Source organism: Acidobacteriota bacterium (genome assembly GCA_026393755.1).
GTDB lineage: Bacteria > Acidobacteriota > Vicinamibacteria > Vicinamibacterales > JAKQTR01 > JBAXOX01.
The window spans coordinates 17,970-73,345 of the sequence record JAPKZO010000030.1; the positions used below are offsets into that span (position 1 = coordinate 17,970).

The following is a 55,376-nucleotide window of genomic DNA, read 5'->3' on the forward strand; positions in this document are numbered from 1 at the left end:
ACTACGCCGACCGTGACGAGTTCGTGGAATGCCTCAGGCTGCTGGTGGCCGACTCCGGTCTGCACGACGCGATGGGCCGGAACGGGCACGCCTACGTCAGGGATCACTACCGCTGGGATCTCGTGATGACGAAAATCGAACGGATGGTGGGAACGGTGCGGGGAGACAGTAGACGGTAGGCGGTAGACGGACCGGAGATGCTCATAGGGCACGGCATGCCGTGCCCCTACCTGGGCGCGATCAATCGCGCCTGTAGATGGCTGTCAGGACGAGACGGGTTCTGGCGTGGTGGGCTCGGTGTCTCCGCCGTCGCCATCTCCAGCAGATCCGCTTGCGCCGTTGCGCTTCCGACGCGGACGGATCTCGTAGCGCTTGATCATCTCGTTCAGGGTCGTCGGCTTGATGCGCAGCAGTTCCGCCGCGCGCTTCTGCACGCCGCCTGTCGTGTCGAGCGTGGTCTCGATCAGCCGCCGCTCGAAGTCCGACACCACATCCTTCAGCGACAGTCCTTCCGGCGGCACGACGACCATCGGGATCTGGAACGTCGGTTTCCGCCTGACCTGCTCGGGTATCAGGTCGACACCAATCCGCGAGCCCGGCGACAGTACGACCGCGCGCTCGACGACGTTCTCGAGTTCGCGCACATTGCCTGGCCAGTCGTAGTCGACCAGCAGATCCAGAGCATCCGGCGTGAGCTCCAGATCACCCTTGTCGTTCTCCTCGCCGTACTTGTGAAGGAAATGGTGGACGAGCGGCGGGATGTCTTCCTTTCGTTCCCTGAGCGCCGGCAGCGGGATCGTGATGACGTGCAGCCGGTAGTACAGATCCTCGCGGAATCGGCCGTCGGCCATCATCTGTCGGAGGTCCACGTTGGTGGCGGCGATGATCCGGACGTCGACCTTGATGGTCTCCACCCCGCCGAGGCGCATGAACTCGCGCTCCTGGATGACGCGCAGGAGCTTCGGCTGGGTCTCGAGCGGGATGTTTCCGATCTCGTCGAAGAAGATGCTGCCGCGGTCGGCGACCTCAAAGAGTCCCTTCTTGGGGTACACCGCGCCGGTGAATGCGCCTTTGACGTGGCCAAACAGATTCGACTCGAGCAGATCCGGAGGGAGATTCCCCGAATTCACCGTGACAAACGCCCGGTCGGCTCGAGCCGAGTGCGTGTGAATGGCCCGCGCCACCAGTTCCTTGCCCGTGCCGCTTTCACCCGCAATCAGAATCGTCGACCGGCTGGGCGCGGCCTGGATGATCAGGTCGAAGACCTCGCGCATCCTGGCGCTGCGGCCGATGATGTTGTCGAACTTGTGGTAGCGCTCCTGCAGGTTCTGGCGCAGCGCGCGATTCTCGGTCACCAACTGACGCCGCTCGACGGCGTTGTGCAGCACGGCCAGGACTTCGTCGTTCTTGAACGGCTTGGTGACGTAGTCGAAGGCGCCGCGCTTCATCGCGGCGACGGCCGTGTCGACGGAGGCATACGCGGTGATCATGATGACCGCGATGTCCTCGTCGATTCTCCTGATCTCGTCGAGCACCGTCAGCCCATCCATCCCGGGCATCATGACGTCGACGACAGCCGCGTCGATCGGCACGGACCGCACCAGTTCAAGGCCCTCGGCCCCGCTCGACGCCAGGCGCACTTCGTACCCCTCGCGTCTCAGGAGCGCCTCGAGGATCTCCCGCATGATCTCCTCGTCGTCGATGACGAGAATGGTTCCCCGGCGGGTGGCGACAGGATCGACAGCCACGGCTTAGGCGCCGCCTGCCGCAGAGCGCGAGGCGCCCTGTGCGAGGGGCAGGGTGACGGTGAACCTGGTGCCCTCGCCGACGCGGCTGTTGCACGTGACCGTACCGGCGTGTTCGTGCACGATGCCGTAGGTGATCGACAGGCCGAGCCCTGTTCCCTCCCCAACCGACTTCGTGGTGAAGAACGGATCGTAGATGCGCGCGAGGTGTTCTGCCTGAATCCCGGCGCCGGTGTCGCCAACGTCGATGACGGCCTCGTCACCGCGCGTGCGTGTCGTGATCGACAGCCATCCGCCTCGCGGCATCGCGTCGCGGGCGTTGATGAACAGATTCAGGAACACCTGTTGCAGCTTGTGCTCCATGCCCAGGACGACGGGCGGCACGGGCGACAGATCCCGGCGGATCTGGACATTGACCGCCTTCAACTGATGTTCGAGCAGCGCCAGCACGTCGTTGATGACGCCATTGATGTCGGTGGGGGCGTGCTCGCCTGGGGCCTGTCCCCCGCGCGCCAATGTCAGCAGCCCATTGACGATCTTGGCGGCGCGGAACGTCTGCCGCTCGATCTTCTCGAGCAGTTTCGTGTCGGGGTCGTCCGGGCTCGCGCGCTCCAGCAGCATCTGTGTATAGCTCGAGATGCCGGTCAACGGCGTGTTGACTTCGTGCGCCACGCCCGCGGCCAGCAGGCCGATCGACGCCATCTTGTCGGAGATCTGCAGCTGTTCTTCGAGCCGCGCCCGCGCGGTCACATCCTCGAACACGAGGATCGACCCCTTGGCCTCCGCACCGGCGCCGTCGCCCTGCAACGGGACCACGGCGATATTCACGAGCAGGCCCTCGTCGGCACGCCCCCGAAGCGACCCGAGCGGCATCCGGTACACCGCCGGCCCGGACGACGAACTGTCCGGCCGCGCGGCGCGGAGCGCGTCGATGAATGCCGGCGAGAACAGGTCCTCAAGACGTTGCCCGATGGCCTCGTCGCGCCGCACTTTGTACAACTGCTCGAGTGACCGGTTCCACCTCACCACCCGGTCGTTCGCATCAACCACAGCAAGGCCGTTGTCGAGTGATTCGAGGATGTTCTCGTTGAACTGCCGCATCCGTTCGACTTCGGACGCCTGCTGCTTGAGTTGCTGGTACAGACGACCGTTCTCGAGCGATGTCGCAACCTGCGCCGCCACAGCGACCAGCAGCGCCATGTCCTCGCTGCTCAGCGGCTCGGCGCGTTCCTTGCGTCCCAGTACCAGCAGCGCTATCGTGGCCTGCTTGGACACGCAGGGAATGAAGTAGTGCACGCCCTGATCGAGCCAGCGCTCGATCTCGTCCATCGAGAACCGCCGCGGCGACAGCGGGTCGTCGAGCGCAATGACATGTCCTGCGGCCAGGCGGGCGCCGATCCCGGATCGCACGCCCAGTTCGGGCGGCTGCCCGACAAATCCCTGCGAGCGCAGCGTCCGGAAGCAGCCGTCGGCCTCGTCGAACAGCATCAGCGCCATCCGGTCGATCACGAGTGTTTCGGTCACGCGCGCCACAAGCCGGTCGCTGAGGCGATCCACATCCAGATCGGTGGAAAGGTCGCGCGCAAATCCGACCAGCGCCCGGCGGTAGTCGTAGCGGTCGCGATAGAAAGCCTTGTCGAGCACCGTCTGGAAGCCATCCCTGACCGGCCGCGCCAGCAGCACCATCACCAGCGTGGCGAGGGCCGCGATAATCGTGTTGGTCTGCGACCCGTTCTCCAGGAACAGCCAGCCGGCCACGCGCAGCAGCAGCGCGTAGATCGCGATGCTCACCGCGACGGCCGCTACGTACACCAGACTGCGTTTGACGATGACCTCGACGTCCATCAGCCGGTAGCGCACAATCGCCGAGGCGAACGCCAGTGGAATCAGCCCAAGCGGAATGGCCAGCAATTCCATCCGCACCGACGGCACGACGCCGAGCGCAAACGGCAACGCATAGCCAACGGCGAACGGTCCGCCGCCAAGCACCGTGCCCCAGACAATCCACCGAAGCTGCCGGCGCGCCGTCACGGATCGCACATGGGTCAACGCGCGGGCCAACACGACGAAGGCGCACGCAAGGAAGAGGCAGAAATATAGAGGATCAATCCGATCGAGCGCGGCAATCACCCGCCACAGATCCGGCTGCCCATCGAGCCTGGCAATCGCGACGACCCGAGCCGTGCCCATCAGGAGCGCGGGCAGGTAAATGAGCGGCAGCAGCCGGGCTCCGAGCGCCGTGCGAGCCCAACTGGTGCTGCGATCGGGAAACACCAGGCTGAAATGGAGCAGCATCGGCCCGAGAGCCAGGAGCGATATCTCATCAGCCCAGTAGAACACCCAGTCAAGATGATTGAACCGCCCGGCTGGCGAGAACGCGAACACACCGAAGAACACGATCGACAGCCAGAAGAAATGGAGCGACGATTGATTGCCTGGCCGCCGCAGCCTGACGGCCGCGCCGACCATCAGCGTAAAGACGCCCACCGCAGCCAGCACGTAGTACAAGACGCTGTTGCCCTGCGGAATCGGGGCCAGGTGCACCTGGATCATCTCGCGCGCGCCTATTCGCAGCAGCGTGTAGGTGACAAGTGATCCCGGCTTCGCGCGGTGGGCAAACTCGACCACGTCGGACGGACTGTCAACCGGCTGGCCGTCGATCGCCACCAGCACGTCGCCCGTACGAAGCCCGGCGCGTGAGGCGGCCGACTCGCCGGCCAGGTCGATCGCCGTCACACCCTGGGACCGCGGCGCCCAGAGCACGCCGTCTTCGACCTCGTGCCATGTCGCCCGGGCGAAGATGTTCGCGACACCCAACGCGAGCAGAACGACAACCAGTGCAACGGCAACAGTCCAGCCCAGCGCGCTGGGCGTCGTTTGCCCAACCGCGGACTTCCGGGACTCATCTGCCCGCACCTGGCTGTCGTACATCACGTCGGGTAACCCTGAACGCATCCGAATCAGGTGAGCGCCCCCGCGCGCAATCACCGTCGCGAGGTCTCAAGACCCAATCCCGAGAGAAACGCCCGCTCGGCTCGATGTCCCGAGTGAGCAAGTCTGCCGCGGAATCGATATGTCGAATGACTTAGCAATCAACATACCAAGAACCGGTGCCACGACAAATGAATAAATCTTTTTGTTACAACAACTTAAATAGACTTCTTCGGCATTGGCTCCGCGCAAATCCATCTGTGCGGATGAATGTTCCAATAAAATGGATTTCTCTCGGCGGATTCCGCGCGACCGCCCGCCTCCTGACGGTCGCAGAGCCCAACACTAGAACCGGACCCGGACGCCACCGACGACGCGCTTGGGAGGCCGCACGACCAGCAGTTCGTCGTACAGGGACCGCTCGATGCTCGACTCGCGGAACAGGTTGCACACGGCGACCAGAAGTTCCCAGTCGGCTGACGTGAAACGAAGAAACGGCAGCGCCTGATTCACCTGAACATCGAACCTGGTGTCGAGGCCCACGGTCCCGCCGGAGGTCGTCTGGTGCGTGAACCCGGTGTTCACCTTGTAGAGGACGTAGACGCGGGTTGCTGTCGGCCGGATGTCGGTTTCAAGTGAAGTCGTCAAATCGTGCAGCCGCTGCCGATCACCGCTCCGCCTTCCGACCCAGAATGACGTAACGGACGGATCGGGCAGGCGGTCCCAACTGGCGGTCGACTGGGTATAGTCCACCGCGCCTCGCACGCCGCCGGCGAGGGCCCGGCTCACGCTGACGCTCCAGCCTCGAGCATTCAGGTCACCGAGCGTGGCGACGTAGTAGTGGCCAAGGCTGGGCACAACTCGGCCTGGAGTCGCGACCGCAAACACGGCCCCGCCCTGATCGGCGACGTGCTGATAGAACGTCCGGAACCCCAAGACGAAGGCCGCGACGTCCCGCTCGATCGCGATCTCGAAGTGATCGGTCCGCTGCGGACGGAAACCCTCGGCCTCAACCCAGGGCGAGAACGTCCGCTGCGCGGGCAGCATCAGACTGGTACCGCTGGCGGCGCCGGGAAGGAACTCCTCGGCCCCCGGGGCGACCACATAGCGGGCGGCGACGGCCCGGACACGGACTCGTTCGACGGGGCGCAGCGTCATCGAGACGCGCGGGCTGAAGAAGCCGTTTCCGCTGAGATAGTCCTGCCACGAATAGGTCACGCCGTAGCCGACCGTGACGTTGGGCGACAGCGTCCACTCGTCGGATCCATGGGCCGTGCCGACCGACCGCGAACCGGCACTCATGTCGGGAACGCCCAACACGCTCGACCGATCGTAGCGCTGCGCGCTGTACGTGATGCCCGCCACGAACCGATGCTCGGCCGAGCGCCTCGCCGTCAGACTCCCGGCGACGAACCACGATCCTGGGCCACCTTGCGACAAGGCGCCGCGCACGGCCCAGTCACCCAGGCCTCCTGCCGGCGCACCAAGGTCAATGTAGGCCACGCCAGCCGACGCCACCGCATTGGGTGACCAGGCGTCCGACGAACCGTTGAACGACCCGATGGTGATCAGATTGACCTGCCCGGTCAGCGGAATCGCATCGAACAGGCCAGAGGCGAACCTGGCCGACGAATCAAATGCGCGGCCCAGGAATGATCGGCCCGCTTCTGCGCCCGCGTCCCCCGCGGCCACTCCCCTGGCGTCTTCAATGTCCTTCAACACGCTGCGCGGAAGATGGCGAAGGCGCCAATCGGCTTCAGTGTGGTCGTGATCGGCGGTGGAGGCAACGCTCGTGGCTCCCACCGGCAGACCGTCCATCGGCAGCAGGCCGGCCGCCAGTACCTGGGCTGTCTGCGCCGGGGAACCGTTGTCGGTGAGTGATCGCAGCGCGACCGACACCAGTGCGGGGACGCTCGGCCTGACCTCGACCATCTGCCGGGGAGCCGGAATAAAGCCGTCCAGATGGATGCGCACGGTGTAGGCGCCTGTCGGAAGCGCGTCAAGGCGGAAGCGGCCATCCTTGGCAGTGAGCGCAAAGGCGACGGTTGACCCGAGCGCCGACACCATGGCACCGGCCAGCGGCCGACCCTTGGTGTCGACCACCAGTCCCTGGATGTCGCCCTGTGCGGTCGCACGCGCCACGATGGCTTGTGGCGAGCGGATCGACACGGACTGTGCGGAGGCCGGCCCGGTGGCCGCGACGAGACCCGCGGCGGCCGCCACGACTACGAACGTGGATACGCGTGTCATAGGCCTACCCGTCAAGTGCCCACTGCCGCTTGCGACCCGGGGCGGGCTCTGGCCCCGGCGTCGGGCCGCTCAGACGGCCACCGAGAACATGATGTTCCGCACGATGACCTTGCCCGAAAGCTTATCGGTGATCTTGATCTCCAAACGATACTCACCTTCCGGGAAGCTCGCAAGCGCCACGGAAAAGCCCCCGGGGATAGGATGGCCCACCGCCGTGTCAAATTGCGGCGGCAGTGTCGTCGCGTTGAACGCCTGCGGGCTTGTCTTGTTGAAGAACTTCTCCGGTTTGTCGCTGAATCGTTGATAGAACAGGTACTCGACGGCGACGTCCGGCTTGCGATTGCCATCCGAACCGGTGTTGTAGATCTGGAACACTACTGACAGGCTGCCGGTCTTCGAGAATTTGGTACTGGTTGCGGGCGCCGCGATGGTATTGCCAAACGTATACGGCTGTTCGACGATCTGCTCCGCCGTCGGCGGCGTGTCGAGCGGCTTCACCTCATCGGCGATGATGATGCTGCTCGTCGCGAGATCGTTGCCCCAGAGATCCGGTACGGTGATGGGCTGTTTGAGGAACCCGACTTTCTGGGCCGGGGTCTTGCCTTTCGCGCCGGCCGGCGTCCGCTCCTTCACGACGAGGTAGAGGTCGTAGTCGCCAGCGGGAACCGAAAACGCGCGTGCCAGGCGGTAGGGACGGCCCGGCGCCGGGGCCTTCAAGTCGACAAAGTGAACACCCTGAAAGGCATATTCCGGCGCTGGAGCGGCGGCCGGATCCTTGGTCGGGTTCGCGTCCTTCTTCAAGTTCTTGGCGTCGGTTGCAGCGGCGGCCGGGGCCGCGGCGGGTGTCCTGGCGACAACCCGCAGATAAAGCGTCACCGACCTGGACGGCAGCTGCGCCGGATCGAGCGACAGCACGAACGGCACGAAGGTCAGGCCGTTCTGGGCCTTGAGAAAATCGGTGTGAATGGACAGGCCGATGTCGCCCGGCACCGGCTGCCCGGCGGCCATGGCATCAGCCATCTTGTATGCGGCCTGCAATTCCTGCTGCTGAGCTTTGTCGAGCTTCGAGTCCTTCTTCTGCTGAGCGAGGACGGGCGACAACGACGCGGCGGTACTCGCAAGACACGTTAACAGCACGGGTGTCAGCACCCATCGACGGATCAACATATCGGCTCTGCTCCTCGTCGCGACATTCCGCCGGTGGCCATGGAGGCGTAATCAGGAGTTTCAGGCGGAACTTCGCTATTCGATCATAGGCTCCAACCCTCAGTGCTGTCAAAGGTTTGCGGCAAGATCCATGTGGTAACATCTCGGGCGGGACCAGCCTTCCGGTCCATCCACATCCGGAGGTAGACGACTATCATGATCATCGCTGCCATTCACGGCCGAGAGATTCTGGATTCGCGCGGAAATCCTACGGTGGAAGCTGACGTCACGCTCCAGGATGGCGCGTTCGGACGGGCGGCGGTGCCCTCCGGCGCGTCGACCGGCAAGCGCGAGGCCCTGGAGTTGCGGGACGGCGACAAGCGGCGCTACCTCGGCAGAGGGGTGCTGCAGGCCGTCCGGCACGTGAACGGGGAAATGGCGGGAGCGGCAATCGGGAAGGACCTGGATCAGCGCGGACTCGACCAGCTGTTGATCGCGCTTGATGGGACCCCGACCAAGAGCCGGATGGGCGCCAACGCCCTGCTGGGCGTCTCGATGGCGTTTGCGAAGGCCTGCGCCTCGAGCCGGCGAGTTCCGCTCTATCGGCACTTCCGGGAGTTGGCCGGCCTGCCGGACGCCGACCCGTGGCTGATGCCGGTGCCGATGATGAACATTCTGAACGGCGGGGCTCACGCCGATTCGAACGTGGACTTTCAGGAATTCATGGTCCTGCCGCTCGGCCTGCCAAGCTTCCGCGAGGCGCTGCGCGCCGGGGCCGAGGTCTTTCATGCGCTTCGCGGGATACTGAGGGGTCGAACGCTCTCGACCGGCGTCGGCGACGAGGGCGGCTTCGCACCCAGTCTCGCCACCAATGTGCAGGCGGTGGAACTGGTGCTCGACGCGATCACGAAGGCGGGCTACGAGCCGGGGCGCGACATCTGCATCGGTATTGACGTCGCGGCAAGCGAACTCTGGGACGATCAAGCCCCGCGCTCGACACCATGGGATCCGCCGACCACGCGTGAGGGCGCCTACCTGTTCAGGAAGTCTGGCGATGCGCCGCGGTCGTCCTCGCAGATGATCGACCTCTACAGTGACTGGGTCGGAAAGTACCCCATCGTGTCGATCGAGGACGGTCTTGCCGAGGGCGACTGGAACGGGTGGCATGCGATGACCGGCCGGCTCGGCGGGCGCGTGCAGATCGTGGGCGATGACGTGTTCGTGACCAACCCGGAGATTCTGGAACAGGGGATCGCGCTCCGCATCGCCAATTCGATTCTGATCAAGCTCAATCAGATCGGCACGGTCTCCGAAACGCTCGATGCGATCGCCATGGCCCACGGGGCCGGCTTCACGACGGTGATTTCGCATAGGTCTGGTGAGACCGAGGATTCGACGATTGCGGATCTGGCCGTGGCCACCGGCGCGGGCCAGATCAAGACGGGATCGGCGAGCCGCACGGATCGCATCGTGAAGTACAACCAGTTGCTGCGGATCGAGGAAGAGTTGGGATCGCGCGCGCGGTACGCCGGCCGTGGGGCCATTGCTCAGTTGACGTAGGGGCGAAATCGGGGCCGGACCTGTTCTTTCGCTGCCGTTCGCGCCCACAGCAGGTCCGCCCTCCCTTTTGCCCAGCGAGTGAAGGAGGAAGGCCGTGGACGAAGCGCTTGCCAACCGGCTCGTGCGGGAACTGGCCAACGCGATTGCCGCCGCCGCCGCGGGAGACCGCCGTGTGGAAGCCTGTCATGCGAAAGCCCGCGAATCCGGCCTCGAGTTGAAGGTCGCGCTCTCCGCCGAGGTGCGTTCGGTGGATCCGGAGTGCCCGTCTGCCACGCCCGTTCTGGTTGTCGAACCGCACCCGATCGTGTCGCCGCCGCGTCCGGACCTGACCGCCGCCGACCGGCGGTTCCTCAAAGCGCTCCGCATCAGTTCAGGCGGCGCCGCGTCTGGACGCAGGCAGGAGAACGCGTGATCGGTTATCCCGGCGAGTTTCCCTTCGTGCGCGGCATTCAGCCGACGATGTACCGCGGCCGACTGTGGACGATGAGGCAGTACGCGGGGTTCGGCACGGCGCGGCAGTCGAACGAGCGCTACCGCTACCTGCTCGCCCAGGGCGTGACGGGGTTGAGCGTGGCTTTCGATCTCCCCACGCAGATCGGGTACGACTCGGACAGCCCGCTGGCCCTTGGCGAAGTCGGCAAGGTCGGCGTGGCCATCGACTCGATCGAGGACATGGCCGACCTGTTCGACGGCATCCCGCTGGGGACCGTGTCGACGTCGATGACGATCAACGCGACCGCCAGCACGCTGCTCGCACTCTACATCGCGGTCGCCAGGCGGCAGGGTGTGCCGGCGAGCGCGCTCGCGGGCACGGTGCAGAACGACATTCTCAAGGAGTACGTGGCGCGGGGCACGTACATCTTCCCGCCTCGCCCATCCCTGCGCCTGGTGACCGACGTGTTCGCGTTCTGCGAGCGCGAGATGCCCAACTGGAACACGATTTCGATCAGCGGATACCACATCAGGGAGGCCGGTTCGACAGCGGTCCAGGAAGTGGCGTTCACACTCGCGAACGCGATCGCGTACGTGCAGGCCGCGGTCGGGGCCGGACTCGACGTCAACAGCGTCGGCCAGCGCGTGTCGTTCTTCTTCAACGCCCACAACAATTTCCTGGAAGAAATCGCGAAGTTCCGCGCGGCGCGGCGGCTGTGGGCGTCCATCATGCGCGACCGCTTCGGCGCGACGCACCCTCGCGCCCAGGCCCTGCGCTTCCACACGCAGACGGCCGGCAGCACGCTCACCGCCCAGCAACCGGACAACAACATCGTGCGCGTGGCCATCCAGGCCCTGGCGGCGGTGATGGGCGGCACGCAATCGCTCCACTGCAACGGCCGGGACGAGGCGCTCGCGCTGCCGACCGAAGAATCGGCCGCCACCGCCCTCCGCACGCAGCAGGTCATTGCCTGCGAGACCGGCGTCGCCAACACGGTGGACCCGGTCGGAGGCTCGTTCGTCGTGGAAGCCCTGACCGATCAGATCGAACGCGACGCGCGGGAGATCATCGAGACGATCGACCGGCTCGGCGGGATGCTGGCCGCCATCGATGCCGGGTTCGTCCAGCGCGCCATCCAGGATGCGGCGTATCAGGCTCAACAGGCCATCGACAGCGGTGAGGCGGTCGTGGTGGGCGTCAACCGGTTCATGACGACGGATGCGTTGACCATCGAGACGATGCAAATCGATCCGACCGTCGAGCGCGGGCAGGTCGATCGGTTGCGTCAACTGCGGTCAAGCCGCAGTGCGCGCGATTGGCAAGCGGCGCGTGACGCGGTGTCGCGCGCGGCGGCGTCGGGCGACAATCTGATGCCGCCCCTGGTCGCAGCGGTTGAAGCGAAGGTAACCGTCGGTGAGATCGCCGACACGTTGCGGCAGCAGTTTGGCGAGTATCAGGAAGGTCTGGTCTAAGGTGCACCCGCTGCTCGACGTGCGCGGCCTGACGACACAGTTCGTCGTCACCCGTGGCGGCGCTACGCGGACGGTACGTGCCGTCGATGGCGTCAGTCTCCAGGTGCCGCGGGGAAAGACGCTCGGGCTGGTCGGCGAATCCGGATGCGGCAAGTCGGTCACCGCTCTCTCGATCATCCGCCTCGTCCAGCCGCCGGGCCGAATCACGGGCGGGGCCATCATCTTCGAGGGGCGGGATCTGACGGTGCTGAACGAACCAGAGATGCAGCGCGTGCGCGGCGCCCGGATCGGCTTTGTCTTTCAGGAACCGATGACGGCGCTCAATCCCGTCTTCACGATTGGCGATCAGATCGCCGAATCGCTCGTGGTGCACGGTCTGGCCACCAGGGCCGCCGCCCGCGTTCGCGCGGTGGAACTGCTTGAGGCCGTTCGCATCCCCGAGCCGGCCAAACGTGCTCGCGACTATCCCCATCAGTTGTCGGGCGGGATGCGCCAGCGAGCCCTGATTGCCGCCGCGATCGGTTGTCGCCCTTCCCTGCTCATCGCCGACGAGCCGACGACGGCGCTCGATGTGACCATCCAGGCCGAGATACTCGACCTGCTGCGCGACATGCGGGAACGGTTCGGCCTGGCGTTGCTCCTTATCACTCACGATCTGGGCGTAGTGGCGCACCTGGCCGATCGCGTGGCTGTCATGTACGCCGGCCGGATCGTGGAGGAAGGGCCAACGGCAGTGGTGCTCGCGCGGCCGGCCCATCCGTACACGCGCGGCCTGCTGGCGTCGCTGCCAGGGTCGGCCCCTGGCACCCGGCTCAAGGCGATTCCCGGCGTCGTGCCCGATCTGGCCGCGCTGCCAGCCGGATGCGCATTCTCTCCGCGATGCGGGGATCGCGAGGCCCGGTGCGACCAGCGTCCGCCCGAGCAGACGTGGCTCTCGCCTGATCATCACACCCGCTGCTACCTCCATGTGAAGGCTGGATGATGGCACTGGTTGACGTCGGCGGACTCGTGAAGCAGTTCTCGCGGCGGCCGACGCCGTTCAGCCGGTCGTCTGTCGTGCGCGCGGTGGACGGCGTGAGTTTTGTCGTTGAGGAGGGCGAGACGTTCGGACTGGTCGGCGAATCAGGTAGCGGCAAGACCACGACGGGCCGATGCATGCTCCGCCTGATCGAGCCGACCTCGGGCCAGTTTCTGTTCGGGAACAGGAACGTCTTCGCGCTGAAGCCGGCACAGATGCGCGCGCTCCGTCGCGAGATGCAGATGGTCTTTCAAGACCCGTACGCCTCGCTCAATCCCCGGATGCGAGCCGGCGCGATCGTCGAAGAAGGCCTCGTCATCCACAAGATCGGAACCAGACAGGAGCGGCGGGATCGGGTACGCGAGCTGTTCGCGCTGGTCGGGCTCGACCAGACGCAACTCGAACGGTACCCTCACGAATTCAGCGGGGGGCAGCGACAACGCATCGGCCTGGCGCGCGCACTGGCGCTCCGGCCGGCGCTGCTCGTCGCCGACGAACCCATTTCAGCGCTCGACGTCTCGATCCAGGCGCAGATCATCAACCTGTTCATGGAGCTTCAGCAGGCCCTCGCGCTGACGTTGATCTTCATCGCCCACGATCTCCGGCTGGTGCGCCACCTGTGCACACGGGTCGCGGTGATGTATCGCGGCCGCATCGTGGAAATGGGATCGACCGACGATGTGTTCCGGGAGCCCGCACATCCGTACACGCGGGCGCTGCTCTCGGCGGTGCCCGATCCGGACCCTGGAGCACAGCGACAGCGGGTTGTGTTCGATTCTGTAGCGACCAATCTCGATGCGCCGCTCCGTGACGTCGGGGCGGGCCACCAGGCGGCCATCTGAGTTCGTGCCCTTCCCTCGCGGCCAGCCACCAGCGCGAAGACGGCTTCCGTCGCGTCCCCGCTCACACTCGCCGGCAAAAAGCGCCTTGCCGGGACGTCTCGCCGGTCTGACGTGTGCGCTTTTCGCGCAGCCAGTCCTGGCCCTTTCGGCGCATTTTGCAAACTGACGCTGTCGGTCCTTCGACTCGCTCCCTTCGCTGGGCTCAGGACCGTCCCGAGCGTCGTCGAGGGACGGCTCGGTTCGAGGGGCCGCATCGGAAGCCGTCTTCACGCTGGCAGGGCCCCGCACGGCCGCCGTCGGCAGGTGTGTTCTCCTACTGGCTACCGTCTACTGACTACCGTATTCTCTATGCCGCCCGGCTGGCGTCGGTTTCGACCCTGCCATCGCGGATGTGCACGACGCGCCGCGCGTGCGCGGCGATGTCGGCTTCGTGCGTCACGAGAATGATGGTGTTGCCCGCAGCCGACAATTTGTCGAAGAGCGCCATGATTTCGGCGCCGGTCTTCGAATCCAGGTTGCCCGTCGGCTCGTCGGCCAGCAGGATTGAGGGGTTGTTCACGAGCGCCCGGGCGATAGCGACGCGCTGGCGCTGCCCGCCCGACAACTGGTTCGGCCGGTGCGTCATCCGGTCCGACAACTCCACCCTGTCCATCGCCGCCTTGGCACGAACCAGGCGATCCCGGGACGGCACACCGGCGTAGACGAGCGGCAACTCGACGTTGTGGAGGGCCGTAGCTCGCGGAAGGAGGTTGAACGTCTGGAAGACGAAACCAATCTCCTCATTGCGAATCCTGGCCAGCTCATCGTCATTCATCTGGCTGACCTGCTTGTTGTTCAGCAGGTAGCTGCCCTTGCTCGGGGTGTCGAGACAGCCGATCAGATTCATCAGCGTCGACTTGCCCGAACCGGACGGTCCCATGATCGCGACGTACTCTCCGCGCTCGATGGAGATATCCACGCCGCGCAAGGCGTGGATTTCCTCGGTGCCCATCACGTACGTCTTCCAGAGATCCTGTGTTTCGATCAGTGCCATACGATCTGACTCGGGCCTCGGGCGCCGATCATCGGCCGCCCCGGCGCGCGATTCCTCTCTAGGGGAGATACGGCATCGCCGGCAGAACGGTTCCCGGCGTTTCAGGGCAGTGTAGCACGCGCGCTACGGGCGGAAGAACAACTCGACGAGCTTTGTGCTGTTGGCGGGAACCTCAATCGTGTCCTGGGCAACGACCTGGTTGCTGCTGGTGCGCACGACCGCGATTGCGTGCAGACCCGGGTGGACGTTGTCGAAGACAAAAGGCGCCACGGTGGCCGACAGGAACGCTTCCTGTCCATTGTTCGAATAGTAGAGCCGCACCTGGTAGCCAGTCGGATCCACGGCCGAACCCTCGCCCCCGATGTCTTCCCGCTTGACGGTGACCATGACGCGGCCGCTGATCCGCGGCGGTTCGGGAGGATAGACGATATCGTCTTCGGTGTCGTACACGCCATCAGGTCCCGCGCTGCGGACCTGGCCGTACGGGGTAATCTGGTACGGGCGGCCCCAACCGTCCGCCAGGAATCGTTCCTTGCTCTCCCCGACGGCCAGATAAGGTCCCTTCCAGCCCACGCCCACGCCGCGGAATGTTCTCGCTCCATCGTACCGGGGAGCGCCGGCCGGCAGCGTGATCAGTTCGTCGGGCCTGGCAGGAAGGCGCCCCATGTCACCCAGGAACCCGTAACTGCCCTTGACGTCGCTCGTCCCGGCCATTGCCTCGTACACGAGCTTCGCGTTCGATCTGGACGCGGTCACCCTGGCGTCGACCAGTTGCTGGAGCATCATCGGGGTGATCGCGGCCGCGAGGATGGCAAGGACGGCCACGATGATGACGACCTCGATCAGGGTGAAGCCGGCGGTGCGACGCGGGAAGGGCTTCATGGGCGGATGGCTCTGGCGAGGTTGAACATCGGCAGGTAGAACGCCACGGCGATGAGCACGAAGATGCTGGCCAGCCCCACCAGCGCGATCGGGCCGAACAGCGTCAAGGCGCGCTTGACCGATCGATCGACCTCACGATCGTAGTACCGGCGCACCTGTTCGAGCGACGTCGACACCTCCCCGGTCTTCTCGCCGAGCGACAGCATCTGGATGACGACGGGTGGAAACTCGCCGACAGCGGTGAGCGCCCCCGACAGCGGCTCGCCGGCGATGACGCGATTGGCGGCCAGCCGGAACCGGGATGACAAGTACGCGTTGCCGATCACGCGTTCGATCAGCGCGAGAGTGGGCACGACTTCGAGGCCCGCTTCGTGCAGGGTGCCGAAATAGTGCGCGAATCGCGACAGCGCAATCTTGCGCACGGCATCCCCCAGCACGGGGACATGGAGCGTCCTCCTCGCCATCACGATGGCGCCGTCTGGCGTCTGGACCCTGAAGCGGTACCACACGTATGCCAGGCTGATGAGGGCGAGGATGACATACCAGTTCGACGCGATGCTGGTGGCGCCAATCTGCACAATCCGCGTGGCCAGCGGCAGTTCGAGCTTCGCGTTGATGTTCTGATAGAGCCGGGTGAACTGGGGAATGGTGAATCCGACGAGCACGACCAGCAGGATGCTCAGCAGACCGACGACGATCAACGGGTACGTCGTCGCCTCGCGAATGCGGGCCGCGAGGTCGTCCTGCCATTCCTGTTGCGCCGCCAGGTCGTCGAGGGCGCGGCCGACTCTTCCCGTCGCCTCGCCGGCGCGGACGATGTTCACGTACAGCTCGTCAAAGGCCACCGGGTGCCGCTCGAGCGCGGACGACAGCGGCAATCCGTTCTCGATGTCCCGCCGGACGTCGGCCGTGATGCGCTTGAGCACGAGCGTCGACGCCTGCCGTTCGATGTCCGCCAGGCCGTCAACCAGAAGGACGCCGTTCGAGACGATGGTGGACAGCTGGGTGGTGAAGAAGATGATGTCGCGCCTGCTGATGCGTTCGAACACCCGGACGCTGGCGAGGTCGATCGTGTCGGATTCGGCCGGGTTGGCCGTGACGAGGAACCGGTCCTGGGCCCGCAGCATCTTCGCCAGCGCGTCTTCGCTGGACGCCGATGCGGTGCCCTCGACCCGTTCGCCATCAGGCCCGACTGCGACGTAGGCAAAATCCGGCATCGTGCTCCCCGCTACTCGGCTCTCACCCGCAGCACGTCTTCAAGGGTCGTGTACCCGAGCACGGCCTTCGACAGCGCATCGTCCTGCAGCGATTTGAACCCGGCGCGCGTGGCGGCTTCCTTGATCAGGCGGGAATCGGCGCGCTGCCGGATCAGCTCGTGGATCGCCGGATCGATCATCAGGATCTCCGAGACCCCCGTGCGTCCGCGGTAGCCCGAATGATCGCAAAGGTCGCAGCCGGTGCCACGGTAGAAGGTCACGCCGTCTGACGGGCTGATGTTGACCTTGGCCAGTTCGTCGGCTGTGTAGGATGCGGGCGCCTTGCAGTTCGGGCAGATGAGGCGGACGAGCCGCTGGGCGACGACCCCGGCCATCGCGGAGGCGAGCAGATACGGTTCGACGCCCATGTCCATCAGACGCGGCACGGCGCCGGCCGCATCCTGCGTGTGCAGGGTGCTGAAGACCAGCACGCCGGAGAGCGCCGCGCGCACGGCCAGCTGGGCCGTTTCGGGGTCGCGGATCTCGCCGATCATGATGACGTCGGGGTCCTGCCGCAGAAGCGATCGGATGGCGGTGGCGAACGTCAACCCGGCGCGCGGACGGACCTGCGTCTGGCGGATCGACGGGAACTCGTATTCGACCGGATCCTCGACGGTCATGATGTTCTTCTCGCGACCGCCGAGCACGTTGAGCGCGGAGTAGAGCGTGGTCGTCTTCCCGGCGCCCGTCGGGCCGGTCACGAGCACGATACCGCGCGACCGGCTGAGCAGGTCCTTCATCAGGATGAGATTGCGCCGGTTGAGCCCGAGTTCCCCGAGGCCCCGGACCAGCTTGTCCTTCTCGAGAATGCGGATGGCCACTTTCTCGCCGAACACCGTCGGAAACGACGACACACGGAAGTCCACCGCACGCCCCGCCACCGTCCGCGTGATTCGGCCTTCCTGCGGCAGGCGTTGTTCCGAGATGTCGAGGCCGGCCAGGATCTTGAGACGACTGACGATGGGCGACTGCAGCGCCTTTGGCAGCATGTCGACGTGGGCCAGCACGCCGTCCACGCGGTGGCGAACATGAATGTTCTGCTCTTCCGGTTCGAGGTGCAGATCCGAGGCCCCGGCACCGACGGCGTGTTCGATGATGGTGTCGATCAGCTTGACGATCGGCGAATCCTCGGTGGCCACCTCGCGCCAGGGATTGTTGATCAGGACGAGGGCTTCGCTGACCAGCTCCTTCAGTCGGCTGCCTGTGGAGGGTCCGTACACGGCGTCGAGGAGGCGGATGATGGCGCTGCGCGGGGCGCACACCACGTCGACAGGCAGGTCGGTTGTTCGCTGCAACTGGTCGATGGCCATCACGTCGAACGGGTCCGCCTGGGCGACGCGCAACTGGATCGACGTCCGTGACAGGGGAAGCACCATCGACCGGCGGGCCAGGCTCTCGGGCACGAGCCTGACGGCGTCAGGTTCGGGCGTCGCGCCGTCAAGCGACTGGTAGGGCACGCAGGCTTCCTGGGCCAACGCGGTGGCGAGCGTCTCGTCGCTGACGAAGCTCAGCGACACGAGCACCTCGGCAAGGAGCGCGCCGGTGCGGCGCTGTTCAGTGAGGGCCTGATCCAGCTGATCCTGGGTGATCGCACGAGTGGCGACGAGCAACTGGCCGATCATGGTCAGACGTGACGGCCTCAGGCCTGTGTCCGCTCCTTGATCTTGTCGATCTCGATCTTGTGCTTCTTCACGAGGTGCCACATGCTGCGCTCGGTGATCCCCAGCAGCCGCGCGGCCTGGGCCTGGACGCCGCCCGTTCGCGACAACGCCTCGATGACAAACGCGCGCTCGAGTTGCGCGATCCGTTCGTCGAGCGACACGGTGCCTGACGTCTCCCACTGCTGGGACGCCGTGCCCGCCACCAGGCCGACGCCGGCCGGGCGAATCGGCTGAGGCAGACTGCTGAGCGTAATGACCTCACCGTCGGTCACCACCGCCGCGCGCTCGATGGCGTTCTTCAACTCGCGGATGTTGCCCGGCCAGTCGTAGGTCATCAACGCGGCCATCGCGTCCGACGAGGTGCGCCTGATGATCCGGCCGAGCCGCTTGTTGGCTTCGGCCAGAAAGAATTCGACCAGCGCGGGAATCTCCTCGCGGCGCTCGCGCAGCGGCGGCACGTTGATCGTGATGACGTTCAGCCGGAAGTAGAGGTCGTCGCGGAACGTGCCCTCGCGGACGTTGCGCAACAGGTCCATGTTGGTCGAGGCAATGATGCGGACATCCACATTGATCGTCGAGGTGCCGCCGACCCGTTCCACCTGGCGGCTCTGGAGGACGCGGAGGATCTTGGCCTGCGTCGCCAGGGTCATGTCGCCGATCTCGTCGAGCAGCAGCGTGCCGCCGTCGGCCAGCTCGAACTTGCCGGGCTTGCGGGCCTGCGCGCCGGTGAACGCACCGCGCTCGTACCCGAACAACTCTGATTCGAGGAGCGTCTCGGGGATGGCCGCGCAGTTGAGACGCACGAACGGCCGGTGCTTCCGCGTCGAGCGTTCATGGATCGACTCGGCCACCAGTTCCTTGCCGACTCCGCTCTCGCCGAGGATCAGCACCGTCGAGTCGGTCGGGGCAGCCCGGTCGATCAGGTGCATCACTTCGTTCATCGCCCGCGAGACCGACGCCGCCCAGCCGTGTCCGGGCACGGTCGCGAGTTCCTCGCGCAACCGCTCGATTTCGAAGTGCAGCTTCCGCTTCTCGATGGCGCGGCGGATGACGATTTCCATCTCCTCGAGACGGAATGGCTTCGTGAAGTAGTCGTACGCCCCGCGGCGGATCGCGTCGATGGCGCTGTCGCGCGTGCCGTGGGCGGTCATGATGATGACCGGCACCCGGGGATCGATCTTCAGAATCTCCTCGACCGCCTCGAGCCCGCTCATGCCGGGCAGACGAATGTCCAGCAGGATCAGGTCGGCCGAATCGGTCTTCAGTGCTTGAAGCCCCTCTTCGGCTGTCTTCGCCGGCGTCACGGCGTAACCCTGGCGGCGCAATGCCTCGCCGAGAAAGAACTGCATCTGTTCGTCGTCGTCGATCACCAGGACATGGAACATATTGGCACCGTCAAGTGTATCAGGCCGTCTCCAGTCGACGGCGACCGCGTCAGCCTGTCTGCGTCAACCGCCGGGATCCCGACTGCCGCTCATCCCTCATCGGCGGATGCCGGCTGGCGCCTGGCTTCTGATCGCGACGCGCCGGCGTTCTCCCGTCGCGGTCGTGAAGATCACCGCGTCGCGATCAATCTGAACGACCGTGAAATCGCCCACCGTGTCGCCGGCGCCGACGATGCGATTCTCGATGAGGGCCAGGCGTCGACCGGACGAAAACAGGATGGAGCGCACGCGGGGGTCGGACCCGACCCGCGGGGCCGCGGCTTTCACGTCGCGGTCTTCGTTGCCGAACAGGAACGGGTCCCTGGCGCTCGCCGACTCGACGGCACCCTCAACCGAGGGCGGCGCCGGGATGCCGACCGGATCAATGCCGCGGTCACCCGAATATACCGGACCCGCCTGTTCCGGTCCAAGCAACGGCCGCTCGTCGAGCGCTCTCGCCGCCGGCACGGGCGTCCGGGCTGGTCCTTTCGTGTAGGACCAGGCACTCCACAGGACGGCGGCCCCGACCGCCACGACCGCGAGATGGAGATGCTGCTTCTTGATCTTCACGGCGCATCACCTCCGGGCGCGCGAGGCTGAATGATTCGCGGCACCACGGGACTGCCCGCCGGCGAAGCGGGCTCGGACAACCGCGGCGCACCAGGGACCGGCTGGAACGAAGCGGCCGCACCCGCATCAGGCTGACGATCGCTTCGACGGAAGACGAAGACCGTCAACTCGGCGCGCATCAACGGCAGCCCGCGAGTCAGCTTCACTGAGCGAATTTCGATCGCGGTCGGAAGGTCGCGGATCTTCGAGAAGAATGTGGCGATCGTTGCGTACGACGCCTCAAAACTCATTCTAATGGCTGTGTGCGTCACGCTGTACGGGAAGAGGCTCCAACGCGGATCGATGGTCTCGGCCTCGCCAGTTGCTACCGGCCGCTCCTGGCCTGACGTGTCGGCTGCGGCCTGATCACCGGTACTGATCGCGAGATCGCCCAGCTTGCCATCGGCTGCGCTTTCCGTCACCGCCTTCGCGAGCCGTTCGACGATGGTGGCGACGCGGTCCTCCTTCGAGACACGCCGTTCGAACAGGTCGAGCGCCTGCGCCCGGTCGGGCCACGTCGTGCTCCGGCCTCGGACGATCGCGTCTTCGAGTACGCGAACCCTCGCCTCGAGTGTCTGCGCTTCTGCGCGGAGCCTGCGGTAGCCGTCGAGACGGGGCTGAAGCAACCAGTAGTAACCAGCCGCGACAACCATGACGCCCACCACCAAGGGCAGGACGCGCGGCACCAGCGCGTTGATTCGATCGGTTGCCGCGCTCACTTGCGCACCTCAAACGTGAGCGCAAAGCTCAGGATGGTCCCGACTGGCGAAGCGCCCGCGAGGCGGATCGTGATCTCGGGAGATCGTGTCGGCACGCCGAGGTACTTCGACCCACTCGCCGACGTCAGGAAGCGGGAGAACGACGCCTGGGCATTTGCCGCGGTCGAAGACCTGGTCTGGCCGTCCACCCAGAGCGGCCACGTGCCGGAAGGCGACGAAGTCAGCCGCAGCGAGTTCATCGCGAGGTCGCGCGGTGCGAGCCGAAAGGCATCGAGGACAAGCGCCAGCCTGGGACCTTGCGAGGCGAACGCATCAAGGGCGGCGGTTTGAACCGTCGTGGTGGCGGCGGCCTGACGTGCCTCCTGGTGGCGCTGGACTTCGGGGTCGAGCCTGGCAATCTGCCGGCGGAGGTTCTGCATGCGGGCGCGGGTGCTGTCCTGGAGGTATGACGCGCCGCTCCAGGCCAGGCCGACCACGACACAGGCCATCACCACTGCGACCGCGAGCCGGCGCCTGGTGTCGGGCGTCACCGAGACCGAGAGACCAGTCGCGCGCGGCTGCAAGTCGACAGGAAGCGCCGCCTCGGACGCGATCCCGAGCGCGGGGCGCCACGCGGCAACCGTCGCCCGGAACTCGGCGGCCGGTTCCGGCAAGCGGGAGACGTCGAGGCCGTCGAGGCCATCCAGGGTCTCGACCTCGACATTCAGCTCGCGCATCAGCGGTCCGGTGAGCGCGCGCAGGTCGGGGGTGTCGCCGCACACGAGCACATGGCTCACGTCAATCTGACGGGTCTGCTTGATGTAGACCATCGACCGCTTGAGTTCCGACGCCAGTTTGCCGGCCATCGCGCTCGTGTCGAAGGCCTGACCGGCGTGCGCGGATCGCAGCGTCTCGGACCCCCACGGCAGCTCGCGGGAGAACAGCACGACGCTTCCCCGAAGTACCGTCAGGGCGGTGACGCGCGCGTTAACAGCAAGGACGGCGGTCACCTGATCCGGCGACGTGGGCCAGCGCTGCCGAACCAGTGCCGCGTGGGCCAGCGCCGGAGTGACAACCGCCTCGATCTCGAACCCGGCGTCACGCAGCGGCTGGAGGCGGGCCGTCACCTCGTCGGGGCTGCCGGACACATAGCCGACTTCGCGCCGGCCGCCTTCGCGAATCTCGCCAACAACAAGGCCGTCCGACGTAAATGCGGGCGCGGCGGCGGGGGCTGGCTGGCTTCCGTGGTCGGCCCTTGCCTCGCGGCGAGCGAGCGCGAGGAGGTCGTCGATCGCGGCGGGAGGCAGCAAGAGCCCCCAGTGTGAACTGTTGAGTCCCCAGATCACCACGCGCGCCTTGCGCCCGACGGCCCGGCGGCCTCTCAGGACCTGCCGCAGATCGGCGGTCAGCCTGGCTGGACTGTTCGTCGCGCAGGGAATCTCGCGGAACGTCCGCACGCGCGCGTCGCCGACCCGACCGCGCGATCGGCCGAACAGTCCGGCGTTCTCGCGGATCTCGACAATTCGGCACACGTAGGGAAGCAGTTCGATGCCAACGCGGTTCGCCATATGTCTCTAGTGTTTTCGGCTCGACAACGCCGGAGACATAGACTTCCAGCGCGTAAACCTAGTGTCCCGACCCAGAAATTCGCCGACATATTCCGGGCGGGGCATCCCGCCTCACTGCGTTGCTCAACGCTCAAATACTCCCGGTATTCTCGCGTTTCGCGCCTTGCGATCCGGGCGCCGCGCTCCGGACTATTTGTCACCGAACTTCTGGGTCGGGACACTGGTGACGAACCGTGCAATGGTGTGAAGGGTTACTGCAGACGGGCGCCGAGATCGTCGCCGCCGAGGGTGGCAGTCAGGATGGATTGCGCAAACGCCGTTTCGATCACGCCGTTGGGGCCGGCGGACAGGACCCACACGGCAGCCTTCACTCCCCCGTTCCTGGTGGTCGCCGACGCCGACGTGTCGAGCAACTCGATGTTGACGACGTACCGGTTGCCCCACGGATCAGCGCCGAATTCCGACGACAGGTAGGCCCCATTCCATCCAGTCTGGGATCGCGCGGTCCTCAAGCTGTACCCGGGAACATTGTTCACCAGTTGTTCGGACAGCAGGCCGGCGATTCCGGTAGTCCACAGGCTCGGCTGGTCTTCCTGCGGAGTATTGCCGGGACTGACGAGAATCTGGAGGCGGTTCTGCGGAAGCCCGGGACCGCCGTTCTGGGCCACGGACCAGGACGGAAAGAACCCGTTGTCCCGGTAGAAGAGGATGATGGCGCTCGCAATGGTCGGGCAGTCGTTACGAGCGCGGGCCAGCCGCGCATCAGTGACGAATGTGCCGATCGCAGGAGTCAGCACCAGCGCGAGTGTCACGATGACGCCGAGAACCACCGTCAGCTCAGTCAGCGTGAAGCCTGACTGGCTGTGTGCGGCGGGTGTAGTGCGTCGGCCGGCCATCGACGACCCTCTCTGCTATCTGGCGTTCGACAACGAGGCTGCACACGACGCGTCGGGTGAACAGCCGCAGGAAATCCGAGGCGCGAGTCAGCCCCCGAACGTGTTTCCAGGCACGAATCAATACACACCGAGCGCGGGAACGGGGCGCGCGCCTCGACCCCGGCCCCCGCGACGTCGCATCAACCGGCCGCTGTCATCGATGATGGTAGCCCACAAAGGGTCCTCATCACCATCCCGCCAGCCATGGCCCAGCTACCGGCCGCTGCCCGAAATGACGAAGACGAAGTCGTCATTTGTCCGATGCATGCCCCGGTTGACGCCCTCGAAAAACGGGGTCTCAATCACCTGGTTCGGACCCGGACTCACGCAAGTGACGTCGCGATTCCACCACCGCCCCCTGTTGCCCTCACCGCCGCGTGCGGCTGCATCCGTCGTGGTGGTCATGAAACCCGTATTGACGAGGTACTTCGAGCCCCACGGATCCGGGCCAATCGGCGACGACAGATAAGCACCTCGCCAGCCGAGTCCGAACAACAGGCCGGCCGGATACGAGCCCGATGCCGTGAGGTGATCGTAGGGCGTGCGGTAGCCGGGGCCGTTGGCCACGAACTGGCTCTCCATCGTGTCGGCGTTGGTGTCACTGTTCCAGTTTGCCGACACCATCTCGCTGTTGGTCCACACGACATCCGGAGCGGCGGTCAGATCCACGACAACGGCAGAACCGAGGCTCTGCAGGACTTCGATCCGGTTCGCGTTGATGCATCCCACGGCGGCGACCTTCTTCAGGCAAGGCCCGACGTCCCAGGACAGCCGGGAAAGTGAGACGCCGATGGCTTCACAGTCTGCTTTGACCTTCACCCACTGCGCCTCGCGAACGAAGCCCGAGATCGACGGAGCCAGGACGCTGGTGAGCAGCATCAGCACGAGCAGGATGATCGTCGCTTCAACCAGCGACAGACCCTGCTCTCCTTTTCCGGGCTTCGTTCTCACGCTTGTGGCTCCCGCATCCACGTCGCTCCAGACCGGCCGCTCGTCGAACCCGCGAGACAGCCGTGCGCTCCTCAGTTCCGATGAGGAACGGCTCTCCTATAGCAACCCCCGTACCGGCCGCGCCAAAACGCGAAAATCTGGGAAAACGACACCGGGCATTGAACGCCCGAGGCCCGCACCGAGCCGCCGTCCGCGAGATCCCACTATTTGTCGAGATACGAGGCGGGCCCGACCGAGGATTCGAGAAGACACCTGCGGCAAAACCACGAACCGATGATTCGCGCAACCCGCAGACTTGACGGCAGTTATCTATCAGTTGCGTCGAGCGGATTATGAAAGCCGCACACATCGTTGTCCAGATTTGAGACATACGACGTGAATGCGGGTCGATTCGGCGCATTCTGAGGGCCCGTTGTGCAGGCCCCGCCGACCAGCTAATCACTCCGGGAGTAGTTAGCCTGGAGACAATTACTCCGGGAGTAATTAGCCGCTTGGCGAGGTGGCGGGAGCGACGGGGCTACTTGAGCAGTTTCGATCGGAGCAGCTGGACGCGGTTCCGTACATCGGTCGCAAGCGTCGCGGTGTCGGCGCCGCCGAGCGAGAGAAACTGTTCGTAGTGCTCGATCGCGCGGGCGATTTCGGCGCTTTCCTCGAGCACGAGCGCGAGGTTGTAGTGGGCGTTGGCATAGCGATTGTTGATCGACAGCGCGCGCTGCAGATGGTCGCGAGCCTCGCTGAGACGCCCGGACGCGCGCAGCGCGAGGGCCAGGTTGGTGAGGCCTTCGACATTGCTGCCATCCTGAGCCACGATCCACCGGAACTCGGAGACGGCGGATTCCGTGTCGCCGGATCGAAGCAGCGCCACACCGAGATTATTGTGCGCCTTGTCGTAGTGCGCGTCGATCGCGGTCGCCCGACGGAATTCGCGGATTGCCTCCTCGAACAGACCCTTGTCCTGATAGAGCAATCCGAGGTTGTTGTGGGCCTCGGCGTTGAGCTCGTTGGCTTCGAGCACAGCTCGATAGTGGATCAGCGCTTTTTCGAAGTCGCCGGTCCGCTGGTAGTACAGAGCCAGCTTGAAGTGGTCGGTGTCCGCGGTCTGGGCGCTGTTGGAAGCCGGCAATCCCGCTGCGTTCCGCGTGATTCCGGGCGCAGTGGCCGATCGAGCCTCTGTCTGAAGCGGCTGTGTACGCGGCGGCGGCGCCTGCAATGCCTGTGCTGATGCGGACGGCGTCGGCGCTGAGGGTGCAGCCGCTGCCCGCGTCAGGACCTGGGCTTGCGGCTTCTGCCAGACGGGCGCGGCAATCGCGGCCGGCGGCGGCTTGGGTGCCGGAACGACGGCGGAATACTGCGCCACAGAAGTGGGAGTGGGTTTCGGTGCCGAACCCGGCGGTGCGACAACCGGGCTCGAAACGTCGCTGATGTGCGGAGATGCCGGCGCGGCAACCCTGGCTGCCGCCGGGCCCGCGGTGGCGGCCCCGCCCGGCGATACGACTGGACGCTGGGCAGGCGGTGCGGTGGCGCGGTGCGACGCGGTCTGTCGCTGTCCAAGAATGAAGGACAGCGGGCCGGTCGAAACGATCCGGTTGCTTGCCGCGACCTGCCATACCGCCGCTGCCGCCGACGCGATCAGTATCACGCCGATCACGATGCGAAGCGCGGGTGTCATCGCGCCCGACTCGGGCGTGCGGGTGGAATAGCCAAGTGACGCGAGGACCTGCTCCTTCGACGCGCCTGGCGACCTGGCCGGGAGCCCCTCTGTCCTCGGCGGTTCCCCGCGGTGTTGACGCAATGCGTCAAGCATGCGGCTCATCGTGTCACGCGCCAAACAGGGTGCCCGCGCCCGCCCCGGCGGCGAGCGGACGGCGGCGGAACCAGGAGAATCGGGCCTTCTCCAACTGCCGGATGTCGAGTGATTCGGTCGCCCGGAACACCAGATCGTGCGAGACCTTGCAGACCTTCGTCGAAAAGGCACCCAGCAGGCTGCGGTCGCAGATCAGGTTGATCAGGCGCGGAATGCCGCCCGAGTACTGGAAGACGACCTGCACGGCCTTCGGCGTGAAGCTGACGGCCGATGCCCCGCCCGCGATGTACAGGCGGTGATGGATGTAGGCGGCCGTCTCGTCACGCGTGAGCGGTTTCAGTTCGTACCGGATCGACACGCGCTGATCCAGTTGCCTCAGTTCCGGCGAGCGCAGCAGTGGCTTGAGGTTCTGCTGGCCGACCAGGATGATCTGGAGCAGTTTGGCCTTGTCGGTTTCGAGGTTCGAAAGAATGCGCAACTGCTCCAGCACCTGCAGAGGCAGGTTCTGGGCCTCGTCGATGATCAGCACGGCGGTGGCCTGGATCGGCAGAAGCCCGAGCAGGAAGTCATACAGCGTGTCGATCAGCTCCTGCTTGCTGACGCCTGCCAGCCGGCCGGCTTTGACATCCTCGCGGGACACCACGCCGAAATCCTGCAGAATCAGCTTCAGGAGATCGTCTTCCGACAGGAAGGGATTCAGCACGAGCGCGGTGAACGTGCGGCGGTCGATCTGTTCGAGCAGCGCGCGGCACAGCGTGGTCTTGCCGGTCCCGATGTCGCCGGTGACGACGACGAAGCCTTCGCGCCGGCGCATCGCGTACTGGAGCAGTTCGAACGCGTTGGCGTGCGACTCGCTCTTGTACAGGAAGCGCGGGTCCGGCGTCAGGCTGAAAGGCTTCTCGGTGAAACCAAAGTGTTCTTCATACATCGACCACGCCCCGTCCTCTCAACCGCATCGGGTGTTTGCGTTCCATGCCGGCGCTACTTGCGGAGCGGCACACGCTGTTCTTCATAGAGACGCTGCTGATCCGCTGCGCTCATGGCCCCGGCGCCGCCGGGCGCCACGACAGTCGGCGTCAGCAGGATCACCAGGTCCACCTTCTTCGTCGTGCGATCGTCACGGCGGAAGAGCCCGCCCACCAGCGGCACATCACCCAGCACCGGCACCTTGGTCTTCTCACCGAAGGTCCGTTCCTGCATCAGGCCCGCAATGACGATGGTCTCGCCCTGGAGCACGCGGACGACGGTGTCGGTTTCGCGAACGCTCACGATCGGCACCTGGTCGCCGAGCCTGGACGTCGCCATCCCCGTGCGCTCGGTGATGGTCGGCGAGATGCTCAAGTGGATGATTCCGTCCTCGCTGATCTGGGCCATCACGCTGAGCGTAATGCCCTCGTTGATGGTCTGCGGCGTCACCGTCGTCTGCAGGAGCTGTCCGGTCGACGACTCCACCTGCGATGTCGTGACGAAGAACACGTCCTGCGTGCCGACGCGCATGATGGCCGGCTCGTTGTTCATCGCCATCACGCGCGGGCTGGCCATGACATTGACCCGCCCCTGGCTGGCAAAGGCGCTGAGCAGGCCTTTGAAGTCCTTGATGTTCACGCCCATCGTAAAGGCGCTCTGGCTCGAGGTGGGCGCGAGCGGCTGCGTCAGCGTGACCGAGTTGGCCGCGCTGCGCAGGACGGCTGACCAGTCGATGCCCGCCGAGAACTGCTCGTTCATCTCGACTTCGATGACCTTGGCCTGAATGTGGACCTGTCGCAGGTTGCGCGTCTCGACCACCTCGACGTAGTTCGCGATCCGGTCCAGCCTGTCGGGGTAGTCGGTGACCTGGAGGAGCCCGGCCTTCCGGTCGAGGTTGAGCTTGCCGTCCGGCGACAGCAGCATAGTGAGGCCCTTCTCCATCTCCGCAAACGTGTCGAGTCCGCCAATGACGCCGGATCCGCCAATCCCGTTGGCCCCGAACCCACCGTAGGCGCCGTAGCCGCCGCCAATGCCGAATCCCCCGAGATAGCCGCCATAGCCGACGCCGAGTCCCATGCCGTAGCCGGCATAGCCACCAACGGCAGGACCATTCACGCCGGCAAGACCATTCAGGCCGGCATTGCCGTAGCCGAAGCCCGAGTTGGCCAGGCCGTAGCCGATGTGCCGCGCGGCCACGTAGTTGATGTTGAAGATGCGCGTCTGCATCTGGCGCTTTCGCACGCGCAGCACGCCTTGATTGAGGGAGTACTCGAGGTTGATCGGCTGAAGGATGAGCTCAAGCGCCTGCCGCAGCGAGACGTTCTTGAGTTCTCCGTTGAAGGTGCCGTCCGCGTCCGGGTCGACAACGACGCTGATGTTCGTGTCGCGCACGAGCAACTGCAGCAGGTCCCGGATGGCAATCGGCTCGGCAAAGCTCAACCCCAGCATCTGCTCGAGCGAGTCCGACCGGCGCCCCTCTTCGAGTTGGCTCACGGCAATCGGCTTGAGACCGGGCGGCTGCGATCCCTGACCGCGACGACCCGGCGACGGCTCCGGCTGATTCATCGTGGGCAGCGGCACCTGCGTCCCGGCCGCCTGAGGCTCCGACGGGCGACCTTCGGCGAGTCGGCTGACCGCGATCGGGGAGAGACCTGGCGGCTGTGCGGTGGCAGTCGCCTGTGGCGCCGGCCTGGACGCGACAACCGCGGCGGGCGTCTGCGCCTGCGCGGCGGCGGTCGGCCATCCGGCCGAGACCGACAGGACCAACGCGGCCACCAGCCCGCCATGGGTCACCGCTGTGCGAGTTCTGGGCATCATAAACACTTCCCGGAGACCAGGGCGCACGAGACGCTCCGGTCCCTGGGGTGTTTTTCGGTCTATTCCGTTGGAAACATTAGTGCTGCCGGCACGGGCGAGCCGCAGCTTCTTGCGCGCGAGGAGACCGGGCGGCCGCCTCTTTCTAGGCCGTGGTGCCGGTGTTCTTCTTGAAAAAGACGGCACCGAGCAATCCGCCGATCGCGGCGAAGATCGCGCCGAAGAACAGCCAGAACATGAACCCGATCACCGCACCCGCGACCGAAAAGGCGGCCGAGTGGCTCATGCTTTCCATCATCTGGCGGGCGTTATCCGGGATGTCCGGCGTCCTGTCGACAATCTGCTGCAGCAGGCGTTGGGTCACCCCGCCCATCAGCAGGTTGACGGGCAGCGACACGAGCGTGTGGACCACGGCACCAATGATGCCGGCGAGCAAGCCCACCAGCGCGCCATCGCCGGTCGTGATGACCTGCGTGGTGTTGGATTGGAGCACGTAGGCGGCCACCATCCCGCCGCCAATCACCCACATGCAGCAGCAGAGGTTCGCCAGGCCGACAAATGGCAGCGCGGACAGCACGCCTATCAACAGGCCGCCCCACACCGCCGGCATCAGCATCGCGTTGCCCTTCATGGCGTGTCTCCTTGCCCGGGCTTCGAAGCCCGGCATGCTACGTCCCGATTTCCTGCCCGCCGCGCCGAACGCAGGGGCACGGCATGCCGTGCCCCTACGGATTCCCTGGGATCGCTACGCTCCAGTTCCCGTCAGGTCCTAATCGTAATATTCCGCACCCAGATGCGTGATCAGTTCCTCGCCCTTCAAGAACCGCAGCGTGTTCTTCAGCTTCATCGACTGGATGAACAGATCGTGCTCGGGATAAAGACCGCGCGCATGCATCGGGCTCTTGAAGTAGAACGACAGCCATTCCTGGATGCCGCTCCAGCCGGCCCGGCTGGCCAGGTCGAGGAAAAGCACGAGATCAAGCACGATCGGCGCCGCCAGGATGCTGTCCCGGCAGAGGAAGTTGATCTTCAGCTGCATCTTGTAGCCGAGCCAGCCGACCAGATCGATGTTGTCCCAGCCTTCCTTGTTGTCGCCGCGCGGCGGGTAGTAATTAATCCGGACGACGTGGCAGATGTCCTTGTAGAGCTCCGGATAGAGATCGGGCTGAAGAATGTAGTCGAGAACCGATTTCTTGCTCTCTTCCTTCGTCTTGAACGACTCGGGATCGTCGAGCACCTCGCCGTCTCGGTTGCCCAGGATGTTGGTGGAGTACCAGCCCTCCACACCAAGCAGGCGCGCCTTCAACCCCGGCGCAATCACGGTCTTGAGCAGCGTCTGCCCTGTCTTGAAGTCCTTGCCGACCACGGGCACCCGTTTCTGCTGCGCCAGGGTCATCAACGCCGGCACGTCCACATTCAGATTCGGTGCACCGTTGGCGTACGGCACGCCTTCCATCAGCGCCGCGTACGCGTAGAGCATCGAGGACGGGATCGTCGGATCGTTGGCTTCGAGGGCTTTCTCGAAGGCCTCGATCGACTGATGCGCGGGCGACTCGGTCATGAAAATCTCGGTGCTGGCGCACCAGATCATCACGAGCCGATCGAGCGCGTTGGCCTTCTTGAAGGCGCGGATGTCCTCGCGCAGTTGCTCGGCCAGATCACGCTTGTTCTTGCCCGTCTTGACGTTCGGGCCGTCCAGCCGCTTGACGTACTGGCGGTCGAATACGGCCTTCCACGGCCGGATGGCCTCGAGTTCCGGCCTGATCTGGTCGAGTAGCTTGTCCTCGAGTACGCCTGCGGTCTTCGCGGCCTCGTAGCAGTTGTCTTCGAAGATGTCCCAGCCGCCGAACACGATGTCGTTGAGATCGGCGAGCGGGATAAAGTCCTTGACGAGCGGCGTCCGACCCTCGGTCCGTTTACCAAGCCTGATGGTCCCCATCTGGGTCATGGATCCGATGGGTCTGGCAATCCCCTTGCGGACGGCCTGGACCCCTGCGATGAACGTCGTGCTGACGGCGCCAAGGCCGACGAGCATCACGCCCAGTTTTCCTGTAGCTGGTGCGATAGCGATTGGCTTTTTCACAACGGAAAACTATATCACGGAGACGTTCGGCCGGAATCCTTCGACAAACGACAGCCCTTCGCGTTCGGCGAGCACGCGCACGGGCCGGCAGCCGGCCTGCTCGAACGCGCGGACCAGCTCCAGCGTTCGGCCACCGGGCGGGCCGCTGGCAGGCTCGAATCCCAGCCGGGCGGCGATGCCGCGGGGTCGGCGCAGAATCGCGATCACGCGCCCGCCAGGGCGGACGACGCGAACGGTGTGGGAGAGCCGGCTGTGCCGCTCCGCAGCCGGAGCGCTCAGCAGGGCATTGGCGTCGACGACGGCCAGATCAAACGGCGGCGAATCGCCTGGCCAGCAGCCTCCAGGCGCGAGAACCACTTCCACGAACACGCCCTGCCTGGCGGCGGCCTTTTCGAGCGTCGCCTGCGCAGCGGCGCTATCGACCACGGCGCACGCACGACCCGTCAAGCCGACCTTTGACGACACCAGACCGAAAACCCGCGGGTCGCCGACGCCGGCATGGAGGATGCGCTCACCCATCCGCACTCCGATCATGCTCACGGCGAGTTCAACGGGGCCACGCGAACGGCGGAATTGCAGGAAGGGTGACATCCGGGCCTCCAGTATCCCACTTTTGAGATCAACTGGCGCCGCTACCCGCATGTTCGGGCAGTGATCGGCCGAAAAGAACAATGCGGGTAACAGTCTTGCGTGGGAGCACAGAGCGTCATGATCGATGGATTCCTCGTTGCGGTCACCGTGTTTTCCCTCGGCCTGGCTGCCGTGATGGCGGTGATCACCTGGCGGGCCATTCGGCTGGGGCGGCAGCAGACCTTCGCCCGGGCGGATCTCAGGTCGCGCCTCGCTTACCGGCCTGAAGAACGAGCGAACACAATCGAACCTCAGACGTGGCCACCCACGAGGCGCAACCTCGGGAATTCCCCCGGGGGGCTTCCCCGGCGAACATCGGCGGCGTCCTCCTGATACAATCCTCCCCGATGTCTTTGCTTCTGATCGCCATCAGCCTCGCCATCTTCGGCAGCGTGGGCGGGATTGTGCTCGGCGCGGTTCTGCTCGTCTTCCGTGAGTCCGTGCGTGCCAGACTGGTCCCGTGGCTCGTCAGCTACGCCGTTGGCACGCTGCTCGGTGTGGCCTTTCTCGATGTGTTGCCAGAAGCGCTGGTCTCACTGAAGCCCACGCCCGTGTTCGGTGCGCTGCTCGGCGGGATTCTGGCCTTCTTCATCCTCGAGAAGCTCGTCTTGTGGCACCACTGCCACGACGATCATTGCGAATCCCACGAGGCGGCGGCGCCGCTGATCCTGATCGGACACAGCGTCCACAACCTGATCGACGGGGCGGTGATCGCGGCCGCCACCGCTGTGTCGATCTCCCTCGGCGTCACGACCGCGCTCGCCGTAGCGGCCCACGAGATTCCCCAGGAAGTGGGCGATTTCGCGATCCTCCTGCACGCGGGCTATTCGAGGACCAAGGCGCTCTGGCTCAACGTGCTGTCGGGCCTGTCGGCGGTTGGCGGAGTGCTGCTGGCCTATGCCGCCATCGATCGGCTGCCGCACATCCTGCCGTATTTTCTGCCCGTGGCGGCGTCCAGCTTTCTCTACATCGCCATGTCGGACCTGATCCCGAGCCTGCACCGCAATCCGGTCGAAGGCGGCGCGGTTCGTCAGGTGCTCCTGGTCGGGGCAGGCATCCTGACGATTACGCTTCTCTGAAGGAACAATGACTCCCGGAGTGATTAGTCTCCGCCCGTGGACGCCGAAGCTGCCGCAGGCATCGAAGGCGGCTGCCGCGGCAACTCGATCTCGAAGACGGTCTCCAGTCCTTCCTGGCTCCGAACGGTGATGCGGCCGCCGTGGCGCTCGACGATGGCCTTGACGATCGAGAGGCCGAGGCCGCTTCCCCGCTGATCCCCGGCTCGCGAATTGTCGGCCTTGTAGAACCGGTCGAACACGTGACCTATGTGTGCGGCCGGGATCCCTTCCCCCGTATCGCGAACTGACAGCAGCGTCGTGTCCGGGCCGACGCCCGCGACCAGCTCGATGCTGCCGCCAGATCCGGTGTGGCGCAGGGCGTTGGCGGCAAGATTCTGGATCGCCTGCTCCATGCGCACCGGATCGACATGCACAGTGATCGACGGCGGCGTGATGCGGCTGGTCAACGTGACGTGCTTCAGTCCCGCGTCGCGCTCATGCCGTTCGATCACCCGGCGGAACAGTTCGTCGACCGGCATCTCCGTTCGAACCAGCGCCCCGCCTCCCGCCTCGAGCCGGGCCAGATCCATCAGGTCGCCGATGAGTCGTTCGAGTCTGGCGGTCTCCTCCCGGACGATCCCGAGGTAACGCTGGCGCGTGTCGGCGTTGAGCGCCAACTCGGCCATTGCGAGTGTCTCAAGGTAGCCACGGATCGCTGTCAGTGGCGTCATCAACTCATGGGAGACATCGGCGAGAAGCTGGCGGCGATCGTGATCGGCCGTTTGGAGGGCGTCCGCTCGCGCGCTCAAGTCGGCCGCCATCCGGTTGAACGCCCGCGCCACGGCGGCAATCTCGTCGCCGCCCGATTCGGGCGCGCGCGCGGTTGCGTCGCCCGTGCCGAGCCGTTTCGCGGCTTCCTCGAGTTGGCCCAGTCGCTTGTGCGCGGGTCTGAAGATGAACACGCTGGCGAACATCGTGCCGATCAGCACGAGCAGCGCCGCAATGGCCAATCCGACGGGAGCGACCTGACGAATGATGACGGCCAGCGGTGCGTTGGGAGGAACCAGCACCATCGCGCGCACGCGGTCCTGCACGACGACCGGGTAGAACGCGGCCGGCCGCCCCGGACCGAGCCCGGCGCCAGGCCCCATTCCCTGCCGCCCCCCGCGGCCTGGTCCCGGGCCAGCCCCCGGCCCCGCGCCGGCGCCCGGCCGCAATGCGCTCCGGATCAGCCGGCGCAGCGCCGTTTCGCGAAGAAGCGGCGGCACCTCCGCGCCCGGCTGCGAGAGGAGTACGCGGCCATCGGGCAGCACCAGCGCAACAGGCCGCCAGTGGGAGCCGTAGTGCTCACGCAGGTACGCTTCGACATCGAGATTTTCGTCGACCGACCAGGCCGTGCCGAGATCGGAGGCGACCAGCGCGGCCAGATCCAGTGTCGAGCGGCCGGCGATGGCGTCCGATGAACGCGCCAGAAACCAGACCGTGACCGCTCCCTGCACGACCATCAAGGCCGCAAGGAACGCGACAAACCCAATCGCGATGCGCCAGTACAGGCTTCGAAACCAGGCTCGTTCACTCATCGGCGAACTTGTACCCGCTTCCCCACACGGTCAGGATGTACCGCGGCGCAAACGTGTCCGGCTCAATCTTCTTTCGCAATCTCTTGACGAGGGCGTCGACACTCCGCTCCGTCACGAACGTATCGCCCTTCCACACACTGTTCAGCAGGGCGGCCCGGGTGAAGACAATGCCGGGTCGCGACGCGAGCGTACGCAGCAGGTTGAACTCCTGCGTGGTCAGGTCGGCTTCATTGCCGGCAACCCGCACGCGGCGACGACCAAGATCGATCTCGAGATCCCTCACTCGATAGACCTCGTCCCGGACCCCGCCCGCCTGCGACAGGGCCGCGTCCGCGCCAGCTCTGGGGCCGGTCCGTCTGAGCAGCGCCCTGACGCGGGCGATGAATTCGCGGACGCCGAATGGCTTGGTCAAGTAGTCGTCGGCCCCGCTCTCGAGGCCGAGCACTTTGTCTGATTCTTCGCGCCTCGCCGTCAGCATCAGAATCGGCGTCTCGGCATTGGGACCGCCCCGGCGCACGGCCCGGCAGACGGCGAGCCCGTCAATCGACGGGATCATGAGGTCGAGCACGACCACGTCGAATCGTCGCTCGTTGAGGGTCGCCAGGGCATCTCGCCCGTCCGCCGAGGGCGTACAGGTGAATCCCTCGAGCCCGAGATGCAACGCGATCAGATCGCGGATGTGCTGTTCGTCCTCGACGATTAACGCGTGCAGCGTGTCGCTCACCGTCGGCCCCGTATCACAGAAGTGTCACACCTGTGCCGCGATCGTGTCACGGCGGTCCCGTCAAATGTAGTAGACGCTCAAAACAAGGAGATCGTCAATGGACTTCAAGAATCGCACGTTTCTCGCGTCGCTCGCGACCACGCTCGGCGTGGTCATGGTTGCCGGACTCGGCATCGTCGCCCTCGGCGCCCAGCAGGGCCCTGGTCAGGGGCGTGGTTTTGGCGGTCCCGGACGCCCCGGCGGACAGGGACCCGGCATGTTTGCCGGGCGCGGAGGTCGCGGCCCGATGGCCATGATGATGATGCGCGGCCTTCAGCAGTTGAATCTGACCGATGACCAGAAGACACAGATCCAGCAGATCCGAGAGTCGAACAAGGAAGGCACGCAGGCGATCGCCAAGCGGAGGATCGCTGCGCGCGAGGCGCTGGGCGACGTGGCCACCGCCGACACGGTGGTCGAAGCTGACGTTCGCGCGAAGGCCGGGGATGTGGCCGCCGTCGAAATTGACGCCGCACTCCTGCGGGCCAAGGTCCACGCGCAGGTGTTCGCGTTGCTGACGCCCGAACAGAAGGCCAAGGCCAAAGAGCTGCGAGCCGAAGGGAAAGGCCGTCTGAAGCAGATGCTCGGCCGCAGGATGGGCGGTGGAATGGGACGCGGCGGGCGCGGACCCGGCGGGCCTGGTGGCATCGGGGGCTGGTTCTAGTTCTTCACTCGGCCCTTGCCCTTGCGCACCACCCACCAGATGATGAGCGTCATCACGAGGAGCGCGAGTCCGCCGCTCACGGCGAAGAGCACCAGGGTCGAGTAAAGAATCGACGTGCGCTCGATGCGGGCTTCTATCTCCAGGGGCTTGCCGGCCTGACGGTCGGCAAGCGTCTGTTCCCAGACCAGGATGTTGCCTCGCTTCAGGTTATCCGCTCCGGCGTTGTGGTAGCGGACGCGGCTCGGCAGGTGGACCCGCACCGCCACCAGTTCGCTGCCGTCCCAGCCCATTGAGCCGACAGGCTTGGCGGCCGACGCCCCCATGCGCTGCCGATACACCACCAGGTCATCGGGGCGATCGATCTGGTAGGTCGACCAGGCGAAGACGGGTGCCTGGCCCAGCTTCGCGATGTCATCAACCTGCAGCCTCACCTGGACAAACCGGCGGCCAGACCGCCGCCAGGAACTGACACGCGCCACGTGTGCCACGTCCGAGCTGTAAGCGTTCCTCACCGCCTCACGGTCGAGCGGCGCCCTCGGATCGGTCTTCAAGTCGACGCCACGCAGGTTGACCAGCGCAGCCAGTGAGGCGTTGACATAGACGGTGGCACTGCCGTCGACCGACAGGTAGATTTCCTCTTCGTACTCGTACTGGCGCGCGAACCCGCCGCCGCAGGCCGAGGCTGCGAGGATGGAAAAGCCGGTCAGCGCCAGCAGGAGAACGGTTCGCAACGGGGATCGAGCGCGGGACGGCATCACCCGCCAATGATATAGGATTGCGATGCATGTCCACTCTCTACCTGATCGACGGCAGTTCGCAGATGTACCGGGCGTACCACGCCATCGGTGGGCTGACCGGGCCTGACGGCCGCTCCACCAACGCGGTGTTCGGATTCGTCATGATGCTCCGCAGGCTTGTCGCCGATCATCGGCCCGACCTGATCGCCGCCGCCTTCGATCTGCCCGGGCCGACGTTCCGGAGTGCGCTGGCCGACAACTACAAGGCGCATCGGCCCCCCATGCCTCCCGATCTCGCGGAACAGATCCCCTGGGTCCATCGCTCGTGCGAGGCGCTGGGCGTCCCGGTGCTCGTCTCTAAAGGATTCGAGGCAGACGATGTGATCGGGACGCTGGCGCTCAAGGGCGCCGCCGCGGGTTTCGATGTGGTCATTGTCACGGGCGACAAGGACTTCTACCAGCTCGTGGGCGGAAAGATCCGCGTCTTCAATCCACGCGATGAGGGCACCTGGTACGACGAAGCCGGCGTCGTCGAGAAATTCGGCGTGCCGCCCCGGCAGGTCATCGACGTGCTGGCGTTGACCGGTGACACATCAGACAACGTGAAGGGGGTCCCGGGAATCGGCGACAAAGGCGCTCGCGAGCTGCTGGCGCAGTTTGGATCGCTCGACGCCCTGCTCGAACAGGCCGCCTCCGTCACCCAAAAGCGGTACCGCGAGGCCCTGCTGGCCAACGCCGCGGCCGCGCGCTTGAGCCGGGAACTGGTCACCATCCGCGCCGACGTGCCCGTCGACGCCAACATGGAACATTTCCGTTACCAGGGTCCGGCGCGCCAGGCGTGTTATGAGCTTTTCGCTGAGCTGGGATTTCAGACGCTCACCCGCGAGTTTGCGCCGGCACAGCAGGAATCGGCGGTGGCTCACGACTACCAAGTCGTCACCTCAATCGAGGCGCTCGAGACGCTGGTGGACCAACTCCGTGCGGCGGGACGATTCGGCGTGCGCGTGGTGGGAGACGATCCGGCCGCGATGCACGCGCGCCTAGTCGGCATTGCGCTCTCGGGACGTGAGGGGCACGCCCGCTACATCCCGCTGGGCCATCATTCGCTTGATGAACATCCCAATCTCCCCGGAGAAGCCGCGCTGAAGGTGCTGCGACCGCTGCTGGAGGACCGGGCGCTTCAGGTGGCGGGTCACGACCTCAAGACCGACATGATTGTGCTCGCGCGCCATGGCGTGAAGCTGGGCGGGTGCGCATTCGACACGATGCTGGCCAGCTACCTGCTCGACTCCACGCGAGCACCGCACGCACTTGAAACGATCGCGCAGGAGCACATCGGCGTCCGGGCCTCGAGCGAGGAACTCACTTACGGGAAGGGCGCCAAGACGGTCGGGGCCGCAGACATGCCGGCGGCGGCGGCGCTGGCGTTTGCCGGCGAACGCGCCGAACTGCCGCTCCGGCTGGTTGAACCGCTGCAAGCCCAGCTTGTCCGCCACTCGCTGACCGAACTGAACGATACGATGGAGTTGCCGCTGGTCTCCATCCTGGCCGAGATTGAACAGACCGGGGTGAGGATTGATACGGCCGCACTCGCGGAGCTGTCGAATCGTCTTGGCCGGGATCTTCAGACCCTCGGTCTCCGGATCTTCGAGATGGGCGGCGGCGAGTTCAACATCAACTCGCCAAGACAAGTGGCCGAGGTCCTGTTTGAGCGGCTGCAACTGCCTGCGGGGAAGAAGACCGGCAAGACGAAGGTGGCCTCGACCGCGGGCGGCGTGTTGGAAGAACTCGCGCTGACGCACGAACTGCCGCGCCTTATCCTCGAGTGGCGCAGCATGCAGAAACTCAAGGGAACCTATGTCGATGCGCTCCCCCTGCTGGTTCACGCCGACACCGGGCGCGTCCATACCAGCTTCAATCAGGCCGTCGCCGCGACGGGGAGGCTGAGCAGCAGCGACCCGAATCTGCAGAACATCCCGGTCCGCACCGAACTCGGGCGGGAGATCAGGCGGGCGTTTATCGCCGACCCCGGCTGTGTGCTGATCTCGGCCGACTATTCCCAGATCGAGCTGCGGGTGCTGGCACACCTTTCGGGCGATCAGGCGCTGATCGAGGCCTTCAAACGCGGAGAGGATATTCACGATCGGACCGCAGAGGCGATCTTCGGACCCGACAGCACCAAGGACCGCAAGGAGCGTCGCACGGTCGCGAAGATGATCAACTACGCCCTGCTCTACGGCAAGACGGCGTTTACGCTGGCCAAGGACATCGGCGTGACGCAGCAGGCAGCGCAGGCCTTCATCGACGCCTATTTCGCGGGATTCCCGGGCGTGCGCCGGTTTCTCGATCGCACTCTCGAGGAGGCGCGCGTGTCGGGAGAGGTCAAGACCCTGTTCGGCCGGCGGCGGCCGGTGCCGGAATTGACGAGCCAGAACGGCCAGGTCCGCAGCGCCGCTGAGCGGGTCGCGGTCAACATGCCGATCCAGGGCACGGCGGCCGACATCATGAAACGGGCCATGATTAACGTGGATGGCGCCCTCGCGAGTCGTCAGGCGGCTCCGGACAGCCGGTATCCGCGCATGATCCTGACGGTCCACGACGAACTGGTCTTCGAGGTCCGGCGCGAGGAGTCGAGCGACATAGCGGCGCTGGTGCAAGACCTGATGGAAACGGCGGCCTCGTTGGCCGTGCCCCTGACGGTGGACGTTGGAATCGGGGACAACTGGAAGGACGCCAAACCCTAGAACCGGTTTCACAACCCGTTCTGGTTGGATCGAAGGGGTGGTTCACGCAGGTTATGAAACCGTCCCCAGTGACCCCTATAATGGATGCCCGTGGAACCTCTCGTTGTCCCCCGCGACCAGCACACGCTCTCGCGACGGGATGTTGATTCTGACGCGCTGAAGGTCCTCTACCGCCTGAAGGACGCTGGTTTCTCCGCGTACCTGGTCGGGGGCGGGGTGCGGGATCTGCTGCTTGGGCGGCGGCCGAAAGATTTCGACATCGGCACCGACGCGCATCCGTACCAGATCAAGAAGCTGTTCAGAAACTGCTGGATCATTGGTCGCCGGTTCCGGCTGGCCCATGTCGTGTTCGGCAAGAAGGTCATCGAGGTCGCCACGTTCCGGCGCCAGGTGTCCGACGTTGAGATGGCCGAGGCGAAGGCGGCGGCTGAAAGCGGCGACGTGCCGGCGCCCGACGATCATCAGCACCTGATCCATCGGGACAACACGTTCGGGACGGCCGAGGAAGACGCGTTCCGCCGCGACTTCACGATCAACGCGCTCTTCTACGACATCGCCACCTTCTCGATTATCGACTATGTGGGCGGGTTGCGGGACCTGCGCGCCCGCATCGTCAAGTGCATCGGGATTCCGGAGAACCGGTTCCGCGAAGACCCGGTGCGCATGCAGCGGGCGATTTCGTTCGGGGCGCGGCTGGAATTTGAGATCGACGGGCCCATTCTCGAGGCGATCGCCCATCATCGCGGCGAGATTGCGAAGGCGGCGCCGCCGAGGTTGATGGATGAGTACTACAAGATCCTGCGGACCGGGTGCGCCCGGCAGACGTTCGAGGCATTGAAGCGGGTCGGATTGCTCGAACCGCTCAGCCCGGCGCTGCACGAGCAGGCCGGCGACACGCTGTGGGCGTCGCTCGATCGCCTCGACGCGTACCGCCGTCGTTCGGCGGCCTGTCCGGACTCGCTGACCAATCCGGTGCTGCTCGGGAGCCTCATCGTGCCCCTGGGTTTCTCGCAGGCCGGGTGGCCGTCGTGGCTCGAAGCTGGCGACAAGCCCGGGCTGAGTCTGGGTCTGCTGCCGCTCGCGCGGAAGGATGTCGAGCGGATCCACCAGGTGCTGATGATGCAGCGCCGGCTTCGGGACCCAGGCCGATCCTCACCCCACGCGCGGCGGATGTTCATCCAGCGTGCCGCGTTTGCCGACGCGCTCACGTGGCTCGACATCCACTCTGATTCGCCCGATCTGCTGGCCTACTGGCGCCGTGAAGTCGGTCTGGAGGCGCCGGAATCCGGGCCGCCGCCGCGCCGCCGCCGCCGTCGCAGGCGCCCCCGGGCGTAGGGGCGCGATTCATCCGCCTTCGCGCTAGGCTTCGGCGGACACGCCGTGGCCGCAGACGACGCTTGCGGCCGTAGGGGCGCGGGGCCCGCCTGCCCTGAGCGGAGTCGAAGGGTGCCCGCTAACTTGGCTTCGCAGCCTGCCTCAAGGTAGAATCCCCGGGTGCCGGGTGTGACCCCGGTTTCTCTCGCCTCGCCCGTCCCCCGTCGCCGTTCCTGAGACGAGACGGCTTGTCGGCCCGACACGCTGGCTACCTGAACAAGACGATTGCCTGTTCATCGTGGAGACATGCCATGCGCGTGAAGGACTTTCTGACGATTCGCGATTTCGACAGCACCGAGCTGGTGCACCTGCTCGATCTCGCCCGCGACATCAAGGCCGACCCAGGCCGGTTCGCCGAATCTCTCAAGGGCAAGACGCTCGCCCTCATCTTCGAGAAACCCTCGCTTCGGACGCGCGTGAGCTTCGACGTGGGCATCCAGCAGTTGGGCGGGTACTCGGTCTACCTGTCGCCCGCCGAGATCAACCTGGGCAAGCGCGAGTCGATCTACGACGTCGCCAAGAATCTCGAGCGGATGGTGCAGGGCATCATGATCCGGACCTTCGGCCACGACATCGTGGACAAGATGGCGGAGTATGCGAGCATCCCGATTATCAACGGCCTCACCGACTTCAGCCATCCGTGCCAGGCCATGGCGGATTTCCTGACCATCACTGAAATCAAGGGGTCGCTCGCGGGGCTCAAGCTTGCCTACGTCGGCGATGGCAACAACGTGTCGAACTCGCTGATGTTCGCGGCCGCGCGGTTCGGCGTCCACATCGCGATTGGCGCGCCTGCCGGTTACCAGCCGACCCACGAGGTGACGGCGTGGACGCGCACCGAGGGCGCAAAGACCGGATCGACCTGCCTCATCACCGAGGATCCGGCCGAAGCCGTCGCGGATGCCGACGTCGTGTACACAGATACCTGGGCAAGTATGGGCCAGGAATCCGAGGCCTACGCGCGCAAGGCGGTCTTCCGGCCGTATCAGGTGAATGGGTCGCTGTTCGCCAAGGCCAAGCCGGACGCCATCTTCATGCACTGCCTGCCCGCGCATCGGGGGGATGAAGTGACCGACGAGGTCATCGACTCGCCGCGCTCGGTGGTGTTCCAGGAAGCCGAGAATCGCCTGCATGCGCAGAAGGCAATCATGCTCGAACTGATGAAGTAGGTGCCGGGTGGCTCAGACCGCAGTGGTGGCCGTCGGCGGGAACTCGCTCATCCGCTCGGGTGAGAAGGGCACCATTGCGGAACAATTCGCCAACGCACGACGGACGGCGGAAGCGATTGTCCAGATCATCCGCCTGGGCTTTCACCTCGTCGTCACACACGGGAACGGCCCGCAAGTCGGCGCCGCGCTGCTGCGGTCCGAGCGGTCGGCCGACCACGTCTATACTCACCCGCTCGATGTCTGCGATGCGACCACCCAGGGGGAAATCGGATACCTGCTGCAGCAATCGCTGCAAGGGGCACTGGCCGACGCGGGCTTGACCACGCCAGTCGCGACCGTGCTGACGCAGGTTGTGGTGTCGCCGGGCGATCCGGCCATGGAGCGGCCGACCAAGCCCATCGGTCCGTTCTACTCGGCGCGGGAAGCGGAGATTCGGCATCAGCAGTTCGGCTGGCACATCGTCGAAGATGCGGCCCGAGGGTACCGGCGGGTCGTGCCGTCGCCTGAGCCGATCGAAATCGTCGAGGAGGACGTCATCCGGCGGCTGATTGACACCGGCGTCCTGGTGGTCGCGGTGGGCGGCGGCGGGATTCCCGTGATACGGGTCGGGCGCGGGTTGCGTGGCATAGAGGCGGTCATCGACAAGGATCGGGCGTCGGCGCTGCTGGCGTCACGGCTGCGGTCGGACCTGTTCATCATCTCGACGGATGCCGAACGCGTCTGCCTGAACTACAAGAAGGCCGATCAGAGACCGCTCGGTCGAGTCACCGCGGATGAGCTCGCCAGGTACCATGCGGAGGGACATTTCCCGCCTGGTAACATGGGGCCCAAGGTCGAATCGGCACTCCGTTTTCTGCGGAGCGGGGGGCAGGAAGTAATCATCACGTCCGGCGAGCGGCTTCTCGATGCGGTTCGGGGAGACGCGGGGACGCATGTGGTGCGAGGTTAGGGGCGAGAAACTGACGGCAGGCAGGTGTTTATGAAGCTTGAACACGTCCTCGAGTCCCAGCAGTTCACCGTCCCGCTCCTGATGGAGCTGTTCGATCGGACGCGCCAGATGGAGCGCCTGGTCGCGCGGGGAGGCACCCGCGATTATGCGGACAAGATCATGGCGTCGCTCTTCTACGAGCCGTCCACGCGCACACGGTTTTCGTTCGAGGCCGCCATGTGCCGTCTCGGCGGCCGCGTGCTGTCGACTGAGCACGCGCGGGCGTTTTCGTCGGAGATTGAAGGGGAGCAGCTCGAAGACACGATTCGGACCATCTCGTCGTTTTCCGACGTGATCGTGCTGCGGCCCACCGAAGAAGGCGGGGCGCGGCGGGCGGCACGCGTGTCGAGCGTGCCCATCATCAACGCGGGTGACGGCAGCAGCGGTCAGCACCCGACGCAGGCGCTGCTCGATCTCTATACGATCTACCGCGAGCGGCGGTCGCTCGACGGCCTGACGATTGCGATTGTCGGCGAGCTGGACGGCGGCCGGACCGCGCGGTCGCTCGCCTATCTCTTGAGCAAGTTCGACCGGGTCAAGATTTACTTTGTCAGTCCGCCCGAGCTGCAGATGCGCCCGGACATTCTGGCGCACCTCGACGAGCACGACGTCTGGTACAGCATGCTCCACGACGTCGACTCGATCGCTGGCGACGTGGATGTGATCTACCAGACACGCATTCGTCCGGACCGTGTATCGGATCGCGCGGCGCTCTCCCGCTACACGATCGACGCCAGGCTGCTGCGGAAGATGAAGCCGGATGCCATGATTCTGCATCCACTGCCACGGACGGTCGAGATCGCCAAGGAAGTCGATGATGACCCAAGGGCGTTGTATTTCAAGCAGGCGGCCAATGGCCTGGTTGTCAGGATGGCGCTGCTGACGCTGCTCTGGGATCAGGAGTAGGAGACGACTGATGCTGACGCCCCGAAACCAGCGGCCGGAAGACCATTAGCCCTCGCACGTTGAACATCCGGGGCCACTCCCTGGCGCAGCTCCTCGGCGGTGCTGCTCTCAGGGCCAGACCTTCACGCGATGGATCGGTATTTCAGAGGTGCTTTATGGAGAAAACAACCGCTCGCAGTCAGGCATTTATCGATGTCGAAGAGCAGTACGGCGCGCACAACTACCATCCGCTCGACGTCGTCATCGAGCGGGCCGAAGGGGTATGGGTGTACGACGTGGACGGCAAGCGCTACCTGGATTGTCTGGCCGCCTACTCGGCGGTCAACCAGGGTCACTGCCACCCGCGCATCATGCAGGCGATGCTGGAGCAGGCAAAACGCGTCACATTGACGTCGCGCGCATTCCGCAACGATCAACTTCCTCTGCTCTTCAAGGAACTGCACGACCTCACGGGCATGGACATGTCGCTGCCCATGAACTCCGGCGCCGAGGCGGTCGAGACGGCGCTCAAGGCCGCGCGGAAGTGGGGCTACACGGTCAAGGGCATCCCGGCCGGCAAGGCCGAGATCATCACCTGCCAGGGTAACTTCCACGGGCGCACGATCAGCATCATCAGCTTCTCGACCGAGGCCCAGTACAAGGAGAGCTTCGGCCCGCTGACGCCCGGATTCGTCACGGTCCCTTATGGCGACGCGGCGGCGCTCGAAGCGGCCATCACGCCGAATACAGCAGCGTTCCTCGTGGAGCCCATCCAGGGCGAATCCGGAATCGTCCTGCCGCCCGCAGGGTTCCTCAAGAAGGCCGCGGACCTCTGTAAGCGGCACAACGTGCTGTTGATTGCCGACGAGATCCAGTCCGGGCTCGGCCGCACCGGCAAGCTCTTCGCACACCAGTGGGAGGAGATTGAGCCCGACATGGTGATCATCGCCAAGGCCCTGTCGGGCGGCTTCTACCCGATCTCGGCGGTCCTGTCGCGGCGCGAAGTACTGGGGGTCTTCAAGCCCGGCGATCACGGCAGCACGTTTGGCGGCAACCCGCTGGCCTGCGCGGTGGCGCGCGCGGCCATCAGGGTGCTGGTCGACGAGAAGCTGGTCGAACGGTCCGCCGAACTTGGCGCGTATTTCCTCGGGAAGCTCCACACGCTCAAGAGCCCGATCATCAAGGAGGTCCGCGGACGCGGGCTGTGGATTGGCGTCGAGTTGACCGTCGCCGCCCGCCCGTACTGCGAGCGCCTGATGGAAGAGGGCATGCTCTGCAAGGAAACGCACGACCACGTTATCCGCCTGGCGCCGCCGCTGGTCATCACACGCGAAGAAATCGACTGGGCATTCGACCGCCTCAAGAAGGTTATTGAAGGTTAACAACGATGAAACGTATCCGCACCGTCATCATGGGCGCCGCCGGGCGCGATTTCCACAATTTCAACGTCGTCTACCGCAACGACGCTCGTTACGAGGTCGTCGCGTTCACCGCCACGCAGATTCCAAATATTGACGGCCGTCGCTATCCCGCGTCGCTCGCCGGCAAGCACTATCCGAAGGGCATCCCGATTCTGGCCGAGAAGGACCTCGAGTCCATCATCCGCGAGCACAACGTCAACGAAGTCGTCTTCGCGTACAGCGACGTGCCTTACGCCTACGTCATGGGGCGCGGATCGATCGCGAACGCGGCCGGCGCCAGCTTCAAGATCCTGGGCGCGGCGGAGACGATGCTCAAGAGCAGGAAGCCTGTCATTTCCGTGTGCGCCGTCCGCACGGGATCCGGCAAGAGCCAGACCACTCGCCGCATCGCGGGCATCCTCCGGGAGCACGGCCTGAAGGTCGCCGCCATCAGACACCCGATGCCGTACGGGAATCTGGAGAAGCAGCGGGTCCAGCGCTTCGGGTCCATTGCCGATCTGAAGAAGCACAAGTGCACGATTGAGGAAATCGAAGAGTACGAGCCGCACATCGTCGGCGGCACCATCATTTACGCCGGCGTGGACTACGGCGACATCCTCGCGCAGGCACAGGCCGAGGCCGATGTCATCCTCTGGGACGGCGGGAACAACGACACGCCCTTCTACAAACCGGATCTGCACATCGTTGTTGCCGATCCGCTGCGGGTCGGCAACGAGTTGCTCTATCATCCGAGCGAAACCAACCTGCGAATCGCGGATGTCGTCATCATCAACAAGGTGGACACCGCCGATTTGGACGCCATCAACCGGCTGCGGCAGAACATCCGCCGGGTCAACGGCCGGGCCCTCATCATCGAGGCGGCGTCCCCCATCGTTGTCGATCACGCCGAGCGCATCACGGGCAAGCGCGTCCTCGTCGTTGAGGACGGCCCGACACTGACGCACGGCGAGATGAAGTTTGGCGCGGGGGTGGTGGCGGCGGGTAAGTTCGGTGCCGCAGAGATTGTGGACCCGCGACCCTGGACCGTGGGGACCATTACGGCCACGTTCAAGAAGTACCCGGGGATTGGCACCTTGCTGCCCGCGATGGGCTACGGCGACAAGCAGGTCAAGGATCTCGAAACGACGATCAACAAGGTGCCCTGCGACACGGTCATCATCGGCACGCCGATTGATCTGAACCGCCTCATTACGATCAGAAAGCCGACCGTGCGGGTGCGCTACGAGCTGCAGGAAATCGGCAAACCCGACCTGATGGATGTATTGAAACCGTTTCTCAAGAAACGGAAGCGCTGAGTCTGCGCCGCCGCAGGGGCACGGCGCGCGTTCGTATCTCGCGGTCCCCGTAGGGGCGCGGCATGCCGTGCCCTGACTGGATCCGCCAGTCGACCGACGACCGTCCCGCCGGGTCGCCGGGTCGCCGAAGATCATGAAGGGGCCGGCATGGCGCTGGCCCCCTTCTTCTGTCGGGGTCCAACACTAGAATCGGGCGGTCGCGGTCAGCACGGCGCTGATACCTGGCGCCGGGATTGCGCGCGAGTCGGGGCTCACGGGGTACTGCTGGTCGAGCAGGTTGCGCACGTTTAGATTGAGATCGATCCGCTTCGTCAGCGTGACGCCGCCGATCACATCCACGAGCGTGTAGCCCGGCATGCGCACCTCGGTCGGGCCCGGCCGGTCGTCCACGCCATAAAAAGCGCCCCGCACGTGCACGAATCCCCGCGACGACACGGGCCGCCGCAGGCCCAGTGTGAACGTTGCCGGCGGCACGTCGTCCAGCGCCGTGCTGTCGTCAAGGGCCAGGCCCCGCGTCACCGTCCCGGTAACTTCGAGCGACATCTGCCACCCGAGCCTGGCCTGAGCCTCGACTTCGATCCCGCGGATGCGGGCTCGGCCGCGGTTGCGGAAGAAGAAGAAGTCTGTCGCGGTCTGGTACCGCTCGATCAGGTCGGTGATGCGGTACTGGAACCCGAACAGGCCCAGCCGGATGCGGGACGCCGTGTACCGGATTCCTCCGTCGAACTGGATGCTGCGCTCCGGATCGAGATCGGGGTTGCCCGTGATGAATCCCCGGCCGGTCGGGCCGCGGTAGTAGCGGTCAGACACGGTCGGATCGCGGAAACCGCTGCCGACCTGGCCCGTGAAGGTGACGCCGGCCCAGGGGCCGATGCTCAGCGACCCGCTGCCAGACAACGCGCCGCGCGAGGTGGCGTGGTCTCCGAAGTAGCCCCCGAGGTTCCGCGACGTCACGTAGTCACCCCTGACGCCGGCGGCCGCGGTGACCTTCGGGCCCAACGCCGCCTCAACGGTCGCGTATGTCCCGCCGTTGGTCCGTCGCGCCGCCGCGATCGAGACATTCTCCACGTCGCTCGCGACGTCGCCGGCCACGGTGTAGTTGGTGACGGTGTCGACGGCGTGGACATCGAACCGCCCGTTTACATCGACGCCGGCTTCGAATCGCGCGGGGCTGAACAGGCGCTCGCCGGACGCGCGGACCTGGAAGTCTTTCGCCTGATAATCGGCCCTCTCCAGCGTCCGCCCGCGGGTGGCCGTCGCAAACCGATCCTGATCGGTCACCTGGCGGTAGCTGCCCACGAAGGTGTTGATCGAGATACGCTCAAAGCCGCCGACCTTTCGGAGATCGTAGGTCCCCGTGAAGCGATGCGAATCCTCAACGGGATAATAGAACCGCACCGTCGTCGAGTTGTTGCGCGGGCGGCCTACATCGGTGCCGAAGTCGCTCTGCCACGCCGCCCCGAGGATTCCCTTCCCGATTTCGTACTCTCCACGCGCCAGGAACCCGCGGTCGGTCGCGCCGGAGTTGTAGATTTCGCCAGCTGGGCTCCGGTAGTCGTCGAAGTCGCGGTAATGGGCCTGGAATGTCAGGCCGCCCTTGCCGAGCCCTTTGGAGATCTCAGCGCCAATTCGCTGCTGCGGCGAGCCCGCGCCCAGCGCGCCCACCACGCGGGCAGCCAGGGGTGACGCGGGATCGATGCGGCGCGTACGGGCGTGAATCACACCTCCGAACGCGTCGGACCCATACGCCACAGACCCCGGCCCTCTGGCGACCTCGATGCCATCGAGCACAAACGGGTCGAGAAACGTCGCGCTCGGCCCGACCCGTCGGTCGCTGGTGACGCGCGCGCCGTCGATCATAATCAGCGTCCGCCCACGCGCCATGCCGCGAATCGCCGGAACGGCGGCATGACCCTCGGAGACGGTCGATACACCGGCCACGCTTTCCAGGGCCTGTGTCAGGTTGGCGGGTTGACGGTTCTGGATCTCTTGCGATGGCAGAAACGCGGTGGCACTGGCCAGCGTGGTTTCTATGTCGGGCGCGGCGCCGGCGGTTACCGTGACGGTCTCGTCAACAATCGCCGAAATCCGGATGTCGAGCTTCCCGTCAGTTGGAATCTTCTCGATCAAAACGGGTTTGGTGAAACGCTCGCCGGGCAGAATGACCAGAACTTCGAATGGTGGAGTCGGGTCCGGTTTCCAGGAAAAGCGGCCGTCGGCGTCCGTGTAAACGGTGCCAGGGCGCCCGAGAATGGTCACTTCGGCCCGGGCAATCGGCTGACCGGTCCGGGCATCGATGACACGCCCATCAATCGCATATGCCGGCGCGCTGATCCAGACAAACGCGAGACACAACCACGCCACGCAGGTTCGCCGCTTGTTCATGCCAAATCTCGCGCCATCATCTTCGTCCGCGTCGCAAGGGCACGGCATGCCGTGCCCCTACGCCTTCATTCGGGCTTCCTGCTTCTGATGCGGGCGCGATGAATCGCGCCCCTACAGGACCCTATCCATTCTTCTTCTCGAACTCCTGCATGAACTGGACGAGGGCGGTGACGCCTGCCTCGGGAAACGCGTTGTAGATCGACGCGCGCATGCCGCCGACCGACCGGTGGCCCTTGAGGCCGTCGAGCCCGGCCGCCTTCGCTTCCTTGGCGAACTTCGCCTCGAGTTCCTCGTTCGGAAGCCTGAACGTCACGTTCATGAGCGACCGGCAGTCCTTCTGGGCGTGACCCTTGTAGTAGCCGGTCCGATCGATCTCGGCGTAGAGCCTGGCCGCCTTCCGCTCGTTGATCGCGTGGATGCCGGGCAGGCCGCCAATCGACAGCAGCCACTTCATCACGAGCCCCATGATGTAGATGGCGAAACACGGCGGCGTGTTGTACATCGACGTGTTGTCCGCGTGGATCGCATAGTTCAGCATCGTCGGCAGCCTGGGGTCGTCGACGCGCTTCTTGAGCCACTCGTCCTTGACGATGACGACCACCACGCCGGCGGGCCCGATGTTCTTCTGAGCGCCGGCGTAGATCAACGTGTGCCTGGGCACATCGATCGGGCGGCTGAACATGTCGGACGACGTGTCGCACACCAGTGGCACGCTTCCCGTCTCGGGAACGTACTTGAATTCGACGCCGTGAATGGTCTCGTTCGACGTGAACGACACGAACGCGGCGGCGGGATCGAGCTTGAGCTCGCTCTGTGCCGGCACGTGGTTGAACTTTGTGGCCTCGCCCGTGTAGGCAATCTTGACGCCGGCGACTTTCTTCGCTTCCTTCACGGATTTCTGTGACCACGCGCCGGTGACGATGTAGTCGGCCGATCCGTCGCGGGGCAGGAAGTTGAGCGGCACCATGGAGAACTGCAGGCTCGCGCCGCCGGGCAGAAAGAGCACCTTGTAGTCGTCCGGCACGCCCGCAAGCTTGCGGATGTCGGCTTCGGTCTGCTGGAGCACGCCCTCGAAGAACTTGCCCCGATGGCTCATTTCGAGAATCGACATCCCGACGCCTGGCATGCTGACCAGATCCCGCTGGGCCTCTTCGAGGACCGGCAGCGGGAGGACGGCCGGGCCGGCCGCGAAGTTGAATACACGCGCTGTTGTTGTCGCCATGATTGCTTCCTCCAGAAGACGATCCGGTCCGCGTGTTATGCGGGCCGCGTTTGTCAGTGCTTCGACTCGTAATTACGGTTGCGTATTCTCGCGAGATGATTGGGTCACAACGCTCGCTCAGCACTAAGTCCCGATGGAACAGGTTCGTCGCCGAACCTGTAAATCGGCAGACTTAGCCTATTGCCACCACGTGCACGTCCAGCACGTCAGGGTTGCCCGCCTTGATCCGCGCGATCACATCCGCCGGCGGCTCCCCGTCGACGTTGAGCCTTGCGATGGCTGCCTCGGCGTCGGCGAAGATGATGTTTTCGGTCTCCTCGACATTGAGCCCGGCTTCGCGCAGCAAATCGAACACGTGCGCCAGCACGCCCGGGCGATCCTTCTGCCGGACGACCAGGACATGCGTCGCCGGCGTCTTGCGGGCGAGGTTGATCACGTTGGGGACGCGGCCCGTCTGCGTGAAGACCGTGATGATGTGCACAGTTTCGGCGGCAATCGCCTCCTGCGCCTGGTCGGTCGACGCCCCGATATGGTGCGTGCCGTACACGTTGGGCAGCTGTATCAGCGGATCGAGGAAGTCGCCCGACGGGGTGGCCGGTTCCTTGCCGTACACGTCGATCGCCACGTGCAGGTTCCGCTCCTTGACCGCGGCCTCGAGCGCCTTGTAGTCGACCACCTCGCCACGCGCCGTGTTCACGAAGAACGAGCCGGGCTTCAACTGGCCGAGCACGTCCGCGTTGACGACGCCCCGTGTCTTGTCGTTGAGCGCGAGATGCACGCTCAGGATGTCGCAGTGCGCGGCGACTTCGGCCGGCGTCTCGCAGACGCGCACGCTCGGCTCCATCGGGGCGCCAGCGGCAGGACGGAGGCGCATGAGGACCGGCAGGTCGACCGGCAGCCCATCCTTGCCGACCTCGATGCCAAGCTCGCTCCAGATGGCCAGCTTCATCCCGAAGGCCTGGGCGCGCTTGGCCATCTCCTGCCCGATGCTGCCGAAGCCCAGCAGGCCGAGCGTCCGGCCATGAAGGCCCCGCGCCTTCGAGAATTCCTTCTTGTTCCACTTGCCCGCGCGCAACTCGGCCACGTTGTCGGGAATGCGCCGATCGAGCGACAGAATCAGGCCAAAGGCCAGTTCCGCGACAGCGATGGAGTTGCGGCCTGGGCAGTTGGATACATAGATGCCTCGTCGCGATGCCGCTTTGACATCAATCGTGTCGAAGCCCGCCCCGGCGCGGACGACAAGCGAGAGAGCGCTCGCCTCGAGAATCGGTTCGGGCACTTTCGTTGACCGCACGACCAGCACGTCGGCTTTCGTCGCGGCCAACGCCTCGCCAAGCGCCGCGTCTTTCAGATCCGGCTGATAGAGAACCTCCACGCCAAGCGCCTGCAGGGCATCGAGACCGCTCTTCTCGAATTTGTCGGCAATCAGTACTTTCATCGCGTACCTCTCTGGACCCCGTATGCCACCCCGACGCGGCAGCCGCGTTGGGGGCCCCGGGGCTTCCGCCGGGGTGACGAACAACTCGTGTTACTGCGCAGGATGAAGGCCACGGCAGGTTTCTATATCGTGTGAATCAGCAGCGCGTCCCGCAGCTTCGGCTCGAACCATGTGGACTTGGGCGGCATAATCCCGCCCGCGTCGGCAATGCTCATCAAGTCCGTGACGCTCACCGGGAACAGCGAAAACGCCACCGCCGCCTTGCCTGAGGCCACAAGTTTCTCGAGCTCGGCCGTGCCGCGAATGCCGCCGACAAAATCAATGCGCTTGTCGGTCCGCACGTCCGCGACCTTCAGCACCGGGTCGAGCAGGTGCTCCTGCAGGATGCTGACATCGAGACGGCTGATCACATCGGATCCGGCGCGGGCGCCGACATCGAGCGTGTACCACTTGCCGGCGACGAGCATCGCCACATCGCCCTTCTTCGCGGGTGTCGCCGGGCCGCCGTCGCGCACGGCAAACCTCGCCTTGACGGCCTGGAGAAACGCGTCGGGCGTCAGACCCGCGAGATCCTTGACCGTGCGGTTGTACGGAAGGATCTGGGTCTGGTTGTCTGGGAATGCCACCGCGAGGAACCAATCGGCCTCGACGACACCGTCGCGGCCGATCTCCCGTCCGATCGTCTTTCGCGCCCGGGCGGCGCTGGCTGCCCGATGATGCCCGTCCGCGATGTAGACCGCCGGGAGCGCACGAAATGCCTCGACGACCTGAGTCAGGTCGGCGCCGGTCACCTTCCACACTGTGTGGCTGATGCCATCGGGCGCCACCAGGTCGTAGAGCGGCGCGGTCGCAGCCACGCGGGCAGCCACGGCGTCCACCGCGGCCGATGCCCTGTAGGTCAGGAACACCGGGCCGGTCTGGGCGCGCAGTTCGGTGATGTGGCGCGTGCGATCGTCTTCCTTGTCGCGCCTGGTCCGCTCGTGCTTCTTCACCAGCTCCGCGTCGTACTCATCGACCGAATAGCACGCCGCCAGGCCGGTCTGCGTATGGGATCCCATGCGCAGCCGGTAGAAGTACACGGCGGGAATGCCTTCCTCGACCATGTGCGGCCGCATGCGCGCGAACCGCTCGGCAGCCGTTCGATACACGATGTCCGCGTACGGATTCGTGTCGGGAGGCAGATCGATCTCGGCGCGGGAGACGTGCAGGAAGCTGAGGTCGTTGCCTGACGCGAGCGCGCGCGCTTCCTCGGTGTTGACCACATCGTACGGCACGGCCGCGATGCGCGAGGCGAGCGAGGGCTCGGGCCTCAGGGCTCGGAAGGGTCGGATGACAGCCATGTGATCTCGCGATCTGCAGCATCGCGTCCCCACATGGGCGCGATGCCGCCTGAAGAAAAAGGAAGGGGCCTGTACTCATGTCCCGGCCGATGGTGAGCGGTCCGCAACCGTCCGCTCGTCGAGCCGGAACCACACGTGCTCCCGGGATGCCCCGCGAACGGCACCCCCGTCTGACTAGTGAAGCAAGAAGCGGCCCGGGTGTCAACTGTCTGGAGTCAGGGCCATGGAGGGCGGAGGGAGGGACGAATCCCTGGGATCGCCGGGCTCCCCGGCTTCGCTCGTTGAGCTTCGTCGAGGTCTCGCCGTAGCGCTCCGACGCCGAGGTGGACAGCGCGGCCCGCGTCCAAGCGGCGATGGAGCGTCGCGGTCCCAGGAAGATGCCATGATGACACCCACGGAAGCTGTAACGTGGCGATCTCGGGGGACATATCTGACGCGGCCAACGGGGAGACAAACCGCCCGCGCCGTCGAGTCGTTTCTCTGCCTGGCGGGCTGATCCGACGTAGTATTGGCGGCGAATATGGAAGAGACATGGGAGGCCGTCCGATTCGAGAGGGTCCAGCCGAAGGGGCGGACCAAACCGCTCCTGTTGGAGTGTGCGCGAGACGCCGAGAAGGGTGAAGAGCGCGTCAGGTTCATTGTGAAAGCACTCGGATTGCCGGAGATACACGAGGCGTCCCTATGTCAGGAGTTGTTGGGCTGCAGGTTAGCCAGGCTGTTCGGGATGGCTGCGCCGATGGCTGGCCTGGTAAACATCTCGACTGAATTTCTTGCCGCCATAGCTGTGGATGTGCAGCAAGGTGGCGTCAGTCCATCCGCGGGTTTGGCCGTCGGCGTTGAATTGGTTCCCAACCTGCAAGTGTTCCCCGCATCGCCGGGGCTGACACTGGATGAGGTCACGGAAGCTGCCAGGATCTACCTGTTTGACATGATCAGCCAGAACGCTGACCGGCGACCCGAAAGTCCCAATTGTGGCAGAGCCGACGGCAGGATTGTGCCGTTCGATTTCGAAAACGCGTTCAGTTTCAGACTCGCGATACTCAAGTCGGATCCATGGCGTATCAGCGGACTGACCTTCGCCAATAAGCACCTGTTCTTTCACTCCTTGCAGGAGCACGGTTCCGAGGTCAAATGGGGCGACGTGTTTGCTCCCTTCGAATCCGTTCCTGCCGGGGCGGTTGCCAACACATGTGGTACGATTTCAGCAGCGTGGCACGCCATTGGTGCTGCAATCCACGCCCACTTCGAGGCCGTCTTCGCTCACTGGCTAGAGTTCAAGCGGGAAGTTTTCGCCACTCTCGGGGTGTCGCCATGACGAAACATGCCTATTCGTACGTCGTTCTTCGCTACGGGCCGGATCCCGGCGCGGGAGAAGGCCTCAACATTGGTGTCGTCGTGTACAGCCAGCAGGTCAGGTTTCTTCGACTCCTGGTTGACTCCCACTACGAGCGGCTGTCGCAGGCGTTCGCGGGATTCGACGGGCTCACATTTCGCAGGGCTGTGGCCAACATTGTGATTGTCTTCAGGGCTGCCGAAAGAACCTTCCGGGAGAGTCCGCTCTTCGTAAGCGATCGGTCCTTCGTCGAGTGGTTGACCACGCTCATGCCCGACACCGGCGCAGCCCTGTCGTTTACACCGGCCCGACACGGCATCACGAGCGATCTCGATCACGAAATCACCGTGTTGTTCGACCGGATGGTCGAATCCCAGAAGGCCCATGCCGATGAGAGACCGCGGCGCGACGACGGTCAGGTGTGGAGGGAGTGCGTGGGCAAACTGTCCAACGTAGTGTCCGGCCAGATGACGAGGAAGTCATTCGCGACGTCGAGCGTGAAGGTTGACTTCGATCACGCCGTGAAGAACGGCCGTTGGCATGTTGTTCAGCCGCTGTCGATGGACTTCAAGCGCGCTGAGTCGTTGCAGCGAAAGGCGTCCCAGTGGGTCGGCACGGCCGTGGGCTTACACGAGGCGGCGGACTTGGGCACGATCATCTTTCTGATGGGTAGACCATCGTCAGGAAGTCGCAAGGCGTACGAGCGTGCGAAGGCGTTGCTCAACCAGGTGCCCGTCGACCACCAGATCATCGAAGAGCAGGAGACTGATAAGTTGAACCGCTCCTTGCTGGCCTTGCTCGAGCAGCACCACGAATAGCGGCGGCTGCTGATCCTGGCGATCCATCAGGGTAAGACCAAGAAAGCGAACGACGCGCTGACCTTTCACTGTTCTCCAGAACTGACCCGTTCTTTGAAGCTCCGCATAACGAGCTAATGACCGCTGCATAAAGAATGGCACTGTCAGCGCAAAAAAGGGGGAAGGGCCGAGTGGGTAATGCAGCCTCGGAGGTTGCGACGGTGGGCACGAATGGTCTGCAAGGAGTCGATCACGGCGACCATCAGCTCCGGGAGATCATGCGCCTGGCCATTCGCGAGTCGTTGCTTGGCCAACTTCCAGACGCCCTCGTGGGGGTTGAACTCTGGCGCATAGGCCGGGAAGCGTCGCAGGTGCATCCTCGTGGTGCGCGCGCACAGCTCCGGTACGAGCTTGCCTCGATGGGGATTTCCGCCGTCCCACAAGACGACGATGTGCCCGCGGATCTGCCGG

At 65.1% G+C, this 55,376-nt stretch carries 43 protein-coding genes; 15 read left to right on the forward strand and 28 right to left on the reverse strand.

Annotation, left to right across the window (positions count from 1 at the left end; translation table 11 throughout):
- Positions 1-263: 263 nt before the first annotated feature.
- The 4 genes from NTV05_13140 to NTV05_13155 form a co-directional block, all read right to left on the reverse strand.
- A complete protein-coding gene (locus NTV05_13140; protein MCX6545339.1) occupies positions 264-1,748 on the reverse strand; it encodes a sigma-54 dependent transcriptional regulator in 1,485 nt (494 codons plus the stop codon).
- A 3-nt stretch (positions 1,749-1,751) separates the two neighbouring features.
- A complete protein-coding gene (locus NTV05_13145) occupies positions 1,752-4,733 on the reverse strand; it encodes an ATP-binding protein (GenBank protein ID MCX6545340.1) in 2,982 nt (993 codons plus the stop codon).
- Between the two features lie 288 nt (positions 4,734-5,021).
- Positions 5,022-6,926, reverse strand: coding sequence for a TonB-dependent receptor (locus NTV05_13150; protein ID MCX6545341.1), 1,905 nt, complete (start codon positions 6,924-6,926; stop codon positions 5,022-5,024).
- Positions 6,927-6,995: 69 nt separating this feature from the next.
- A complete protein-coding gene (locus NTV05_13155; protein MCX6545342.1) occupies positions 6,996-8,093 on the reverse strand; it encodes a hypothetical protein in 1,098 nt (365 codons plus the stop codon).
- A gap of 195 nt (positions 8,094-8,288) precedes the next feature.
- Between NTV05_13155 and eno the strand changes: the two genes are divergently transcribed.
- From eno to NTV05_13175, 4 genes are all read left to right on the forward strand, one after another.
- Positions 8,289-9,632: a phosphopyruvate hydratase gene (gene eno / locus NTV05_13160; GenBank protein ID MCX6545343.1), complete on the forward strand. Its 1,344-nt coding sequence runs from the start codon at positions 8,289-8,291 to the stop codon at positions 9,630-9,632.
- Between the two features lie 180 nt (positions 9,633-9,812).
- On the forward strand, positions 9,813-11,537 hold the full coding sequence (locus NTV05_13165; GenBank protein MCX6545344.1) for a methylmalonyl-CoA mutase family protein: 1,725 nt from the start codon (positions 9,813-9,815) through the stop codon (positions 11,535-11,537).
- A 1-nt stretch (position 11,538) separates the two neighbouring features.
- Entirely contained in the window at positions 11,539-12,519 is a 981-nt protein-coding gene (locus NTV05_13170) for an ABC transporter ATP-binding protein (GenBank protein ID MCX6545345.1), read from the forward strand.
- Entirely contained in the window at positions 12,516-13,397 is an 882-nt protein-coding gene (locus tag NTV05_13175; GenBank protein MCX6545346.1) for an ATP-binding cassette domain-containing protein, read from the forward strand. The genes NTV05_13170 and NTV05_13175 overlap by 4 nt, the downstream gene beginning before the upstream one ends.
- Before the next feature lie 346 nt (positions 13,398-13,743).
- On the opposite strand, the gene NTV05_13180 is transcribed toward NTV05_13175, so the two are convergent.
- The 16 genes from NTV05_13180 to NTV05_13255 all read right to left on the reverse strand — a co-directional run bounded on the left by NTV05_13180 (position 13,744) and on the right by NTV05_13255 (position 31,622).
- Positions 13,744-14,424: an ABC transporter ATP-binding protein gene (locus tag NTV05_13180; GenBank protein ID MCX6545347.1), complete on the reverse strand. Its 681-nt coding sequence runs from the start codon at positions 14,422-14,424 to the stop codon at positions 13,744-13,746.
- Between the two features lie 129 nt (positions 14,425-14,553).
- The gene (locus tag NTV05_13185; GenBank protein ID MCX6545348.1) at positions 14,554-15,312 is read right to left on the reverse strand and encodes a prepilin-type N-terminal cleavage/methylation domain-containing protein; all 759 of its coding nucleotides are present in this window, start codon (positions 15,310-15,312) and stop codon (positions 14,554-14,556) included.
- Positions 15,309-16,529: a type II secretion system F family protein gene (locus NTV05_13190; GenBank protein MCX6545349.1), complete on the reverse strand. Its 1,221-nt coding sequence runs from the start codon at positions 16,527-16,529 to the stop codon at positions 15,309-15,311. Before NTV05_13190 ends, NTV05_13185 begins: the two co-directional genes overlap by 4 nt.
- 11 nt (positions 16,530-16,540) lie before the next feature.
- The gene (locus NTV05_13195; GenBank protein MCX6545350.1) at positions 16,541-18,190 is read right to left on the reverse strand and encodes a GspE/PulE family protein; all 1,650 of its coding nucleotides are present in this window, start codon (positions 18,188-18,190) and stop codon (positions 16,541-16,543) included.
- A gap of 17 nt (positions 18,191-18,207) precedes the next feature.
- On the reverse strand, positions 18,208-19,614 hold the full coding sequence (locus NTV05_13200; GenBank protein ID MCX6545351.1) for a sigma-54 dependent transcriptional regulator: 1,407 nt from the start codon (positions 19,612-19,614) through the stop codon (positions 18,208-18,210).
- A gap of 96 nt (positions 19,615-19,710) precedes the next feature.
- Positions 19,711-20,223 carry a hypothetical protein gene (locus NTV05_13205; protein MCX6545352.1) on the reverse strand — a complete coding sequence of 171 codons (513 nt, stop codon included), beginning with the start codon at positions 20,221-20,223 and terminating at the stop codon, positions 19,711-19,713.
- Positions 20,220-20,981, reverse strand: a complete 762-nt coding sequence (locus NTV05_13210) for a hypothetical protein (GenBank protein MCX6545353.1) — start codon at positions 20,979-20,981, stop codon at positions 20,220-20,222. Before NTV05_13210 ends, NTV05_13205 begins: the two co-directional genes overlap by 4 nt.
- Positions 20,978-22,528 carry a hypothetical protein gene (locus NTV05_13215; protein MCX6545354.1) on the reverse strand — a complete coding sequence of 517 codons (1,551 nt, stop codon included), beginning with the start codon at positions 22,526-22,528 and terminating at the stop codon, positions 20,978-20,980. Before NTV05_13215 ends, NTV05_13210 begins: the two co-directional genes overlap by 4 nt.
- A 251-nt stretch (positions 22,529-22,779) precedes the next feature.
- Positions 22,780-23,424, reverse strand: a complete 645-nt coding sequence (locus tag NTV05_13220; protein ID MCX6545355.1) for a prepilin-type N-terminal cleavage/methylation domain-containing protein — start codon at positions 23,422-23,424, stop codon at positions 22,780-22,782.
- A 252-nt stretch (positions 23,425-23,676) separates the two neighbouring features.
- Positions 23,677-24,414 carry a hypothetical protein gene (locus tag NTV05_13225; protein MCX6545356.1) on the reverse strand — a complete coding sequence of 246 codons (738 nt, stop codon included), beginning with the start codon at positions 24,412-24,414 and terminating at the stop codon, positions 23,677-23,679.
- A gap of 517 nt (positions 24,415-24,931) precedes the next feature.
- The gene (locus tag NTV05_13230) at positions 24,932-26,218 is read right to left on the reverse strand and encodes a tetratricopeptide repeat protein (GenBank protein ID MCX6545357.1); all 1,287 of its coding nucleotides are present in this window, start codon (positions 26,216-26,218) and stop codon (positions 24,932-24,934) included.
- A 13-nt stretch (positions 26,219-26,231) separates the two neighbouring features.
- Positions 26,232-27,146, reverse strand: coding sequence for an AAA family ATPase (locus tag NTV05_13235; GenBank protein ID MCX6545358.1), 915 nt, complete (start codon positions 27,144-27,146; stop codon positions 26,232-26,234).
- A gap of 53 nt (positions 27,147-27,199) precedes the next feature.
- A complete protein-coding gene (locus tag NTV05_13240; protein ID MCX6545359.1) occupies positions 27,200-29,002 on the reverse strand; it encodes a hypothetical protein in 1,803 nt (600 codons plus the stop codon).
- A gap of 142 nt (positions 29,003-29,144) precedes the next feature.
- On the reverse strand, positions 29,145-29,630 hold the full coding sequence (locus NTV05_13245; protein MCX6545360.1) for a hypothetical protein: 486 nt from the start codon (positions 29,628-29,630) through the stop codon (positions 29,145-29,147).
- Positions 29,631-29,768: 138 nt separating this feature from the next.
- Positions 29,769-31,034 (reverse strand): inositol-3-phosphate synthase, encoded by a 1,266-nt coding sequence (locus tag NTV05_13250; GenBank protein ID MCX6545361.1) that lies wholly within the window; start codon positions 31,032-31,034, stop codon positions 29,769-29,771.
- Positions 31,035-31,091: 57 nt separating this feature from the next.
- The gene (locus tag NTV05_13255) at positions 31,092-31,622 is read right to left on the reverse strand and encodes a hypothetical protein (GenBank protein MCX6545362.1); all 531 of its coding nucleotides are present in this window, start codon (positions 31,620-31,622) and stop codon (positions 31,092-31,094) included.
- Positions 31,623-32,059: 437 nt separating this feature from the next.
- On the opposite strand from NTV05_13255, the gene NTV05_13260 reads away from it, so the two are divergent.
- Positions 32,060-32,791, forward strand: coding sequence for a ZIP family metal transporter (locus NTV05_13260; GenBank protein ID MCX6545363.1), 732 nt, complete (start codon positions 32,060-32,062; stop codon positions 32,789-32,791).
- Between the two features lie 23 nt (positions 32,792-32,814).
- Here NTV05_13260 and NTV05_13265 read toward each other — a convergent pair whose 3' ends face one another.
- Together NTV05_13265 and NTV05_13270 are read right to left on the reverse strand one after the other, a co-directional pair.
- Complete coding sequence (locus NTV05_13265) at positions 32,815-34,350, reverse strand: HAMP domain-containing sensor histidine kinase (GenBank protein ID MCX6545364.1); 1,536 nt, start codon at positions 34,348-34,350, stop codon at positions 32,815-32,817.
- Entirely contained in the window at positions 34,343-35,074 is a 732-nt protein-coding gene (locus NTV05_13270) for a response regulator transcription factor (protein MCX6545365.1), read from the reverse strand. The genes NTV05_13265 and NTV05_13270 overlap by 8 nt, the downstream gene beginning before the upstream one ends.
- A 97-nt stretch (positions 35,075-35,171) precedes the next feature.
- On the opposite strand from NTV05_13270, the gene NTV05_13275 reads away from it, so the two are divergent.
- Positions 35,172-35,777 carry a Spy/CpxP family protein refolding chaperone gene (locus NTV05_13275; protein ID MCX6545366.1) on the forward strand — a complete coding sequence of 202 codons (606 nt, stop codon included), beginning with the start codon at positions 35,172-35,174 and terminating at the stop codon, positions 35,775-35,777.
- Here NTV05_13275 and NTV05_13280 read toward each other — a convergent pair.
- Positions 35,774-36,508 (reverse strand): hypothetical protein, encoded by a 735-nt coding sequence (locus NTV05_13280; GenBank protein MCX6545367.1) that lies wholly within the window; start codon positions 36,506-36,508, stop codon positions 35,774-35,776. The two genes, NTV05_13275 and NTV05_13280, sit on opposite strands and share 4 nt — an antisense overlap.
- 53 nt (positions 36,509-36,561) lie before the next feature.
- Between NTV05_13280 and polA the strand changes: the two genes are divergently transcribed.
- From polA to NTV05_13315, 7 genes are all read left to right on the forward strand, one after another.
- A complete protein-coding gene (polA, locus tag NTV05_13285; GenBank protein MCX6545368.1) occupies positions 36,562-39,258 on the forward strand; it encodes a DNA polymerase I in 2,697 nt (898 codons plus the stop codon).
- 90 nt (positions 39,259-39,348) lie between these two features.
- A complete protein-coding gene (pcnB, locus tag NTV05_13290; protein ID MCX6545369.1) occupies positions 39,349-40,593 on the forward strand; it encodes a polynucleotide adenylyltransferase PcnB in 1,245 nt (414 codons plus the stop codon).
- 290 nt (positions 40,594-40,883) lie between these two features.
- Entirely contained in the window at positions 40,884-41,801 is a 918-nt protein-coding gene (argF, locus tag NTV05_13295; GenBank protein MCX6545370.1) for an ornithine carbamoyltransferase, read from the forward strand.
- Between the two features lie 7 nt (positions 41,802-41,808).
- On the forward strand, positions 41,809-42,750 hold the full coding sequence (gene arcC, locus NTV05_13300) for a carbamate kinase (GenBank protein MCX6545371.1): 942 nt from the start codon (positions 41,809-41,811) through the stop codon (positions 42,748-42,750).
- Between the two features lie 30 nt (positions 42,751-42,780).
- Positions 42,781-43,695 (forward strand): aspartate carbamoyltransferase, encoded by a 915-nt coding sequence (gene pyrB / locus NTV05_13305; protein MCX6545372.1) that lies wholly within the window; start codon positions 42,781-42,783, stop codon positions 43,693-43,695.
- A gap of 155 nt (positions 43,696-43,850) precedes the next feature.
- Entirely contained in the window at positions 43,851-45,056 is a 1,206-nt protein-coding gene (gene rocD, locus NTV05_13310; GenBank protein MCX6545373.1) for an ornithine--oxo-acid transaminase, read from the forward strand.
- 5 nt (positions 45,057-45,061) lie between these two features.
- A complete protein-coding gene (locus NTV05_13315) occupies positions 45,062-46,390 on the forward strand; it encodes a cyclic 2,3-diphosphoglycerate synthase (GenBank protein MCX6545374.1) in 1,329 nt (442 codons plus the stop codon).
- Positions 46,391-46,573: 183 nt separating this feature from the next.
- Here the strand turns inward: NTV05_13315 and NTV05_13320 are convergent, their stop codons facing one another.
- The 4 genes from NTV05_13320 to NTV05_13335 all read right to left on the reverse strand — a co-directional run bounded on the left by NTV05_13320 (position 46,574) and on the right by NTV05_13335 (position 52,775).
- Positions 46,574-48,775 (reverse strand): TonB-dependent receptor, encoded by a 2,202-nt coding sequence (locus NTV05_13320; GenBank protein MCX6545375.1) that lies wholly within the window; start codon positions 48,773-48,775, stop codon positions 46,574-46,576.
- A gap of 121 nt (positions 48,776-48,896) precedes the next feature.
- A complete protein-coding gene (serC, locus tag NTV05_13325; GenBank protein MCX6545376.1) occupies positions 48,897-49,997 on the reverse strand; it encodes a 3-phosphoserine/phosphohydroxythreonine transaminase in 1,101 nt (366 codons plus the stop codon).
- Between the two features lie 172 nt (positions 49,998-50,169).
- Entirely contained in the window at positions 50,170-51,435 is a 1,266-nt protein-coding gene (locus NTV05_13330) for an NAD(P)-binding domain-containing protein (protein MCX6545377.1), read from the reverse strand.
- A 122-nt stretch (positions 51,436-51,557) separates the two neighbouring features.
- The gene (locus NTV05_13335) at positions 51,558-52,775 is read right to left on the reverse strand and encodes a DUF1015 family protein (protein MCX6545378.1); all 1,218 of its coding nucleotides are present in this window, start codon (positions 52,773-52,775) and stop codon (positions 51,558-51,560) included.
- Between the two features lie 724 nt (positions 52,776-53,499).
- Between NTV05_13335 and NTV05_13340 the strand changes: the two genes are divergently transcribed.
- A complete protein-coding gene (locus tag NTV05_13340; GenBank protein MCX6545379.1) occupies positions 53,500-54,090 on the forward strand; it encodes a hypothetical protein in 591 nt (196 codons plus the stop codon).
- A complete protein-coding gene (locus NTV05_13345; GenBank protein ID MCX6545380.1) occupies positions 54,087-54,926 on the forward strand; it encodes a DUF3037 domain-containing protein in 840 nt (279 codons plus the stop codon). The genes NTV05_13340 and NTV05_13345 overlap by 4 nt, the downstream gene beginning before the upstream one ends.
- Before the next feature lie 143 nt (positions 54,927-55,069).
- On the opposite strand, the gene NTV05_13350 is transcribed toward NTV05_13345, so the two are convergent.
- Positions 55,070-55,376: transposase (locus tag NTV05_13350; protein ID MCX6545381.1), on the reverse strand; the 307-nt coding region annotated here is incomplete at its 5' end.

Excerpts from the sequence above, each read along its gene's own strand:
- NTV05_13265 (MCX6545364.1), bottom strand. The coding sequence starts at position 34,350 with ATGAGTGAACGAGCCTGGTTTCGAAGCCTGTACTGGCGCATCGCGATT.
- NTV05_13175 (MCX6545346.1), top strand. The coding sequence starts at position 12,516 with ATGATGGCACTGGTTGACGTCGGCGGACTCGTGAAGCAGTTCTCGCGG.
- NTV05_13230 (MCX6545357.1), bottom strand. The coding sequence starts at position 26,218 with ATGCTTGACGCATTGCGTCAACACCGCGGGGAACCGCCGAGGACAGAG.
- NTV05_13185 (MCX6545348.1), bottom strand. The coding sequence starts at position 15,312 with ATGAAGCCCTTCCCGCGTCGCACCGCCGGCTTCACCCTGATCGAGGTC.
- NTV05_13155 (MCX6545342.1), bottom strand. The coding sequence starts at position 8,093 with ATGTTGATCCGTCGATGGGTGCTGACACCCGTGCTGTTAACGTGTCTT.
- argF (MCX6545370.1), top strand. The coding sequence starts at position 40,884 with ATGCGCGTGAAGGACTTTCTGACGATTCGCGATTTCGACAGCACCGAG.
- NTV05_13195 (MCX6545350.1), bottom strand. The coding sequence starts at position 18,190 with ATGATCGGCCAGTTGCTCGTCGCCACTCGTGCGATCACCCAGGATCAG.
- polA (MCX6545368.1), top strand. The coding sequence starts at position 36,562 with ATGTCCACTCTCTACCTGATCGACGGCAGTTCGCAGATGTACCGGGCG.
- NTV05_13330 (MCX6545377.1), bottom strand. The coding sequence starts at position 51,435 with ATGAAAGTACTGATTGCCGACAAATTCGAGAAGAGCGGTCTCGATGCC.
- NTV05_13245 (MCX6545360.1), bottom strand. The coding sequence starts at position 29,630 with ATGAAGGGCAACGCGATGCTGATGCCGGCGGTGTGGGGCGGCCTGTTG.
- eno (MCX6545343.1), top strand. The coding sequence starts at position 8,289 with ATGATCATCGCTGCCATTCACGGCCGAGAGATTCTGGATTCGCGCGGA.
- NTV05_13240 (MCX6545359.1), bottom strand. The coding sequence starts at position 29,002 with ATGATGCCCAGAACTCGCACAGCGGTGACCCATGGCGGGCTGGTGGCC.
- NTV05_13260 (MCX6545363.1), top strand. The coding sequence starts at position 32,060 with ATGTCTTTGCTTCTGATCGCCATCAGCCTCGCCATCTTCGGCAGCGTG.
- NTV05_13215 (MCX6545354.1), bottom strand. The coding sequence starts at position 22,528 with ATGGCGAACCGCGTTGGCATCGAACTGCTTCCCTACGTGTGCCGAATT.
- rocD (MCX6545373.1), top strand. The coding sequence starts at position 43,851 with ATGGAGAAAACAACCGCTCGCAGTCAGGCATTTATCGATGTCGAAGAG.
- NTV05_13220 (MCX6545355.1), bottom strand. The coding sequence starts at position 23,424 with ATGGCCGGCCGACGCACTACACCCGCCGCACACAGCCAGTCAGGCTTC.
- NTV05_13200 (MCX6545351.1), bottom strand. The coding sequence starts at position 19,614 with ATGTTCCATGTCCTGGTGATCGACGACGACGAACAGATGCAGTTCTTT.
- NTV05_13320 (MCX6545375.1), bottom strand. The coding sequence starts at position 48,775 with ATGAACAAGCGGCGAACCTGCGTGGCGTGGTTGTGTCTCGCGTTTGTC.
- NTV05_13335 (MCX6545378.1), bottom strand. The coding sequence starts at position 52,775 with ATGGCTGTCATCCGACCCTTCCGAGCCCTGAGGCCCGAGCCCTCGCTC.
- NTV05_13190 (MCX6545349.1), bottom strand. The coding sequence starts at position 16,529 with ATGCCGGATTTTGCCTACGTCGCAGTCGGGCCTGATGGCGAACGGGTC.
- NTV05_13315 (MCX6545374.1), top strand. The coding sequence starts at position 45,062 with ATGAAACGTATCCGCACCGTCATCATGGGCGCCGCCGGGCGCGATTTC.
- pyrB (MCX6545372.1), top strand. The coding sequence starts at position 42,781 with ATGAAGCTTGAACACGTCCTCGAGTCCCAGCAGTTCACCGTCCCGCTC.
- NTV05_13275 (MCX6545366.1), top strand. The coding sequence starts at position 35,172 with ATGGACTTCAAGAATCGCACGTTTCTCGCGTCGCTCGCGACCACGCTC.
- NTV05_13150 (MCX6545341.1), bottom strand. The coding sequence starts at position 6,926 with ATGACACGCGTATCCACGTTCGTAGTCGTGGCGGCCGCCGCGGGTCTC.
- NTV05_13250 (MCX6545361.1), bottom strand. The coding sequence starts at position 31,034 with ATGCTCGTCGGCCTTGGCGCCGTCAGCACGACGTTCATCGCAGGGGTC.
- NTV05_13235 (MCX6545358.1), bottom strand. The coding sequence starts at position 27,146 with ATGTATGAAGAACACTTTGGTTTCACCGAGAAGCCTTTCAGCCTGACG.
- NTV05_13340 (MCX6545379.1), top strand. The coding sequence starts at position 53,500 with ATGGCTGCGCCGATGGCTGGCCTGGTAAACATCTCGACTGAATTTCTT.
- NTV05_13345 (MCX6545380.1), top strand. The coding sequence starts at position 54,087 with ATGACGAAACATGCCTATTCGTACGTCGTTCTTCGCTACGGGCCGGAT.
- serC (MCX6545376.1), bottom strand. The coding sequence starts at position 49,997 with ATGGCGACAACAACAGCGCGTGTATTCAACTTCGCGGCCGGCCCGGCC.